This is a genomic window from Luteimonas pelagia (assembly GCF_054776035.1).
In genome coordinates this window covers 332,262-389,351 of record NZ_BAAHCG010000003.1, presented here as the reverse complement: position 1 = coordinate 389,351, position 57,090 = coordinate 332,262, and the positions used below count along the sequence as shown (strand labels likewise).

46 protein-coding genes, 1 tRNA gene and 2 pseudogenes (2 of these 49 running past the window's edge) are annotated in these 57,090 nt (G+C 73.4%); 30 read left to right on the top strand and 19 right to left on the bottom strand.

The window, feature by feature from the left end:
* Positions 1-382 carry the final stretch of an autotransporter assembly complex protein TamA gene (locus tag ACYU7H_RS10735; RefSeq protein ID WP_460814602.1) on the top strand. It extends 1,391 nt beyond the left edge of the window, so 382 of the gene's 1,773 nt are visible here — the last part of the coding sequence; the start codon falls outside the window, past its left edge; it ends in the stop codon at positions 380-382.
* Between the two features lie 39 nt (positions 383-421).
* The gene (locus ACYU7H_RS10730) at positions 422-4,309 is read left to right on the top strand and encodes a translocation/assembly module TamB domain-containing protein (RefSeq protein ID WP_460814600.1); all 3,888 of its coding nucleotides are present in this window, start codon (positions 422-424) and stop codon (positions 4,307-4,309) included.
* 99 nt (positions 4,310-4,408) lie between these two features.
* Here ACYU7H_RS10730 and ACYU7H_RS10725 read toward each other — a convergent pair whose 3' ends face one another.
* The 4 genes from ACYU7H_RS10725 to ACYU7H_RS10710 all read right to left on the bottom strand — a co-directional run bounded on the left by ACYU7H_RS10725 (position 4,409) and on the right by ACYU7H_RS10710 (position 7,153).
* The gene (locus ACYU7H_RS10725; RefSeq protein ID WP_460814599.1) at positions 4,409-4,639 is read right to left on the bottom strand and encodes a hypothetical protein; all 231 of its coding nucleotides are present in this window, start codon (positions 4,637-4,639) and stop codon (positions 4,409-4,411) included.
* Between the two features lie 114 nt (positions 4,640-4,753).
* On the bottom strand, positions 4,754-5,269 hold the full coding sequence (locus ACYU7H_RS10720; RefSeq protein WP_460814597.1) for a hypothetical protein: 516 nt from the start codon (positions 5,267-5,269) through the stop codon (positions 4,754-4,756).
* A 43-nt stretch (positions 5,270-5,312) separates the two neighbouring features.
* Positions 5,313-6,587 (bottom strand): sialidase family protein, encoded by a 1,275-nt coding sequence (locus ACYU7H_RS10715; protein WP_460814596.1) that lies wholly within the window; start codon positions 6,585-6,587, stop codon positions 5,313-5,315.
* A 158-nt stretch (positions 6,588-6,745) separates the two neighbouring features.
* Entirely contained in the window at positions 6,746-7,153 is a 408-nt protein-coding gene (locus tag ACYU7H_RS10710) for a YkgJ family cysteine cluster protein (RefSeq protein ID WP_460814594.1), read from the bottom strand.
* Between the two features lie 167 nt (positions 7,154-7,320).
* On the opposite strand from ACYU7H_RS10710, the gene oleC reads away from it, so the two are divergent.
* From oleC to ACYU7H_RS10680, 6 genes and pseudogenes are all read left to right on the top strand, one after another.
* Positions 7,321-8,955: an olefin beta-lactone synthetase gene (gene oleC / locus ACYU7H_RS10705; RefSeq protein ID WP_460814593.1), complete on the top strand. Its 1,635-nt coding sequence runs from the start codon at positions 7,321-7,323 to the stop codon at positions 8,953-8,955.
* 172 nt (positions 8,956-9,127) lie between these two features.
* Positions 9,128-10,120 carry a 2-alkyl-3-oxoalkanoate reductase gene (oleD, locus tag ACYU7H_RS10700; RefSeq protein ID WP_460814592.1) on the top strand — a complete coding sequence of 331 codons (993 nt, stop codon included), beginning with the start codon at positions 9,128-9,130 and terminating at the stop codon, positions 10,118-10,120.
* A gap of 286 nt (positions 10,121-10,406) precedes the next feature.
* Complete coding sequence (locus ACYU7H_RS10695) at positions 10,407-11,036, top strand: ubiquinone biosynthesis accessory factor UbiJ (protein ID WP_460814590.1); 630 nt, start codon at positions 10,407-10,409, stop codon at positions 11,034-11,036.
* On the top strand, positions 11,033-12,706 hold the full coding sequence (gene ubiB, locus ACYU7H_RS10690; RefSeq protein WP_460814588.1) for a ubiquinone biosynthesis regulatory protein kinase UbiB: 1,674 nt from the start codon (positions 11,033-11,035) through the stop codon (positions 12,704-12,706). The genes ACYU7H_RS10695 and ubiB overlap by 4 nt, the downstream gene beginning before the upstream one ends.
* A 217-nt stretch (positions 12,707-12,923) precedes the next feature.
* Positions 12,924-13,250 (top strand): annotated as a pseudogene (locus tag ACYU7H_RS10685) (endonuclease domain-containing protein); the annotation flags it as partial.
* A 248-nt stretch (positions 13,251-13,498) separates the two neighbouring features.
* The gene (locus ACYU7H_RS10680) at positions 13,499-14,194 is read left to right on the top strand and encodes a pseudouridine synthase (RefSeq protein ID WP_460814586.1); all 696 of its coding nucleotides are present in this window, start codon (positions 13,499-13,501) and stop codon (positions 14,192-14,194) included.
* Here the strand turns inward: ACYU7H_RS10680 and ACYU7H_RS10675 are convergent.
* From ACYU7H_RS10675 to bioB, 5 genes are all read right to left on the bottom strand, one after another.
* Positions 14,191-14,817: a hypothetical protein gene (locus tag ACYU7H_RS10675; RefSeq protein ID WP_460814584.1), complete on the bottom strand. Its 627-nt coding sequence runs from the start codon at positions 14,815-14,817 to the stop codon at positions 14,191-14,193. The two genes, ACYU7H_RS10680 and ACYU7H_RS10675, sit on opposite strands and share 4 nt — an antisense overlap.
* Before the next feature lie 65 nt (positions 14,818-14,882).
* On the bottom strand, positions 14,883-15,800 hold the full coding sequence (gene bioC / locus ACYU7H_RS10670) for a malonyl-ACP O-methyltransferase BioC (RefSeq protein WP_460814582.1): 918 nt from the start codon (positions 15,798-15,800) through the stop codon (positions 14,883-14,885).
* Positions 15,797-16,591, bottom strand: coding sequence for a pimeloyl-ACP methyl ester esterase BioH (bioH, locus tag ACYU7H_RS10665; protein ID WP_460815043.1), 795 nt, complete (start codon positions 16,589-16,591; stop codon positions 15,797-15,799). Before bioH ends, bioC begins: the two co-directional genes overlap by 4 nt.
* 8 nt (positions 16,592-16,599) lie before the next feature.
* Positions 16,600-17,805 (bottom strand): 8-amino-7-oxononanoate synthase, encoded by a 1,206-nt coding sequence (gene bioF, locus ACYU7H_RS10660; protein ID WP_460814580.1) that lies wholly within the window; start codon positions 17,803-17,805, stop codon positions 16,600-16,602.
* A gap of 4 nt (positions 17,806-17,809) precedes the next feature.
* A complete protein-coding gene (bioB, locus tag ACYU7H_RS10655) occupies positions 17,810-18,880 on the bottom strand; it encodes a biotin synthase BioB (RefSeq protein ID WP_460814578.1) in 1,071 nt (356 codons plus the stop codon).
* Positions 18,881-18,930: 50 nt separating this feature from the next.
* Here bioB and ACYU7H_RS10650 point away from each other — a divergent pair, with 50 nt between their 5' ends.
* The gene (locus ACYU7H_RS10650) at positions 18,931-19,671 is read left to right on the top strand and encodes a double zinc ribbon domain-containing protein (protein WP_460814576.1); all 741 of its coding nucleotides are present in this window, start codon (positions 18,931-18,933) and stop codon (positions 19,669-19,671) included.
* Between the two features lie 25 nt (positions 19,672-19,696).
* Here the strand turns inward: ACYU7H_RS10650 and ACYU7H_RS10645 are convergent, their stop codons facing one another.
* Entirely contained in the window at positions 19,697-22,921 is a 3,225-nt protein-coding gene (locus tag ACYU7H_RS10645) for an autotransporter outer membrane beta-barrel domain-containing protein (protein ID WP_460814575.1), read from the bottom strand.
* A gap of 192 nt (positions 22,922-23,113) precedes the next feature.
* On the bottom strand, positions 23,114-24,037 hold the full coding sequence (gene ubiA / locus ACYU7H_RS10640) for a 4-hydroxybenzoate octaprenyltransferase (protein ID WP_460814573.1): 924 nt from the start codon (positions 24,035-24,037) through the stop codon (positions 23,114-23,116).
* Positions 24,038-24,386: 349 nt separating this feature from the next.
* Between ubiA and ACYU7H_RS10635 the strand changes: the two genes are divergently transcribed.
* The 8 genes from ACYU7H_RS10635 to ACYU7H_RS10600 all read left to right on the top strand — a co-directional run bounded on the left by ACYU7H_RS10635 (position 24,387) and on the right by ACYU7H_RS10600 (position 32,660).
* Positions 24,387-24,463 (top strand) — tRNA-Arg (locus tag ACYU7H_RS10635).
* A gap of 74 nt (positions 24,464-24,537) precedes the next feature.
* Positions 24,538-25,053 (top strand): c-type cytochrome, encoded by a 516-nt coding sequence (locus ACYU7H_RS10630; RefSeq protein WP_460815042.1) that lies wholly within the window; start codon positions 24,538-24,540, stop codon positions 25,051-25,053.
* A 110-nt stretch (positions 25,054-25,163) separates the two neighbouring features.
* A complete protein-coding gene (locus ACYU7H_RS10625; protein WP_460814571.1) occupies positions 25,164-25,883 on the top strand; it encodes an alpha/beta hydrolase in 720 nt (239 codons plus the stop codon).
* Entirely contained in the window at positions 25,876-27,024 is a 1,149-nt protein-coding gene (zapE, locus tag ACYU7H_RS10620) for a cell division protein ZapE (protein WP_460814569.1), read from the top strand. The genes ACYU7H_RS10625 and zapE overlap by 8 nt, the downstream gene beginning before the upstream one ends.
* A 314-nt stretch (positions 27,025-27,338) precedes the next feature.
* The gene (locus ACYU7H_RS10615) at positions 27,339-28,685 is read left to right on the top strand and encodes an amidohydrolase (protein ID WP_460814568.1); all 1,347 of its coding nucleotides are present in this window, start codon (positions 27,339-27,341) and stop codon (positions 28,683-28,685) included.
* A 47-nt stretch (positions 28,686-28,732) separates the two neighbouring features.
* Positions 28,733-29,551 (top strand): NADPH-dependent 7-cyano-7-deazaguanine reductase QueF, encoded by an 819-nt coding sequence (queF, locus tag ACYU7H_RS10610; protein WP_460814566.1) that lies wholly within the window; start codon positions 28,733-28,735, stop codon positions 29,549-29,551.
* Positions 29,552-29,676: 125 nt separating this feature from the next.
* Complete coding sequence (locus ACYU7H_RS10605) at positions 29,677-30,210, top strand: hypothetical protein (RefSeq protein ID WP_460814564.1); 534 nt, start codon at positions 29,677-29,679, stop codon at positions 30,208-30,210.
* A gap of 218 nt (positions 30,211-30,428) precedes the next feature.
* Positions 30,429-32,660, top strand: coding sequence for an NADP-dependent isocitrate dehydrogenase (locus tag ACYU7H_RS10600; RefSeq protein ID WP_460814563.1), 2,232 nt, complete (start codon positions 30,429-30,431; stop codon positions 32,658-32,660).
* 9 nt (positions 32,661-32,669) lie between these two features.
* Here ACYU7H_RS10600 and ACYU7H_RS10595 read toward each other — a convergent pair whose 3' ends face one another.
* Entirely contained in the window at positions 32,670-33,029 is a 360-nt protein-coding gene (locus ACYU7H_RS10595; protein WP_460814561.1) for a hypothetical protein, read from the bottom strand.
* Between the two features lie 138 nt (positions 33,030-33,167).
* On the opposite strand from ACYU7H_RS10595, the gene ACYU7H_RS10590 reads away from it, so the two are divergent.
* Entirely contained in the window at positions 33,168-34,061 is an 894-nt protein-coding gene (locus tag ACYU7H_RS10590; RefSeq protein ID WP_460814560.1) for a LysR substrate-binding domain-containing protein, read from the top strand.
* A 12-nt stretch (positions 34,062-34,073) separates the two neighbouring features.
* Here the strand turns inward: ACYU7H_RS10590 and ACYU7H_RS10585 are convergent, their stop codons facing one another.
* The 4 genes and pseudogenes from ACYU7H_RS10585 to trxA all read right to left on the bottom strand — a co-directional run bounded on the left by ACYU7H_RS10585 (position 34,074) and on the right by trxA (position 39,225).
* A complete protein-coding gene (locus ACYU7H_RS10585; RefSeq protein ID WP_460814558.1) occupies positions 34,074-35,915 on the bottom strand; it encodes a monovalent cation:proton antiporter-2 (CPA2) family protein in 1,842 nt (613 codons plus the stop codon).
* An 18-nt stretch (positions 35,916-35,933) separates the two neighbouring features.
* The gene (locus tag ACYU7H_RS10580; RefSeq protein WP_460814557.1) at positions 35,934-36,956 is read right to left on the bottom strand and encodes a GGDEF domain-containing protein; all 1,023 of its coding nucleotides are present in this window, start codon (positions 36,954-36,956) and stop codon (positions 35,934-35,936) included.
* Between the two features lie 113 nt (positions 36,957-37,069).
* A pseudogene (rho, locus tag ACYU7H_RS10575) lies at positions 37,070-38,512 on the bottom strand (transcription termination factor Rho); the annotation flags it as partial.
* A gap of 386 nt (positions 38,513-38,898) precedes the next feature.
* Positions 38,899-39,225, bottom strand: coding sequence for a thioredoxin TrxA (gene trxA / locus ACYU7H_RS10570; protein WP_460814556.1), 327 nt, complete (start codon positions 39,223-39,225; stop codon positions 38,899-38,901).
* A 264-nt stretch (positions 39,226-39,489) separates the two neighbouring features.
* On the opposite strand from trxA, the gene rhlB reads away from it, so the two are divergent.
* From rhlB to ACYU7H_RS10530, 8 genes are all read left to right on the top strand, one after another.
* Positions 39,490-41,253, top strand: coding sequence for an ATP-dependent RNA helicase RhlB (gene rhlB / locus ACYU7H_RS10565; protein ID WP_460814554.1), 1,764 nt, complete (start codon positions 39,490-39,492; stop codon positions 41,251-41,253).
* A 156-nt stretch (positions 41,254-41,409) separates the two neighbouring features.
* Complete coding sequence (ftsE, locus tag ACYU7H_RS10560) at positions 41,410-42,099, top strand: cell division ATP-binding protein FtsE (RefSeq protein ID WP_460814553.1); 690 nt, start codon at positions 41,410-41,412, stop codon at positions 42,097-42,099.
* Positions 42,092-43,063 (top strand): permease-like cell division protein FtsX, encoded by a 972-nt coding sequence (ftsX, locus tag ACYU7H_RS10555; protein ID WP_460814551.1) that lies wholly within the window; start codon positions 42,092-42,094, stop codon positions 43,061-43,063. The genes ftsE and ftsX overlap by 8 nt, the downstream gene beginning before the upstream one ends.
* A gap of 4 nt (positions 43,064-43,067) precedes the next feature.
* Positions 43,068-43,916, top strand: a complete 849-nt coding sequence (locus ACYU7H_RS10550) for a response regulator (RefSeq protein ID WP_460814550.1) — start codon at positions 43,068-43,070, stop codon at positions 43,914-43,916.
* A 222-nt stretch (positions 43,917-44,138) separates the two neighbouring features.
* Positions 44,139-44,855: a uracil-DNA glycosylase gene (gene ung / locus ACYU7H_RS10545; RefSeq protein WP_460814548.1), complete on the top strand. Its 717-nt coding sequence runs from the start codon at positions 44,139-44,141 to the stop codon at positions 44,853-44,855.
* A 143-nt stretch (positions 44,856-44,998) separates the two neighbouring features.
* A complete protein-coding gene (rpoH, locus tag ACYU7H_RS10540; RefSeq protein WP_460814547.1) occupies positions 44,999-45,877 on the top strand; it encodes an RNA polymerase sigma factor RpoH in 879 nt (292 codons plus the stop codon).
* 107 nt (positions 45,878-45,984) lie between these two features.
* On the top strand, positions 45,985-46,749 hold the full coding sequence (locus ACYU7H_RS10535; protein ID WP_460814546.1) for a protein-L-isoaspartate(D-aspartate) O-methyltransferase: 765 nt from the start codon (positions 45,985-45,987) through the stop codon (positions 46,747-46,749).
* A gap of 4 nt (positions 46,750-46,753) precedes the next feature.
* Entirely contained in the window at positions 46,754-49,168 is a 2,415-nt protein-coding gene (locus ACYU7H_RS10530) for a hypothetical protein (RefSeq protein WP_460814544.1), read from the top strand.
* On the opposite strand, the gene ACYU7H_RS10525 is transcribed toward ACYU7H_RS10530, so the two are convergent.
* Positions 49,162-51,402 (bottom strand): primosomal protein N', encoded by a 2,241-nt coding sequence (locus ACYU7H_RS10525; RefSeq protein WP_460814542.1) that lies wholly within the window; start codon positions 51,400-51,402, stop codon positions 49,162-49,164. The genes ACYU7H_RS10530 and ACYU7H_RS10525 overlap by 7 nt on opposite strands.
* Before the next feature lie 471 nt (positions 51,403-51,873).
* Here ACYU7H_RS10525 and ACYU7H_RS10520 point away from each other — a divergent pair, with 471 nt between their 5' ends.
* Together ACYU7H_RS10520 and ACYU7H_RS10515 are read left to right on the top strand one after the other, a co-directional pair.
* The gene (locus tag ACYU7H_RS10520; RefSeq protein WP_460814541.1) at positions 51,874-52,884 is read left to right on the top strand and encodes a hypothetical protein; all 1,011 of its coding nucleotides are present in this window, start codon (positions 51,874-51,876) and stop codon (positions 52,882-52,884) included.
* Positions 52,871-53,533 (top strand): DUF3106 domain-containing protein, encoded by a 663-nt coding sequence (locus tag ACYU7H_RS10515; RefSeq protein ID WP_460814539.1) that lies wholly within the window; start codon positions 52,871-52,873, stop codon positions 53,531-53,533. Before ACYU7H_RS10520 ends, ACYU7H_RS10515 begins: the two co-directional genes overlap by 14 nt.
* An 18-nt stretch (positions 53,534-53,551) precedes the next feature.
* On the opposite strand, the gene ACYU7H_RS10510 is transcribed toward ACYU7H_RS10515, so the two are convergent.
* The gene (locus ACYU7H_RS10510; RefSeq protein ID WP_460814538.1) at positions 53,552-53,884 is read right to left on the bottom strand and encodes a DUF4286 family protein; all 333 of its coding nucleotides are present in this window, start codon (positions 53,882-53,884) and stop codon (positions 53,552-53,554) included.
* A gap of 8 nt (positions 53,885-53,892) precedes the next feature.
* Positions 53,893-55,059, bottom strand: a complete 1,167-nt coding sequence (locus tag ACYU7H_RS10505) for a DUF3667 domain-containing protein (RefSeq protein ID WP_460814536.1) — start codon at positions 55,057-55,059, stop codon at positions 53,893-53,895.
* A 79-nt stretch (positions 55,060-55,138) separates the two neighbouring features.
* On the opposite strand from ACYU7H_RS10505, the gene ACYU7H_RS10500 reads away from it, so the two are divergent.
* Both ACYU7H_RS10500 and sppA read left to right on the top strand, forming a co-directional pair.
* Positions 55,139-56,548, top strand: a complete 1,410-nt coding sequence (locus ACYU7H_RS10500) for an MATE family efflux transporter (RefSeq protein ID WP_460814535.1) — start codon at positions 55,139-55,141, stop codon at positions 56,546-56,548.
* Positions 56,549-56,623: 75 nt separating this feature from the next.
* A protein-coding gene (gene sppA, locus ACYU7H_RS10495; protein WP_460814534.1) for a signal peptide peptidase SppA crosses the window boundary here: on the top strand, positions 56,624-57,090 show its start. 1,411 nt of this gene lie beyond the right edge of the window; only the first 467 of its 1,878 coding nucleotides appear in the window; its start codon is at positions 56,624-56,626; its stop codon lies off the right edge, out of view.

Genomic DNA, 57,090 nt, shown 5'->3' with positions numbered 1-57,090 from the left:
CGGGCACACCGCCACCGACGCGCTCACGGTCATGCCGCCCAGCCTGCGCTTCTTCGCCGGTGGCGACCGCAGCATCCGCGGCTACGCCTGGCGTGAAGTGGGGCCCCGCGTGCGCACCGCGGGCGGAGAATACTCGGTCGGCGCGCGCAAGCTGCTGGTCGGCAGCGTCGAGTACGAGCACTTCTTCAACGACAGCTGGGGCGGCGCGGTGTTCGTCGACAGCGGCAGTGCGTTCAACGACACCCCGGACTGGCATACCGGCGTGGGCGTGGGGGTGCGCTGGCGATCGCCGGTGGGGCCGGTGCGCCTGGACCTGGCGCACGGCCTGGACGATCCGGATTCGGCCTTCCAGCTGCACCTGAGCATCGGGGCGGACCTCTAGGTGCGCCGGATCTTCCGCCGCCGCAAGACGATCCAGGACATGAGCCGCGCCGAGCGCGAGGCGCGCGAGGCCCGCATCGCCGGACTGCGCGCGCGGCGCATCGCCCGCGCGAAGGTCATCGCGCGGCGCAGCGCCTTCACCGGTTTCGGCCTGACGCTGCTCGTCCTGGTGATCGCGTGGTGGCTGCTGGGCACGCTGGGCGGGCGCGACTTCCTGCTGGCACAAATCCAGGCGCGGTTGCCGTCGGGCGCGAGCCTGCAGTGGAGCCGGGCCGAAGGGCCCGCGCGCGGCCCGCTCGTGCTGCACGACGTGCGCCTGGTGCTTCCGCGCAAGCGCGACCCGGCGTGCGTGGACCGCCGCGGCGCGCCCTGCGAGATGGGCGAGATCCACTTCGACGCGCGGCGGGTGATGATCGATCCGATGCCGCTGCGCCTGCTCGGCCGCACGCTGCGGCTGAGCGCGCTCGAGGTCGACGACGCGCGGCTCGACCTGCCGGTCGCCGACAAGCCCTTCGAGTTGCCCGAGTGGCCCGGCGTGCTGCCGGACATCGCTCCGCCGCTGGGCCTGCGCGCGGACGACATCGACATCGACCGCCTCGTGGTGACCCGCGAAGGCGCGCCGCTGATCGACATCGATTCGGCGACCGGCGCGCTGCACGCCACGGAAGGCTGGCTGCAGGTGCGCGAGCTCGTGGTCGACAGCGACCGTGGTCGCTTCACCGCGGACGGCGAATACGCCCCGCGCGACGACTACCGAACCGACTTCACCGGTGCCGCGGTGCTGCCGGCGGCGCTCGGCCGCACGCCCGCGCGGATCGGCCTGGTCGCGCGCGGTGACATCGCGAAGATGGACATCGGCATCGCAGGCAACGCCCCGGGACCGCTGCGGGCGACGCTGGTCCTGCGCGGCGAGGGCGAGCCGCGCTGGAACCTGCGCGCGCGGGCCGACGCGTTCGACCCGACGCTGTTCGCCGTGCCGTCCGAATCCGTCGCCGGTGATGCGCCGCCGTGGGTCGTCGACCTGCGCGCCGACGGCGTGGGCGGCGATGCGCGCGTGGAGGGCGACGTGCGGCGCGGCGAATTCGCGGCGACCATCCGGCCGTCGCGGGTGCGGATCGTCGACCAGGTGCTGGCGCTCGACCCGCTGCGCGTGGACCTGATGGACGGCACGGTGGTCGCGCGCGGCGAGGTGGACCTGCGCGAGGAGACCGCCGGCCGCGTGGACCTGCGGGTGGATGCCGACGGCATCGCCTGGCGCGGCGCCGGTGATGCGCCGCCGGTCGTGGCCGACGCCGACGTGGCGGTGACGGGAAGCCCGGACGCCTGGACGCTCGACGGCACCGGCCGGCTGGTGCGCGGCGAGCTCGCCGCGGACGTGTCGATCGACGGCCGCGGGAACCGCGAGGGCGTGCGCCTGTCGCCGCTGGTCGTGCGCACGCCGCAGGGCCGGCTGGACGCGGAAGGCACGCTGCGCTGGTCGCCGTCGCCGGGCTGGGACGTGGACGCGCGGCTGTCGGGCTTCGACCCGGGCTGGTTCTTCGCGGGCTGGGACGGCGCGATCAACGGCGCCCTGTCGAGCACGGCGCAGACGCGCCGGGACGGCGGCCTCGACATCACCGTGGTCGCCAATGACCTGGGCGGGCAATTGCGCGGGCGGCCGCTCGACGGCCATGGCCGCGTGCTGGTGCGCGGCGCGCCGCCGTCCGGCGGCACGGCGAACTACGAGGGCGAAGTCGCGCTGTCGATCGGTGCCAGCCGGATCGACGCGCAGGGACGGATCGCCGACGTGCTCGCGGTGGATGCGCGCGTCTCGCCGCTGCACCTGGCCGACCTGCTGCCCGATGCCGCCGGCACCTTGCGCGGCACGCTGCAGCTGCGTGGCGCGCGCACACGGCCGGACGTCGACGTCGATCTCGCCGGCAACGGATTGCGTTACGGCGCGTTCGCCGCGGAGTCGCTGCAGGCAAGCGGCCGGCTGCCATGGCGCGGGCGCGGCGGTGCGCTCGTGATCCGCGCGCAGGGGGTCGAAGGGGGCGTGCCGTTCGACACGCTGGAGGTGGACGCGACCGGCGCGATGGAATCGCTGGCACTCGATGCCCGCGCCCGCGGCGAACTCGGAGCGCTCGACCTCGGCGGCACGCTCGCGTACCGCGGCGGCGCCTGGCAGGGCCGCATCGGCCGGCTGCAGCTCGCGCCGCAACGCGGGCCGGCCTGGTCGCTGCAGGGCCCTGCGGACGTCCGTTTCGGCGGCGGCCGCATCGCGCTGCAGCCAACATGCCTCGCCGCGGCCGGCGGTGGCCGGCTGTGCGCGCAGGCCGACTGGCCGAATGGCGGCCTTGGACTTGCCGGCCGCGAGCTGCCGCTCACGCTGGTCGCCCCGTGGCTGCCGGAACGCGAGGATGGTCGGCCGTGGCTGCTGCGTGGCACCGCGACACTCGACGCGCGCCTGCGTCCCGTCGGCAATGCCTGGACCGGCGAGGCCACGCTGGTCTCCGCCGATGGCGGCCTGCGCTTCTCCGAGCGCGCGCGACGCGACGTCATCGGCTGGCAGTCGCTGCGCCTGGGCGCCACGTTCGATCCCAACACCATCGCCGCCACGCTCGACGCCAGCCTGTTCGACGGGGACCCGCTGCGCGCGCGCATCGAGACCGGCTGGGACCGGTACGCTCCGCTGGAAGGCTCGATCGCCTTCGATACCGACGAGCTGACCTGGATGGAACTGTTCTCGCCGGACATCGTCTCGCCGACCGGACAGCTCACCGCGCGCATCGGCCTGGCCGGCACGCGCGCGCAGCCGGCGATCGGCGGCGACGCGCGGCTGGTCAATTTCGCCACCGAGATCCCCGCGCTCGGCATCAACCTCACGCAGGGCAACCTGCGCATGGACGCACTGGCCGACGGCACCGCGCGCATCGACGGCAGCGTGCGCTCCGGCGAGGGCGTGCTGAACGTCGACGGCACCCTGGGCTGGCGCGGCGACGACGTGCCGCTGGTGCTCCACCTCGCCGGCACCGACGTGCTGGTCTCCGACACGCGCGACCTGCGCGCCGTCGCCAACCCGGACGTGACCGTGCGCATCGCCGCCGGCCAGCCGATGGAAGTGACCGGCACGGTCGAGGTGCCGGAAGCGACCGTCGACCTCGAGCGCCTGGACAGGGGTGTTTCCGCGTCGCCCGACGTGGTGGTGCTGGACCCCGTCGAGCCCGACAAGTCGGGTGTCGGCAGCGGCCTGGCGATGGACCTGACGATCGTGGTCGGCGAGGACGTGGTGCTGCGCGGCTTCGGCCTGGAAGGCGGGCTCGACGGCCGCCTGCGCGTGCGCCAGCGCCCGGGCCGCGAAATGGTCGCCAACGGCCAGCTGGAGATCGACGGCCAGTACAAGGCCTACGGCCAGGACCTGGAGATCACCCGCGGCATCCTGGCCTGGAACGGCGGCCCGGTGTCGGACCCGGTGCTCGACATCCGCGCCGAGCGCGACCTGGGCGACGTGACCGCCGGCATCGACGTGCGCGGCCGTGCCAGCGCGCCGGACGCCTCGGTGTGGTCGAGCGGTGGCGGCAGCCAGTCCGAGGCGTTGTCCTTCCTGGCGCTGGGCCGCCCGCTGTCGTCCGCCTCCGGGTCCGAACGCGACCAGCTCAACGCCGCCAGCGCCGCCCTCTCGGCCGGCAGCACCCTGGTCGCTTCGCAACTGTTCTCCGCCATCGGCCTGGACGACGCCGGCGTCATCCAGTCACGCACCCTGGGCGGCAGCGTCTTCGGCATCGGCAAGCAGCTGTCGCCCCGCCTGTACGTCGGCTACGGCGTCTCGCTCCTGGGCACCGGCACGGTGCTGACCCTGAAGTACCTTCTCGGCCGCGGCTTCGACATCGAGATCGAATCCAGCAGCGTCGAGAACCGCGCCTCCCTCAACTGGCGCATCGAGCGCTAGCCGCGCCCCGCTTGTCGTTCCGAGCGCAGCCTGTCGCTCCGAGCGCAGCCTGTCGTTCCGAGCGCAGCCTGTCGTTCCGAGCGCAGCGAGGAACCTGCTTCACCCCTCCGCGTCATCCCGCGACCCCCGCAACCGCGCCGCCCGCACCTGGATCATCCGCCCGATGAAGTACACGACGCCGCCCACGATCGCGACGTAACCGGCAACGCGCTCGACAGCCTCCGTCGGCACCACGTGGGGCGACCCGAACGCCGACACGAAGAACGCCGCCACCGCCACCAGCAGCAGCACGATCCCCACCTTCAACCACACGTTCGACAGTCCAGCCATCGACACAGGCCACCTCCGCGATCAGACCAGCGCGATGATCGACATCACCAGCGACGCAAGCCAGGAAATCCCCACGTCATCCTTCCGCTCGTCGGCCGTGAGCGACGCCGCGCGCTAATCGCCTCCGGTGCGGGTGTCTTCAGCGGCCCGCGTATAGCGCCCGTCGAACACGACCGACCATTCGCCGTCCACGTCGGCCGATTCCCACAGCTGGCGCACGCTGCCGTCCGCGTTCGGCGTCCAGGTGATGCGCTGGCGCGTGGCCTTGCCCTCGGCATCGACCGTTTCGCCCGCCATCACCATGCTGCCGTCCTCCATGCCGCCCTCGAGCTGGAGCACCAGCCCGCCGGTGTCGACCCAGGTCTGGTGCCAGGTGCCGCGGTCGCGGTCGTAGGCGTTGAGGCTCTCGCCGGCGTAGCCGCGGGCGGTCGAGTACGCCTCGCGCAGCGCGCAGCCACCCTGCACCTTGCTGATCACGTTGCGGCCCGCCAGCTTTCCTTCGGCGGTGTGCACGTCCCACGTCCCGATCCAGAAGTCGAAGGCGCGGTGGTCCGGGGTGTCGCAGGCGGCCTGTGCGTTCGCGCGGCCCGCCACCGACAGAACACCGAGCAGCGCGATCGAAGTTGCCATTGACCTGTTCATCCGTGCGCGCCTCCGGTGGCTCATGGATGGATCACCGCACGAGGCGGACGGCCTGTAGCCGCGTCGCGCCGTCGATCACGTCGGTCCACGCGACGATGGCGGCATCCGCGGTCAACGCGATCTGCGGGAACCCGGTGCCGCGGCCGCGCCCCGCGAGCGCGATGGGGTCCAGCCGCTGGTGTTCACCGGACAGGTCCGGCGCAAGCCGCGCAAGCTGCAGTGCCTGGCCATCGCGGTCCTCGGTCGTCCAGAGCGCCCAGGTACCGGTCTCGTCCATGGCGACGGAGATGCGGCCGTGCACGTGCGGGCCCGCGTCGAGTTCGACCGGTGTGCCGAAGCTGTCGCCGGCGTCGGTGCTGCGGGCCAGCAGCACGCGCGGGTTGCCGCCGGCCGCGGTGTACCAGCCCACGACGACCTCGTTGCCATGCGCCGCGACGCTCGGGCCGTTGACCGGGCAGGCCGGCATTTCCCAGTCGTCGGCGTGCACGCGGCGGGGCTCGGTCCAGCCGTCGCCGGTGCTGCGCGCGACATGGATGTCCCGGATCTCGCCGGCGGTGCGGTCGCGGTAGGCGAGCACGTGGCCGCGGTCGGTCGGCGCGCTCGCCGTCTGGCAGCAGTCGCAGGTGGACGCGTCGAGGCGGGTTTCGCCACTGCGCCGGAGGTCCGCATCGAACACGGCCGTGCGCAGCGTCATCATCCCGGCACCGTGGCCGGCATGCGCCTCCGCGCCTTCCGGCGCCTGCATCGCGCGGCCGTCGAGCCAGGCGATGCCCGCGCGGTCCACGCCCGCGGCCCACAGGGAGACGAAGCCGTGTTCGGTGGGCGTCCCGTCGGTGTTGACCAGCACGGGCGCCGACCAGGAGTCGCCGCCGTCCGCCGAACGCACCAGCGCGACGTCGTACGCGTAGGTCGCCGCCGCGGACTTCTGCAGCCAGTGTGCCCAGAGCGCGCCGTCGGCGGTGGCGGCGATGTGCGGGGTGTCGGCCCAGTTCACGAACCAGTCCTCGCCCGTGGCAATGGTGCGCGGCGCGCTCCAGCGGCCGTCGGCATGGCGGGCGAACCGCAATGCGTGGCCCGCGTCGCCGTTCGGCTCGATCCACGACAGCAGGAGGCTGCCGTCTGGCGTGGCCACCAGGTCGGGCTGGGCGGCGCCGTCGGGTGACGGCAGGTCGAAGGGCGCTTGGGTCAGGCGGGCCGGGGCGGCGTCCGCGGGGGCGTCCACGGCGGCGGGTGCGGCGTCGGCGGGACGGTCGCCACAGGCGGCGAGCGCCAGGGCGAGGAGGGAGGCGGTGATGGGCGGGCGCATCGGGCGAGCCTAGCGCGATCGGGTGCGGGGATGGATCCCCGCCTTCGCGGGGATGACGGCAGGAGGCATGCGCGGGGATGGATCCCCGCCTTCGCGGGGATGACGCGAGGCGTGTGCGGTGTCGCGGGTCGCGCGGGGTCGCGTGCCCGGGCGCGCGGTTACAGGAGGACCGCCTCGATCTTGCGGTCGGGGACCTGCGCGGCGGCTTCCGTGGCGTGCACGGCCACCCAGTCGGCGGGCGTCAGTGGCGCCATGCCGTGCCCGACGCGGGCCTTGTCGCACTGCGGGCTCGGCGCGCCCAACTCCCACGACGCCGGCACTTCGCGGCAGACGCTGGGCTTGATCTCGTGGATGCTGCAGCGGGCGCGCACGCCGATCTCCGCGTCCAGCGCCACGCAGCGCGGGTGCTTGGCCCAGGTGCGACGCATGGCCACGCGGTGCGCGTCGAGCACCTCGACCATGTGGGCCGGCACGGTGCCGCCCTGGACCGGGTCGGCCTCCGACCAGTGGAATCCCACGCGGAAGGTCGCGCAGCAGGCGCCGCAGGTCAGGCAGGGGTGGGTCATGCGGAGCCCGCGGCAGGGTGTGGGGTCGGAACGGGACAGACCGGGCGCGCATTCTGACCGGCCAGTGGCGGCGCGCAAGGGGGTCGCGCCCCACCGTTCGGCTCCGGTTCCGCCTACGCAGATCCGTGGCAGGCACGCGCCCCGGTGGCGCCGCCTAGAATGGCCCGATGCCCCCCGCCTGCAACATCGCCGCGGTCCTGCCGCGGCTGGCCCGCGAGCGTCCGGACGCCGTGGCCATGCGCTGCCCCGGCCCGCGTGGTAGGGATGACGTGGCATTGACCTACGCCGACCTGGACCGCCGCTCCGACGCGATCGCCGCGGGGCTGGCGAAGCGGGGGGTGGGCCGCGGCGCGCGCACCGTGGTGATGGTGCGGCCGACACCCGAGTTCTTCCTGCTGATGTTCGCGCTGTTCAAGGCGGGTGCCGTGCCGGTGCTGGTGGATCCGGGCATCGACAAGCGGGCGTTGCGGCAGTGCCTCGCGGAAGCGCAGGCACATGCGTTCGTCGGCGTGCCGCTGGCGATGCTGGCGAAGGCGCTCCTGGGATGGGCGCGCGGCGCGACGGTGCGGGTGACGACGGGGGCGCGCGGGTGGTTCGCCGACGCGACGCTCGTGGACGTGGAACGCGACGGCGCGGGTGCCGGCGCGCAGCTGGCCGACACGGCCGCCGACGACGTGGCCGCGATCCTGTTCACCTCCGGATCGACCGGCGTGCCCAAGGGCGTGGTCTACCGCCACCGGCACCTCGTCGCCCAGGTCGACATGCTGCGCACCGCGTTCGGCATCGAACCGGGTGGGGTGGACCTGCCGACGTTCCCGCCGTTCGCGCTGTTCGACCCTGCGCTGGGACTGACTTCGGTGATCCCGGACATGGATCCCACGCGTCCAGCGCGCGCCGATCCGCGCAAGCTGCACGCGGCGATCGAGCGCTTCGGGGTGACCCAGCTGTTCGGTTCGCCGGCGTTGATGAAGGTGCTGGCGGATTTCGGCCGCCCGCTGCCGGGCGTGACGCGCGTGACGTCCGCGGGTGCGCCGGTACCCGCGGACGTGGTCGCGAGGATGCGCGAGCTCCTGCCGGGGGACGCGCGGTTCTGGACGCCCTATGGCGCCACCGAATGCCTGCCGGTGTCGGTGATCGAGGGCGGCGAACTGGTCGCGCTGCGCGAGCTCACGGAGCAGGGCGCCGGCACCTGCGTCGGCCGCCCGGTACCGCCGAACGAGGTGCGCGTGATCCGCATCGACGACGCGCCGATCGAGCGCTGGTCCGACGACCTGCGGGTCGGCGCGGGCCAGGTCGGCGAGATCACCGTCGCCGGCCCGACTGCCACCGACGCCTATTTCGGCCGCGACCGCGCGAACCGGCTGGCCAAGATCGTCGAAGGCGACGGCGCCGGCGGCACGCGCATCGTGCACCGCATGGGCGACCTCGGTTATCTCGACGCCGAGGGCCGGTTGTGGTTCTGCGGACGCAAGTCGCAACGCGTGGTGACCGGCCAGCGCACCCTGTGCACCGAGCAGGTCGAGCCGATCTTCAACATGCATCCGGACGTGGCCCGCACGGCGCTGGTGGGCGTCGGCATCCACGGCGCGCAGCGCCCGGTGCTGTGCGTCGAGTTGCGGCACGGCGTTGCGACATCCGAACACACGCGCATTGCCGATGAGCTGCGGCACATGGCCCTCGGACACGTGCACACGGCAGGTATCGACACGGTTGTGTTCCACCCGCGCTTCCCGGTCGACATCCGCCACAACGCCAAGATCGGCCGCGAAAAGCTCGCGACCTGGGCCGCACGCCGTGTCTAGGCCTTGCCTGCCTCCCTGCCGCCACCCCTGTCGTCCCGAGCGCAGCGAGGGACCTGCTCCTGCTCCTGCTTGTGTCGTGTCGCCAAAGAGCAGATCCCTCGCTGCGCTCGGGATGACAGGGTCTTGCGACGGATAATCGGACACCAAGACCGTTCAAGGACGATGTAGCCGAATGCGCATCCTGGTCACCGGTGGCGGCGGATTCCTCGGGCAGGCCCTGTGCCGCGCGCTGCTGGCGCGCGGACATGAAGTCGCCAGCTACACGCGGGCGCACTACCCGGCGCTCGAGCCGCTCGGCGTGCGCGAGATCCGCGGCGACCTCACCAACGCCTTCCGCGTGCGCGAGGCCTGCGAGGGCATGGACGCGGTGTTCCACAACGCCGCCAAGGCCGGCGCGTGGGGCGCCTACGGCGACTACTTCGCCACGAACGTGCTGGGCACGCGCAACGTGATCGCCGCCTGCCGCGCGAACGGGATCCAGCGGCTGGTCTACACCTCCACGCCCAGCGTGACGCACCGCAGGACCCATCCGGTCGAGGGCGGCACCGCGGAGACCGTGCCCTACGGCACGCACCTGAAGGCGCCGTACGCCGAGACCAAGCAGCTGGCCGAGCGCGAAGTGCTGGCCGCCAACGATGCCACGCTGGCGACCATCGCGCTGCGCCCGCGACTGATCTGGGGCCCGGGCGACAACCAGCTGCTGCCGCGCCTGGTCGACCGTGCCCACAAGGGCCGGTTGGCGCTGGTGGGCGGCGGCGGGAACGTCATCGACACCACCTACGTCGACAACGCGGCCGACGCGCACGTGGCCGCCTTCGAGCACCTGGCGCCGGGGGCGGCGTGCGCGGGGCGGGCGTACTTCATCAGCAATGGCGATCCGCGGACCATGCGCGAAACGGTCAATGCGTTGCTCGCGGCCGCGGGTGCGCCGGAAGTGACGCGGTCGATTCCATTCCCGCTGGCGTACGCGGTCGGCGCGGTCGGCGAGCGGGCGTGGCGCATGTTCAAGCTGCAGGGCGAGCCGCCGATGACGCGGTTCCTCGCCGAGCAGCTGGCGACGACGCACTGGTACGACATGGGGCCGGCACGACGCGACTTCGGATACGTGCCGCGCGTGTCGTTCGAGGAAGGGCTGGATCGCCTCGCCGCCAGCTGGCGCCATTGAGGTTCGCCGGACCGCGCCCCTGTAGGAGCGGGGCTCGCACCGCGACCGCTCTCCCCGCGCACTCGTCGGCCTCCCGCTCCCCGTAGGAGCGGGCCTACGCCCGCGATGGGTCGTCGGCGCCACCGGAGCGGACAGCGGTGTCGCTCGGGTCGGGATCGACGAACGGCTGTTCCTGGCTGCGGATGCATCGCGCGCGCAGGCGCGCTCCTACGGGTGAATGGCGATCGGCCATCCGCGTGGCGTTGCGGCCGGCGCCCCGCATGCCGGGCGCCGCTAGAATGCCGCGATGACCGCGGCCCCCTTCAACTGGAAGCAGCCGGCCGGGCGCGCGCTCGAGGCCGCGCTCAACCGCGCGCTGGCGCTCGATCCGGACACCCGCGACGGCCTCGCGCCATTGGATGGCCGCAGCGTCGACGTGCACATGGCCTCGCCGCCGTTGGCGCTGCGCCTGCGCGTGGCGGGCGAGCGCCTCGAGGTCGGGCCGGTCGACGCCGAGACGCCCGACCTGGACATCCGCTCGACGCTCGCCGGGCTGGTGTCGCAATTGCCGTTCTTCCGCCGCGACGACACGGCACCGGTCGGTCGCGTGCGACTGTCGGGCGACGCCGACCTCGCGCGGCGCCTGCAGCGCCTGGCCTCGGGCTTCGATCCGGACTGGCAGCTGCCGTTCGTGGCCGTGTTCGGCGAGATCGCCGGCGTGCAGGTCGCCGACGCCTTCGCCTCGATGCTGCGCCGCGCACGCGACGACGCCACCGCGCTGGCCGAGACCACCGCGGAGTACCTCACCGAGGAATCGCGCGACCTGGTGCCGCGCGCGGAACTCGACGCGTTCCTGGATGACGTCGACCTGCTGCGCGACGACGCCGAGCGACTCGCCGCCCGGGTGGCGCGCCTGTCCCGCGGGGCAGGCGCATGAGGCCCGCGCTGCGGGCCTGGCGCATCGGCCGCGTGCTGCTGCGCTACCGGCTGGACGCGCTCCTGGACGACACGCCGGCCGAGCGCTGGCTGCGGCTGGCGCGGCCGTTCGTGCCCCGCGCCTCGCGCGAGGTCGAGGCCATGCCGCGCGGCGCGCGCCTGCGCATGGCACTGCAGGAACTCGGGCCGATCTTCGTCAAGTTCGGCCAGATCCTGTCCACCCGCCGCGACCTGGTGCCGCCGGACGTGGCCGACGAACTCGCGCTGCTGCAGGACCGCGTCGCGCCGTTCGACGGCGAGGTGGCGCGGCGGATGGTCGAGGACGCCCTCGGCCGCCCGGTCGACCAGGCCTTCGCCAGCTTCGACACGCAACCGCTGGCCTCCGCGTCGATCGCGCAGGTGCATGCGGCGACGTTGCCCGCGCAGGGCGGACGGCCGGCGCGCGACGTCGTGGTCAAGGTGCTGCGCCCGGGCGTGGAGCGCGAGATCGCGGCGGACATCGCGCTGCTCCGGTCGCTCGCCTCGCTGGTCGAGCGCACGCACCCGAACGCCGACAAGATCCGTCCGCACGCGGTCGTGGCGGAGATCGAGTACACGCTGGCGGCCGAACTCGACCTGCAGCGCGAGGGCGCCAACGCCTCGGTCCTGCGCCGCTTCTGGCTGCACAGCGACGACCTGTACGTGCCCGAGGTCGAGTGGACGCACACCAGCGAGCGCGTGCTCACGCTCGAGCGCGTGCACGGCATCCCCTCGGACGACATCGAGGCCCTGGACGAGGCCGGGATCGACCGCCGCGCGCTGGCCGAGAAGGGCGTGCGCGTGTTCTACACGCAGGTGTTCCGCGACAACTTCTTCCACGCCGACGCGCACGCGGGGAACATCTGGGTCGACACCGATCCGGCGCGACGCGCGAACCCGCGCTTCATCGCGCTGGACTTCGGGATCATGGGGCAGCTCTCGGCCGAGGACCAGTACTGGCTGGCCGAGAACTTCATGGCCATCTTCAACCGCGACTACCGGCGGATCGCGCAGCTGCACGTGCAGGCCGGGTGGATGCCGGCGACGGTGCGCATCGACGAGCTCGAGGCGGCCGCGCGCGCGGTGTGCGAGCCGTACTTCACCCGCCCGCTGAGCGAGATCTCGCTGGCCGAGGTGCTGGTGAAGCTGTTCCGCACCGCGCAGCGCTACGAGCTGACGCTGCAGCCGCAACTGATCCTGCTGCAGAAGACGCTGCTCAACATCGAGGGCGTCGGCCGCCAGCTCGATCCCCGGCTGGACATCTGGGCGGTGGCCCGCCCGGTGCTGGAGAAGATCCTGGCCGAGCGCTACAGCCCGGCACGGCTGGCGCGCGAGTTCCGCAAGCAGCTGCCGGAGATCATGACCCGGGCGCCGGAGATGCCGCGGTTGCTGCATGCCTGGCTGTCGCAGCAGGTGGAGGGCCGGCAGGAACTCGGCCTGCGCTCGCGCGAACTGGCGGACATCGCGCGCTCGCTGCGGCGGATGCAGCGCCGCGCCGTCGGCGCGATCCTGGGCGCCGGCCTGCTGGTCAGCGCCGCCGTGCTGTTCGCGATGGAAGCGGGCGGGCCGGCGTGGTTCGGCGTGCCGGCCGCGGCCTGGGTCGCGGGCCTCGGTGGCGCCTGGGCGCTGATCGCCGCCTGGCCCCGCCGCTAGCGACGCGGGCAGGCGCACCCCCTCCCGACCTCCCCCTGCGAGCAGGGGGAGGCGCAAACGCTGACGCGTCCGTGCTCCCTCCCCTCCTTGCAGGGGAGAGCCGGGGAGGGGTGCTCTTGCCCCGGCGATTCTCCGACCCATGTCCACCCCCTCCCCTGCTTGCAGGGGAGGGCCGGGGAGGGGTGCTCTTGTCCGACGAACTCCACCGATGGAGCCCATGAAAAGGATCTGGCACCACGCAAGAACCCTTCGCCACGACGCGACCGACGCCGAGCGCAAACTCTGGCATCACCTCAAGGGCCGGCGGCTGCTCGGGCTCAAGTTCCGCCGCCAGTTCCCGATCGCAGGCTTCGTCGCCGACTTCGCCTGCATCGAACTCGGCCTGGTGATCGAGCTCGACGGCGGCCAACATGTCGAGCACGCTTGCCGCGACCATGCGCGGACGCTGCGGATCGAGGCGAATGGCCACCGTGTGATCCGGTTCTGGAATGACGACGTGCTGACGCGAACGGACGCGGTGATGGACGAGGTGTACCGGCAGGTGGAGATGTTGTCGCGGGCGAAGGGCACCCCTCCCCAGCCCTCCCCTGCACGCAGGGGAGGGAGTGCGTCTCCCCCTGCGCGTCGGGGAGGGAGCGACGTGACTGCTCCTTCCCCTGCGCCTAATGGAGGGAGCGACGCAACTGCGCCTCCCCCTGCTCGCAGGGGGAGGCTGGGAGGGGGTGCCTCTGCCCGCGTCGAGAAGGGCACCCCTCCCCAGCCCTTCCCTGCAGGCAGGGGAGGAAGGAAGGCATGACGCTCGGGGTGTTGCACCAGGACGACTGGCTGGCGGTGGTGGACAAGCCGGCGGGCCTGATGGTGCATGACAGTGCGCTGGCGCGCGGGGAGACGGACTTCGCGGCGGACCGGTTGCGCGCGCAGTTCGGGCGGCCGGTGTTCCTTGTGCATCGGCTGGACCGGGCGACCAGCGGCTGCCTGCTGTTCGCGTTCGACCGCGACACCGCCGCCGCGCTCGGGCGCGAGCTGATGTCGCGCGCGTTCGAGAAGGAATACTGGGCCGTCTGCCGCGGCTGGCCGGAGGACGCGTTCACCGTTGACCACCCGCTCGACGGCGGCCCCGGCAAGCCGGTGAAGAAGCCGGCGGTCACGCGCTTCGAACGGATCGCGACCTGCGAACTCGACGAACCGTCCGCGGGCTTCCCGACCTCGCGCTACGCCCTCCTGCGGGCATTCCCGGAAACCGGCCGCTTCCGGCAGATCCGCCGGCACCTCAAGCACGTGTCCCACCACCTGATCGGCGACACCAGCCACGGCGACGGCCGGCACAACCGCGCGTTCCGGATGCGCGGCATCCACCGCATGCTGCTGCACGCGCGTCGCCTCGCGTTCACCCATCCCGCCGACGGCCGGCGTATCGAGGCCATCGCACCACCCGACGCCGAATTCGCCCGCGCCCTCGCGCTGTTCGAGCCGGATCCGCGGAGCTAGTCGATCCCGGTCGCCGCCAGGTTCGCGGCGACGTGGCCCAGGCCCTCGAGCAGCAGCATGCGCGTCACGGCCGCGCGTTCCACCACCGGCCGCTTCGCCAGCCCGTCCATCAGGAACCCGAGCGACCGGCATCGCGTCGGCGCGTCATCGGCCGTCATGCCGGGCAGGAAATCCTCGTGCAGGAACGCGGCCGTCGCGCCGGCAGACTTCAGCGCCTGGTGCGCGCCGGCTTCGTCGTAGGGCTGCGGCGGATTCTGCGTGGCGGCGACCAGCACGTCGGCGACGGCCAGCGCGAACCGTTCGCGCGCCTCGGGGGTCAGGCGGGTCGCGGCCGTGTTGAGTCCGGCCAGGCTGCGGTCCGCGTCCGGCGCGAACAGCGCGCACAGCGCCGCCGCGTCATCCGGATCGCGCGATGCGCCGTGCAGCGCCTTGAACAGGCCGTCGAGCTGCGTGTCGGGCGCGCGGCGCAGCAGTTCGCGGCCATCGGCGATCAGCACCGTGGGGTCGAAGCCCCAGTCCTCCACGCTCGACTGCGCCAGGGCCGGCCACGACGGCAGCGCGAGGCCGGCCGCGAGCAGCACGGCGGAGGACAGGCCCAGGAGGGGGCCGGCGCGACGGGTCATGGCGGCGTCCGGAAGCGGGGAGCCCCGGACTCTAGGGCCGCCGATCTGAACGCAGCGTGGTCGCTTCAGCGCCGGCGGCGCACCGGGATGGCGCTCGCCGGCACGTGCGTGACCTCGAACCCGCCCTCGCGGATCGGTGCGCCCGGTGGCGGCGACCACGCCTGCGCGTAGATCACTTCCCACGTGGCGGGCAGTCCGTGCGGCCCGCGCATCGATTCGTACGCACGCGCGGCTGCCGCGAAGCGTGCGCGACCGGTGAGCGTGCGGCGGCGGCCCGACAATGCGTTCGTCGCACCGATCGCACGCAACTCGCGCATCAGCGCCGGGAGGTCGGCGTGCGGCTGGTGGAACAGGTCGCGGTCCAGCACCGGATCGCGGAAGCCGGCGTGCACGAGCGCATCGCCCACGCGCGCGATGTCGGCGAACGGACTGACGTGCGGCGCGTCGTCGGCCTGTGCGAACGCGGTGCGCAGCTCGTGCAGCGTGTCCGGCCCGAACGTCGACAGCAGCAGGCGGCCGCCGGGTCGCAGCGCGCGCCGGAAGCCGGCGAACACCGCGGGCAGGTCCTCGACCCACTGCAGGCAGAGGTTGGAGAACAGCACGTCCACCGATCCGTCCGCGATCGGCAGCGCGCGGGCGTCGGCGCAGGCCAGGCCGATCGCCGGGGCCAGCGGATGGCGCAGGCGCTTCTTCCAGCCGCGGTCGCGCGCACGCAGCGTGCGCAGCATCGGCAGCGCCAGATCGATGGCGACGATGCGCGCGCGCGGCCAGCGTGCGCGCATCGCCAGCGCCGCGCCGCCCGTGCCGGTGCCGACGTCGACCACCGTTGCCGGGACGAGATTCACCGCAGGATCGTCGAGGTAGTCCAGCGACTCGAGCAGTCGGGATTCGACCTCGTGCTGCAACTGCGCGACGGCGTCGTAGCCGGCGGCGGCGCGGCCGAACGCGCGCTGGACGTGTCGCGTGTCGAACAGGCGGGTCACGACCGGCCACTCCGCGCGGCCACCGATCCATCGCCATGCCCGAGGAACGCCAGCAGCCGCGCCGCCACCTCGTCCGCATGGGTCAGGAACGGCGCGTGCCCCGCATGCTCGACCACGTGCACGTCCGCGCCCGGCGCCAGCGCGGCCGCCTCGCGCATCGCACGCGGATCGACCAGCCGGTCGCGCCGCCCGGCGAGCCACAGGCTGGGCACCGGAAGCGACGGCAACATGCCGCGCAGGTCCGTCGACTCGAGCAGTTCCAGCCCATCGGCCAGCACCGAGGCGTCCGGCTCGCCGCGCGCCAGCACTTCCGCGCGCAGCGTGCGGATCTCCTCGCGTGCATGGTCGGAACCGAAGGCCTCCAGCGCGATGAAGCGGTCGAGCGTGCCGCGGTAGTCCGCGCGCAGGCCCCGGGCGAAATCCTGGAAGATCTCCGCCGATACCCCGTACTTCCAGTCGTGGCCGCGCACGAAGCGCGGGCTCGCGCAGAGCATCGCCAGCGCGGGGACATCCGACGGGCGCGTCGCCGCCGCGTGCAGCGCGACCAGGCCGCCCAACGACCAGCCGCACCACGGCGCCACCGGCACGGCCCGCGCGACCGCGTCCGCGCATGCCGCCAGCGACAGCGCCACGCCGCTCCCGCGGCTGCCGCCGTGCCCGGGGAGATCGACCACGTGCACCGTGCGATGCCGTCGCAGCCGCGCCACCAGCGGCGCGAACACACCGCCGTGCATCGCCCAGCCATGCAGCAGCACCAGCGGCGGGCCCTCGCCGCCGACCTCGACGTGCAACGGCGTGCTCATGCGACCGCGCCGTAGCCGCGGTCGACGGCCTCCCGGGCCCAGGCGAGCGCATCGACCAGGGCGTCGACGTCCTCGGGCGCGTGCAGCGCCGACAGCGTGACGCGCAGCCGCGCGCGGCCCTCGGGCACCGTGGGCGGACGGATCGCCGCCACCCAGAAGCCCTGCGATTCGAGCGCCCGGGCCATCGCCATCGCGCGGCCCTCGTCGCCGCACAGCAGCGGCTGGATCGGCGTGTCCGACGGCAGCAGGTCGAAACCCGCCTTGTGGGCGGCGGTGCGGAAGCGGGCGACCAGGGCCAGCAGCTTGTCGCGGCGCCAGCCCTCGCGGCGCGCCAGCTTCACCGCCGCCAGCGACGCGGCGGCCTGCGCCGGCGGCAGCGCGGTGCTGTAGACGTAGGGGCGCGCGGTCTCGGCCAGGTGGTCGACCAGGTCCGCGTCGCCGACGACCAGCGCGCCGACGCCGCCGAGCGCCTTGCCCAGCGTCACCAGCTGCAGCGGGACGTGCCGGGTGTCGAGCCGCGCGGCGGCGACGCTGCCGCGACCGTCCGGCCCGAGCACGCCGACGCCGTGCGCGTCGTCCACGTAGAGCAGGGCGTGCTGCACGCGGGCGGCCAGCGCCAGCTCGCGCAGCGGGGCGACGTCGCCGTCCATCGAGAACACGCCGTCGGTCGCCAGCATGGCCGCGCCGTCGGGCACGCCGCGCAGCTGCCGCACCGCGCCCTCGGCATCGGCGTGCGGATAGCGGCGCAGGCGGCAGCCGGCCAGGCGGGCGGCGTCGATCAGGCTGGCGTGGTTGAGCCGGTCCTGCACGCAGGCGTCGCCGTCGCCGAGCAGCGACTGCAGCACCGCGAGGTTGGCGGCGAAGCCGCTGCCCAGCAGCAGCGCGCGCGGCGCCTGCAGCCAGTCGGCGACCTCGCGCTCGAGCGCCTCGTGCGCCGCGTGGTGGCCGCAGACCAGGTGCGAGGCCAGGCCGCCGGCACCCTCGCGCGCGGCGGTGTCCTGCAGGGCGTCCACCACCGCGAACTGCTGGCCGAGGCCGAGGTAGTCGTTGCCGCAGAAGCCGGTGACCCAGTGGCCGTCCAGCTCCATGCGCACGCCGTCGCGGCGCGTGACCGTGCGCCGGACGCGGCGCCGGCCCTGCGCGTCGCGCTGGGCGCGCGCCTCGCGGGCGCGGGCGGCCAGGTCGGGTCGGCGCGCGGGCATCGCGTCAGGCCGCGGCGTCGACGGCAGCGCCGGTAGTGATCGCCGCGTGCACCGTCCCGGGCGCGTCGTGCCCGTCGGCGTCCACCTCGACCGCCATCGGCCGCAGGCCCAGGCGCGCGAACAGGGCCTGGTCGCGCTCGACGTCGGGGTTGCCGGTGGTGAGCAGCTTCTCGCCGTAGAAGATCGAGTTCGCGCCGGCGAGGAAGCACAGCGCCTGCAGCTCGTCGCTCATCTCCTCGCGGCCGGCGGACAGCCGGACCATCGAGCGCGGCATCATGATCCGGGCAATCGCAATCGTCCGCACGAATTCGAACGGGTCGAGCAGCTTCGAGGTGTGCTGCGCCGCCAGCGGCGTGCCCTCGACCTCGACCAGCCGGTTGATCGGCACCGAATCCGGGTGCGCCGGCAGGTTCGCCAGCGCCTGCAGCAGGCCGGCGCGCTGCGCGCGCGACTCGCCCATCCCGACGATGCCGCCGCAGCAGGTCTTCATGCCCGCGTCGCGCACGTGCGCGAGGGTGTCCAGGCGGTCCTGGTAGTCGCGGGTATGGATGATCTCGCCGTAGAACTCCGGCGCGGTGTCCAGATTGTGGTTGTAGTAGTCCAGCCCGGCGCCGCGCAGCGCCTTCGCCTGGTCGCCCGAGAGCATGCCCAGCGTCGCGCAGGTCTCCAGGCCCAGCGCCTTTACCTCGCGGATCATCTCGGCGACCTTGGGGATGTCGCGGTCCTTCGGGCTGCGCCAGGCCGCGCCCATGCAGAAGCGGCTGGCGCCGGCGGCCTTGGCCGCGCGGGCCTTCTCCAGCACCGCGTCGGTCGACATCAGCTTCGTGGCCTGCACGCCGGTGTGGTAGCGCGCGGCCTGCGGGCAGTAGGCGCAGTCCTCGGGGCAGCCGCCGGTCTTCACCGACAGCAGGGTGCTGACCTGGACCTCGGCCGGGTCGAAGTGCGCCCGGTGGACCGTGGCCGCGCGGTGCAGCAGCTCCGAGAACGGCAGGTCGAACAGGGCCAGGACCGTGTCGCGGTCCCAATCGTGGCGGGGCGCGTCCGGGCTGGCGGGCGAAGGGCTGACGGTCGGCATGGCGGTTCCCCGAGGGACGCGGGCGGGACAGGGCCGGCAGTCTCTGGACCATGGCGGGGGCTGTCAACTTCGCGAAGGGTCCGGCGGTCGACGGCGTCGGCGGATGGCGCGGCCGGCTCGGGCGTCTGCTCTGGCCGCCGCGCTGCCTTGTGTGCACGGAACGGGGTGCCGCCGGGCGGGACCTCTGCGCGGCCTGCCGGGACGACCTGCCCTGGCACCCGGGCGGGTGCCCCCGCTGCGCGTTGCCCGCCGGTCCGGGGAGGGCGGGGCATCGGGCCTGCGCGGCCTGCCGGGACCGGCCGCCCCCGCTCGATTCGGTCCGGGCGACCTTCCTGTATGGATTTCCGGTCGACCGCCTGTTGCCTCGGCTGAAATTCCATGCGGACCTGGCCGCGGGCCGACTGATGGCCGACGCGATGCTCGCGGCGGGCCCGCCCTGGCCGCCCCCGCTGGCCCTGGTCCCGGTCCCGCTGTCGCGGGCCCGGCTGCGTGCGCGCGGCTACGACCAGGCGCTGGAACTCGCCCGTCCCCTGGCGCGCGGGTTGCGGGTACCCCTGATTGCGGGCGCCCTGCGCCGGCGCCGGCACACCGCCGCGCAATCGACGCTGGACGCGGCGGCGCGCGCGGAGAACCTGCGCGACGCCTTCGCGGCCGCGAACGGGCTCCCGCCCCATGTCGCGCTGGTGGACGATGTCATGACCACCGGCGCGACGCTGCACGCCGCGGCAAGCGCGCTTCGGGCGCGCGGCGTCCTCCGCGTGGATGCCTGGGTCTGCGCGCGGGTCCCCTGACGTTGGACCCCGGCCGATCCCGCGCCTACCAGCGGTACCGCATCACGAGCTGGCCGCCCAGGAAGTCGTCCAGCGCGCCACCATCGCTCCAGTTCGCGCCCAGCGTCGCCGACAGGCCCCCGGTGGCCATGCCGAGACCCAGTTCGACCAGCGCGCCGGTGCCGTCGATGGACGTCGACCCGGCCAGCAGGTCGGCGACGGCGTAGCCCACGTCCGCGTCGTCGATCCGCACGACGCTGGCGGCGCCGTACGGGGTCCAGGTGATCGATCCGGCCGCGACGTCCTTCCACAGCCCGAGGCCCAGCCGGGCGCGTCGGAACGTCGCGTCCTGCGACCGGAAGTCGAATTCCGCGCCGGGAACGTCCAGGCCGTCGACCCTGGCCCAGGTGGACTGGATCTGCGGTTCGACGTGCATTCCCGTGCCGCCCACGGGGATTGCCCATCCGGCTTCGACATTCACCGCCCCGGCCTTTCCACGCGTCCGATGGCGCACCCCTTCGGCATCGAGGGTGGCATCGAAGCGCATCGCACGATAGGACGCGTCGACGTAAGCGCCGGACTGGCCCACCCAGGTGCCGTAGACGCCGAGCGTGCGGCCGTCGATGCGGTCCGACCCGGCGTGGTCGCCCACCAGCGACTGGTCGCCACGCACCTTGCCGGCCAGCAGCCCGAGGTGCATCCCCTGCGCGGGCGCGAAATCCAGGCCGACCTCCGCGCCCGTGTTGCGCTGGTTGAAGCGGAAGGTGCCACCCGCGGCCGCCTCGCTCGAGCGGTGCGCCTGCGTGATGTCGCCTTCGTCATCGAACACGCGCAGGAAGGGCGAGAGCGCCCGGTCGGACGACGGCTCGCCGACCACGCCCATCCGCTGCCGCCACGTGCCGATGGTGCTGTCCAGGAGGCGCCATGCGCCCGACCCGATGGAGGCCGCCAGGCTGCCCCCCGCATCGAGTCCCGTCCCGCGGACGCCGACGTAGAACACGTCCTCCGTCGCGTTGCTGGCGTCGATGTCGCTGGTCACCCGGACACCGAGGTCGATGAAGTTGCCCGCCCCGAGGCCGATGACCTGCCCGCCCACGAAGGAATCGGCAGTGCTGTCGCCCGTGATCCAGGCGAACGGCACGCGCGCACCCGAGCGCCATGCGTCGAGAAGCGAAGGATGGAAGGTCGCGTTCACCGTCTGCGTGGCGTCGGGCGCCATGCTGCCGTCCACGTAGAGCCCGTCCGCGGTGCCCGCGGCCACGGAGACGTCGAGGTGGATCGCGCCCCGGCCACCCAGGTCGCCGACCACCGTCAGCCGGTCGTCCGCCATGCCGTCGGCCATGTCGATGCGGCCGTCGTTCGACAACGGCAGGGCGTTGCCCGACGAGGTGGTTTCGCCGCCCATGTGGATGCGCGACTGCCCGGAGACCCTGAGCGTGCCCGCGTTGGTGAACGCGTTGCCCGACCCGGCGCCCATGTCGATGCCCCCGTCGACCAGGTGGATGAGCGCGCCCGCCGCGTTGTCCAGCTGGTCGTCGCCGTCACCGAAGTCGGTCGCGAGGTCGACGACGGTCCAGGTCCCGCCCGCGGCGTTGTCGAAGGCGTCGTCCCCGCCCTGGCCGAGGACCGCGCCGTGGATCACGCCCGCGTTCGTGACCGTGTCCGTCCCGTCGCCGCCCTGGATGGCGACGCCGCCACCGGTCGATGCGGTCGACCTGATCGTGCCGGTGTTCTCCAGGGTGGACCCGGCGGCGTCCAGCCGCACCGCCACCGCCCGGTTTCCGCCCTCCACCAGGATGTCGCCCGCATTGCGGATGGTGACGGTGCCGCCGTCCTCGATGTCGATGCCGACGGCTTCATCGTTGCCGCGTGCCTGCACCAGGCCACCGTTCTCGATGGCGACCTCGGCGGATCCATCGCCGTCGACGGCGATACCGGTCGCGTTGCCCTGCCCGGACACGGCGAGGATCGATCCCTGGTTGGCGATCTCGACGGGGACACCGCCGACCGCGGCGACCTGGACCCCGTGCGCCTCCATGTGCCCGGTCACCTCGATCCCGCCGGCGTTCGACACCGTCGCCCCGCCGGTCCGTGCCTGGACGCGGACGCCCTGCGCGGATCCCAGGGCACTGGTGGCGGAGACCATGGAGCCCGCCTCGAGCGTGATCGTGGCCTCGCCGCCGAACGCCTCGATGGCGGTGGCCAACAGCGCGTCCCCGGTGGCGCGGACCTCTCCACTGTTCACCACGGTCGCGCTGCCGAACGGCGAGAAGACGCCGATGCCCCGCGCGATCCTCGCCGAGGCCACGTCGACCAGGCCACTGTTGTCGACATGGGCGGCGCCTGTGTCGGAGACCGCGCGCAGGCCGGACGCCGCGTCATTCGAAACGATGGTCGCGGTGCCCGAGTTGACGATGGATGCATTCCGCCCCGCCTCGGCCACGATCGCGTCGTTGTCGGCGAGGATCGAACCACTGACCGGCGTGCCGATCGACGAGACCGTGACAGTGCCCGTATTCGAGACCTCGGCAGCCATGCGATCGCGCACCTTGATGCCGGCGATGCTCACCAGCACGCCGGGGCCACCGCGGGCGATGCCCGAGACGTCGATCGAGCCATCGTTCTCGAAACGCGTGCCGTCGAAGCCAAAGAGCGCCGCACCGGTCGCGTTGCCGCCTGATTCCACGACGATCGAGCCGGAATTGCGCCCGGTCGACGTGCCCGTGCGGCCGACCGCGAAGATGCCGTACGCGTCCCCGCCGGTGCCGGCGCTCGCCGCGATGTCGCCATCGTTCTCGACGCGTGCGTCCTCGCCCGCGAAGACCCGGATGCCGTTGCCCGCCTGGATGTCGCCGGTGTTCACGACCGTGCCCGACCCCGCGAAGCCGTCGACCTGGATCTCGATGCCTTCGTCGGCGGCATCGATCGATGCGTCCGATTCGATGCGAACGTCCCCGCCAGAGCGCGCGAAGACGCCGTCGCCGTCCACGTTGGTCACGCTGGTGGGCGCGTTGTCGCCAAGGACCAGGTCGACCGCAGGTGCCTGGTAGGTGATGCCGTCGGGGAACTGGCCGTCGCAGTAGGTCGTGCCATCGGCGTCCTGCGTGCAGCTTTGCGCCAGGGCCGCGGAGGGCGCCGCCAGCACGAGGGCCGTGGCCGAGGCCGCGCATGCCCGGCGGATCGCCAGGGCGAGCGTGTCGCGCGGGGCGTCGCGGACGGTCGCGACGTTCGACCGCGCGCGCGAGAAGAGGTGATGACGCGTCCCTGCCATGAAAGCTCCAATCGCGGAATGGAATGTCGACCCGATGTATCGGTCTTGCGCCCCGCTTGCAAACCGGGCGTGTTCATCTACCACGTGATCCAGGGCCGGCCGGGGCCGCGCCCGTGGCGTGATGCCTGGCGCGCCGCGCGCCGCGGTGGGCGGCGAACGCAAGCACCGGCACGCGGGCGCAGGGCAGGGGGATCAGGCTGGCAGGGCCCTGGCCGCCATCGCGAAGTGGAGGGCCAGCCCCGCGAACACCGCCGCACCCACCCAGTGGTTGTGCAGGAACGCGCGGAAGCATTCGGCGCGTCCGCGGTGGCGGGCGACCACGAATTCCCAGGCGACCAGCACCGCCGCGAGGCCGACGCCGCCCCAGTACCAGGGCCCCAGCCCGGCCTGCAGCCCCACCAGCCCGAGTCCGCCCAGGAACAGCGCGTACAGCACCCCGATCGCGACCAGGTCCAGGTCGCCGAACAGGATCGCGGTGGATTTCGCGCCCATGCGCAGGTCGTCGTCGCGGTCGACCATCGCGTACCAGGTGTCGTACGCGGTCGCCCAGAAGATGTTGGCCAGGTACAGCACCCACGCCACCGGCGGGACGGTGCCCTGGATCGCCGCGAACGCCATCGGGATGCCCCAGCCGAACGCGAGTCCCAGGTAGACCTGCGGCAGGTAGGTGTACCGCTTCAGGTACGGGTAGCTCGCCGCCAGGACCACGCCGACGAAGCTCATCAGCACGGTCAGGCGGTTGAGCGTGAGCACCAGGGCGAACGCGGCCAGCATCAGCCCGGCGAACAGCAGCAGCGCCTCGCGGCCGGACACCGCGCCGGTGGCGAGCGGCCGGTCGCGGGTGCGCTCGACCTGCGGGTCGAGCCAGCGGTCGGCGTAGTCGTTGATCACGCAGCCGGCCGAGCGCGTCAGCCACACGCCGGCGGTGAACACGAGCAGCGGCCACGGCGGCGGCACCCCCCCGGCGGCCAGCCACAGGCCCCACCACGTCGGCCAGAGCAGCAGCAGCCAGCCGATCGGCCGGTCGCCGCGGACCAGCGCCCAGTACAGCGCGGCGCGCCGGCGCCAGGCCGGTACCGGCGCGGGGGCCGGCTTCTCGTAACGTTCGTAGCCCATCGCGCAAGCTTAGCCGCGGCGGATGGAGTGGGGCCCCCCATGGATCCCCGCCTTCGCGGGGATGACGACCTGTTTCCTGGGGTGACGACCTGATTCCGGGGATGACGACTTGATTCCTGGGGTGACGACCTGATTGCCGGAATGACGACCTGGTTGCGGGGATGACGACCTGATTGGGGGATGACGACCTGATCCGGGGGCGACGACCTGATTGGGGGATGACGTCCGGTTCGTGGCGACGACGGCGCCGGGACGTTCCTTTCGCCCGCGTCGGGGGGATCGCCGGCGCTCGCGGCCTTGTGCGACAATGCGCGCCCCGTGGCGTGCCAGCGGCCCCGCGGATCGGCACGCGCCTGTAGCTCAGCCGGATAGAGTAGCGGCTTCCGAAGCCGTTGGTCGGGGGTTCGAATCCCTCCAGGCGCGCCATTGTCCGCGGCGTGGGCGATCCACGCCGGACGTCATTTTCCTTGCGGCCCCCGGGCCGCGTGCCTGGGTGGATCGTGCGCAACTACGACCTGGACTTCCTCAAGAAATTCTCGCTGGTGATCGGCTTCCTGATGCTGCTCACCCTCGGCCTGATCCTGTTCGCGTGGTACCTGCACGGCACCCTGCCGCACGACGTGCCCGACTCGGTCGCGCAGCGCACCGAGGCGCGCATCGCGCCGGTCGGCGCGGTGTACGCCGGCGAGACCGGTGCCGCGGCGCAGGCGGCCGCGCAGGCCGCGGCGGCCCAGGCGGCCGCCTCGCAGGTCGCCTACGGCGGCACGCTCGACGGCTCGGTGATCTACCAGAACCTGTGCGGCGGCTGCCACACCAACGGCGTCGGCGGCGCGCCGACCCTGGCGCGGGGCGACTGGACCGGCCGCATCGCGCAGGGCATGGACGTGCTCCACCGCCACGCGATCGAGGGCTACCAGGGCAGCGCGGGCATCATGCCGGCCAAGGGCGGCAACCCGGCGCTGACCGACGAGCAGGTCATCGCCACCGTCGACTGGATGGTCGAGAACCTGCAGTAACCGCGCCGCCACGCGACGCGATCCGACGCCGCCCGAGGGCGGCGTCGTCGTTTCCGGCGCCCGCGCGGCCAACGCACGGCCGCGACGCGCGCGGGCCGTATCATGCGCGCATGGCCGACACCCGCCCCACACCGCCGCCGTTCCCGACCGCCGAGGCGGCCGCCGACCCGGATGCCCCCGCGCTCCGGGTGCCCGGTCCCGCGGGCGACATCGAAGCCGTCGTGGAGTACGCCGAAGGCGACGCCGCGCCGCGCCCGGTGGTGGTCGTGCTATGCCACCCGCTGCCCACCGAGGGCGGCACGATGCACAACAAGGTGGTCACGATGTCGGCGCGCGCGTTCCGCCAGCTCGGCGCGACCACCGTGCGCTTCAATTTCCGTGGCACCGGGGCGTCGGAAGGCGGCTTCGACGCCGGCCACGGCGAGCTCGACGACCTGCGCGCGGTCGTGGCGTGGGCGCGCGCGCAGCGCCCCGGGCACGAGCTGTGGCTGTTCGGCTTCAGCTTCGGCGCCTACGTCGCGTTGCGCGGCGCCGCGGAACTGGGCGCCAAGGTGCTGGTGACGGTGGCGCCGCCGGCCGGCCGCGACTGGGATTTCGAGCTGGTCACGCCGCCGTCGGTGCCGTGGCTGGTGATCCAGGGCGAGGCCGACGAGATCGTCGATCCGCAGGCGGTGTACGACTGGACCGAGTCGCTGCCCGAGCCGCCCGAGGTCGTGCGCATGCCCGAGGCCGGCCACTTCTTCCATCGCCGGCTGATCGACCTGCGCGGCGCGATCAAGGCCGGCGTGCGCCAGTACCTGCCGCCGGCGACCGCCGCCGCCAATGGCTGACGCCGCCGGCGCCCCGGCGCCGGGCGCGCGCTACGACGCCGGCATCGCCCGCGGCGACTGGCAGGCCGATCCGGCGCAGCGGCCCGCGCTGGCCGAACTCGACCGGATCCACCATGCGCTGCTGGCCGACGACGGCCGGCGCGGGGGCGGGCTGCTGTCGAAGCTGTTCGGTTCGAACGACGCCGCCAAGGAGATTCCCGGCCTTTATCTGTGGGGTGGCGTCGGTCGCGGCAAGACGTTCCTGGTCGACCTCTTCCACGACGGCCTGCCGCTGCCCGAGGTATCGCCGGTCGGCGAGGCGGGCGAGCGCGGCAAGCACCGCACGCACTTCCACCGCTTCATGCGCGAGGTCCATGCGCGGTTGCGCGCGCGGTCCGGCGAGCGCGATCCACTCGCGGCGGTGGCCGCGGACTGGGGCAGGCGCCTGCGCGTGCTGGTGCTCGACGAATTCTTCGTCAGCGACATCGGCGACGCGATGCTGCTGGCGCGCCTGCTCGAGGGCCTGTTCGCGCAGGGCACGGTGCTGGTGACCAGCTCCAACACGCCGCCGCGCAACCTGTACAAGGATGGCTTGCAGCGGGTGCGCTTCCTGCCGGCGATCGACCTGATCCAGGCGCACTGCCACGTGCTCGAACTGGACAGCGACACCGACTACCGGCTGCGCGCGTTGACGCGGTCGGCGGTGTACCGCGCGCCGCTCGACGCGGACTCGGGCGACTGGCTCCGCACGCGCTGGAACGAACTCGCCGCCGGCGCGCCGCGGGAGGACGGGCCGCTGGTGATCGACGGGCGCGCGATCCCCGCGCAGGCGCTGGCCGAAGGCCACGCGTGGTTCGACTTCGACGCGCTGTGCGAAGGGCCGCGCGCCACGGGCGACTACATCGAGATCGCGCGCGAGTTCCACACCGTAGTGGTCGGCGGCATTCCCCGGTTCGATGGCACGAACGACGACCCCGCCCGTCGGTTCGTGCACCTGGTCGACGAGTTCTACGACCGCCACGTCAACCTGGTCTGCACCGCGGACGCCGCGCCGCAGGACCTGTACGCCGGCGAGCGGCTGGCGCACGCGTTCGAGCGGACCGCCTCGCGGTTGATCGAGATGCAGTCGGCGGAGTACCTGGCCCTCGAGCATCGGGGTTGATGCCGGCCGCGCGGGATCGCGCCTGTAGAGGCGCTCCTACAGGGGTGCGCGGATCGCCCGTATAGGCGCGGGGCTTGTACCGCGACGGCTTTTCCCGCGACCGCAACGCCCCGATACCGTCATCCCCGCGAAGGCGGGGATCCACCCGGACCGTCATCCCCGCGCAGGCGGGGATCCATTACCACGCAACCGGACCCTCATCCCCGCGAAGGCGGCGATCCATTCGGCCCTTGCCGACAATCCCGACCGACCCCGGATGCACTCGCGCATGTCACGCACGCTAGGATCGACCGGAACTCCCGGGGAGAGACGCCATGCACCTGACGCCGCCGCGCCTGCGCGCGCTCGCCATCGCCGCCGCGCTCGCGCTCGCCGCCACGACCGCCGCCGCACAGTCACCGCAACAGCGCCCGGAAGTCACCGCCGCCGCGCAGCGACTCCAGGACGATGTCGTCGAACTGCGCCGCTGGTTCCACGCGAACCCGGAACTGTCCAACCGCGAGCGCCTGACCGCCGCGAAGATCGCCGACGAACTCCGCGCGCTGGGGCTGGAACCGCGGACCGGCATCGCCCGCCACGGCGTGGTCGCGATCATCGAGGGCGGGCGCCCGGGCCCGAAGGTCGCGCTGCGCGCCGACATGGACGCGCTGCCGGTCACCGAGCGCACCGGCCTGCCGTTCGCCTCCACGGTGACCACCGAGTTCAACGGCCAACGGACCGGCGTGATGCATGCCTGCGGGCACGACGCGCACGTGGGCGTCCTGCTCGGCGTGGCCGAGGCGCTGGTCGGCATGCGCGAGGACCTGCCGGGCCAGGTGATGCTGATCTTCCAGCCGGCCGAGGAAGGCCCGCCGCCCGGCGAGGAAGGCGGCGCGCGCCTGATGCTGGCCGAAGGCCTGTTCGACGACTTCCGCCCGGACGCCGCGTTCGGCCTGCATGTGTTCTCCACCTTCCACTCGGACACGATCGCGGTACGGCCCGGCCCGCTGATGGCGGCGTCCGACCGATTCACCATCAAGGTCAAGGGACGGCAGACGCACGGCTCCCGTCCGTGGGGCGGCATCGACCCGATCGTCGCCGCGGCGGACCTGGTGTCGACCGCGCAGACCGTCGTCAGCCGCCGCACCGACATCGCCAAGCTGCCCGCGGTGGTGACCTTCGGCGTGGTGCGTGGCGGCATCCGCTACAACATCATCCCGGACGAAGTGGAGCTGACCGGCACCATCCGCACCTTCGACGACGGCATGCGCGAGCGGATCTTCGCCGACCTGGTCAACGTCGCCGAGCACGTGTCGGCCGCGCACGGCGCCACCGCCGAGGCGCAGGTGCCGGACCAGGACGGCTATCCGGTCACCGTCAACGATCCCGCGCTCACCGCGCGGATGCGGTCGAGCCTGGAGGCGGTCGCCCCCGGCAAGGTCGTCGAGCCGCCGTTGATCACCGGCGCGGAGGACTTCTCGTTCTTCGGCCGCGAGGTCCCGGCCATGTACTTCTTCGTCGGCGCGACGCCACCCGGCCAGGACGCGCTGGCGGCCCCGGCCAACCATTCGCCCGAGTTCATGCTCGACGAGGACGCGCTCGACCTCGGCCTGCGGGCGATGCTCCAGCTCACGCTCGACTACCTGCACGGCGGCGCGTCCGCCGCGAACGGCGAAAGCTGACACGCATCCCCGCCACGCGGCTGGTGGCGCGGGGGGATAATGCGCGGATGGACCATCCGGACCTCCCGCTCGGCCGCCAGGTCGCCTATCCGCGCCATTACGACGCCGGCCTGCTGCACCCGATCCCGCGCGCCGCCGGCCGCGACGCGCTCGGCCTGCGCGCGCCGCTGCCGTTCGCCGGCCACGACCGCTGGCATGCGTACGAACTGTCGTGGCTCGATCCGCGCGGCCGCCCGCACGTGGCCACCGGCACGTTCCTGGTGCCCGCCGATTCGCCATGCCTGGTCGAGTCGAAGTCGCTCAAGCTCTACCTCAATTCGCTCAACGCCACGACGTTCGATGCGCCCGAAGCGGTGCGTTCGCGCATCGAGGCGGACCTGTCCGCCGTGGCGGGTGCGCCGGTCACGGTCGCGTTCGGCCTGCCGCCGTTCGAACCCGACGCGGACGCGGCGGGTTGCGTGGACCTCGACGCACGCGACGTTGCCGTCGACTCGCACGGTCCGCCGGATGCGTCCCTGCTCGCCGCGGATCCGTCCACGACGGTCCGGGAAGTGCTCGCCACCGGCCTGCTGAAGTCGAACTGCCCGGTGACCGGGCAGCCGGACTGGGCGGACCTGCGCATCGACTACCGCGGCCCGCGCATCGACCGCGACGGCCTGCTCCGCTACGTGGCCAGCTTCCGGGACCATGCCGACTTCCACGAACAGTGCGTGGAGCGGATCTTCCGCGACCTCATGGCGCGCTGCGCGCCGGCGACGCTGTCGGTCGAGGCGCGCTACACGCGCCGCGGCGGACTGGACATCAATCCCTGGCGCGCGACGCCCGGCGTGCCGGCGCCGGTGGCGCGGCGCGCGGCGCGGCAGTAGCGGCGGGCCGGTTCACGCCGGCGCGATCCGCGCTTAACGCGTCCGATGGGAGGCTCCACGCGCCCGGTCGCCCGGCACCGCGACACGCGCCAACCCCGCGACCACGAACCCGAGGAGTCCCACGCATGACCCCGAACACCGCGCCCCGACTGACCGTGCTGGCCCTGGCCGGCGTGTTCGTCCTTGCCGCCTGCGGCGATCGCGAGCCGGACACCGGCGAGGACGCGGGCACGCAGGCGGCCGGCGCGCCGGCGGATGCGCCGGGTGCGGCGCCCGGGGCCGTGCCGCCCGGTCCGCTGGGGGGCGCGGACGGCACGGTGGTGGCGCCGGCCCCCGAGATCCGCGTCACGGGCCTGGACTTCGGCAACCGCATGGGCGAGGGCAACCGCGTCGCCAGCCCGATGACCGTCTTCGCGCCGACCGACACCATCCACGCCTCGGTGCGCACCGACGGCGACGGCGGCGGCGTCTCCGCGCGCTGGCTGTTCCAGGACGGCCAGGTCGTGCACACGGAGGACGCCAAGGTGCCCGCGGGCCCGCAGGTCACCGCGTTCCGCGTCGACAACCCCGAAGGCTGGCCGACCGGCACCTACACGGTGGAATTCATGGTCGACGGCCAGGTGGTGCGGACCGGCGAGTTCCAGGTGCGCGCGCAGTGAGCGCCGCGACGTAGGCGGCATCGTCCACGCCGCGACCGGGGTGCGTTGAGCGGTCCTGTCCCGCCGCATGCCCGGTACCGGCAAGGGGCGTGGCCTCCGGGCCACGCCCTTTTCATTCCACGTGTCCATCCCGCGCGCGTCGCGCGGTGCCCGGTTTTGCCCCCCGGCCCGCCCAGCGGCGACAATCGCGCTCCCGCAGCACACGAACGAGCCCCACGATGCCCCACGCCCCCACCCTGATCTGGACCCTGACCGACGAGGCCCCGCGCCTGGCGACCGCCTCGTTCCTGCCGATCGTGGAAGCGTTCGCGGCGCAGGCGGGCATCGCGGTGGAGACGCGTGACATCTCGCTGGCGGGCCGGATCCTGGCCCAGTTCCCCGAGCGCCTGCGCGACGACCAGCGCGTCGGCGACCACCTGGCCGAACTCGGCGAGCTGGCGAAGACGCCGGACGCCAACATCATCAAGCTGCCGAACATCAGCGCCTCGGTGCCGCAACTCAAGGCCGCGATCGCCGAGCTGCAGGCCGCCGGCTTCGACCTGCCCGACTACCCGGACGAGCCGAAGGACGACGCGGCCCGCGACGCCAAGGCCCGCTACGACCGGGTCAAGGGCAGCGCGGTCAACCCGGTGCTCCGCGAAGGCAATTCCGACCGCCGCGCGCCGGCCTCGGTGAAGGCCTACGCACGCAAGCACCCTCACCGCATGGGGCAGTGGGACGCCGACAGCGGCGCGCACGTGGCGAGCATGGACGGCGGCGACTTCTTCGGCAGCGAGCGTTCCACCACGGTCGACAAGGCCGGCCACGCGCGCATCGAACTCGTCGATGCGGATGGCGGAACCACCGTCCTGAAGGACAAGGTGCCCCTGCAGGCGGGCGAGGTCATCGACGCGGCGGTGATGGATACCCGCGCGCTGGCCGATTTCGTCGACGCGCAGATCGACGACGCCAAGGCGCGCGGCGTGCTGTTCTCGCTGCACCTGAAGGCGACGATGATGAAGGTCTCCGACCCGATCATCTTCGGCGTGGTCGTGAACCGGTTCTACGCGCCGGTGCTCGGGAAGTACGACCGCGAGCTGGTGGACGCCGGGTTCGACCCCGACAACGGCATCGGCGACATGTACGCGCGCCTGCCCTCGATGCCGCAGGCCACACGGGACGCGATCCGCGCCGACATCGACGCGCTGTACGCCACCCGCCCGCGCCTGGCGATGGTCAACTCCGACAAGGGCATCACCAACCTGCACGTGCCCAGCGACGTGATCGTCGACGCGTCGATGCCGGCGATGATCCGCGACGGCGGCCGCATGTGGAACGCCGACGGCGAGTTGCAGGACGCCAAGGCCGTCATCCCCGACCGCTGCTACGCCGGCGTGTACCAGGCGGTGATCGACGACTGCCGCGCCCACGGCGCGCTCGACCCGGCGACGATGGGCAGCGTCCCCAACGTCGGCCTGATGGCGCAGAAGGCCGAGGAGTACGGCAGCCACGACAAGACCTTCCGCCTGCCGGCCGACGGCACCGTGCGCGTGGTCGACGGCGACGGCACCGTGCTGCTCGAGCACGCGGCCAAGGCCGGCGACATCTGGCGCATGTGCCAGACCAAGGACGCGCCGATCCGCGACTGGGTGAAGCTGGCGGTCTCGCGCGCCCGGCTGTCCGGCACCCCCGCGGTGTTCTGGCTGGACGAAGGTCGCGCCCACGACGCGCAGATCATCGCGAAGGTGCAGGCGTACCTGCGCGACCACGACACCAGCGGCCTGGACATCCGCATCCTGGCGCCGGTGGAGGCGACCCGGTTCTCGCTCGAGCGCATCCGCGCCGGCAAGGACACCATCAGCGTCACCGGCAACGTGCTGCGCGACTACCTCACCGACCTGTTCCCGATCCTGGAGCTGGGCACCAGCGCCAAGATGCTGTCGGTCGTGCCGCTGATGGCCGGCGGCGGCCTGTTCGAGACCGGCGCCGGCGGCAGCGCGCCCAAGCACGTGCAGCAGCTGGTGGCCGAGAACTACCTGCGCTGGGACTCGCTGGGCGAGTTCCTGGCGCTGGCGGCGTCGTTCGAGCACCTGGCGAACGCCACGGGCAATGCGAAGGCCAAGGTGCTGGCCGACGCGCTCGACGTGGCCAACGCGATGTTCCTGGACCGCGACAAGTCGCCGACGCGCCGGCTGGGCGGCATCGACAACCGCGGCAGCCACTTCTACCTGGCGATGTACTGGGCGCGCGCGCTCGCCGACCAGGCGACGGACGCTGGCCTGGCGGCGACCTTCCGCCCGGTGGCCGAAGCGATGGAGCAGGGCGAGTCGGCGATCGTCGGCGAGCTGGTCGGCGTGCAGGGCAGCCAGGTCGACATCGGCGGCTACTACCAGCCCGACGCCGGCAAGCTCGACACCGTGATGCGGCCGTCGAAGACGCTCAACGCGGCGATCGCGCGCCTCGCGGGGTAACCGGCGCCCTCAGCCGCAAGCGGCGGGCGTGGCGCACGCATCGCGCACCCCGCCGAACCAGTCGAGCGACGCGACCCGGTTGCCGTAGCGCGGGCCGAAGTCGGCCCTGGGGCGGTCGGGCGCCGGCTCGGCCCAGCCGGGCAGGCCGTCGAACAGGCGCGGCGGCGACAGGCGCCACTGCAGCGCCGGCACGCGGCAGGCCTGGGCAACGGCCTGCGGGACCGTGCCGGCGGCGGCCGGCGGTTCGGGCAGCGCGGGCTCGGCGATGGCGGGTGACCGGCGCGCGGGCACTGGCGGGGCGGACGGCTGGACGGCCCCGGGGGACACGAAATAGCCGTGGAGGAAGAGCAGGTCGCGGGCGATGGACATGGCGGGCACCTCGGGGGCTGGCGGGCCGGTCACGTCGACCGGGCCTCTTGAACGAGACCAAAGGTAGGCGCAGGCTGGGCGCGCGAAAAGCGACATTCCTGCAAGCCAGCCTTCAATCCAATTCAAGTCTCGACGCCGATGAGCCGCCCGCCACTGCACGCCCTGCTCGGTTTCGCCGCGGCCGCCCGCGCCGGCAACCTCACCCGCGCGGCCGAGGCGCAACACCTCACGGTCAGCGCGCTGAGCCACCAGATCCGCGGGCTCGAGGACCGGCTCGGCCGCACCCTGTTCGAGCGCGGCCCCCGCGGCGTGCGCCTGACCCCCGAGGGCGAGCGGTTGATGTCGCGCGTCGGTCCGCACCTGGACGCGCTGGACGCCGCGCTGCGCCCCTACGGTCCGCGCCACGACGACATCCTGACCCTCAGCCTCACGCCCTCGATGGCCTCGGCCTGGCTGGTGCCGCGCCTGGGCGACTTCCTCGCCGCGCATCCGCAGCTGGAGATCAACCTGCAATCGAGCACCGCGGTGGTCGATTTCGAGCAGGACCGCGACATCGACGCCGCGCTGCGCATCGGCCGCGGCACCTGGCCGGGAGTCGTCGCCGAGCACCTGTTCGACGAGTGGGTCGCGCCCGTCGCGAGCCCCGCACTGGTGGAGCGCATGGGCGGCGTGCCGGCGGCGGGCGACCTGCACCGCTGGCCGCTGCTGGGCGATCCCGATCGGGAATGGGACGCGTGGTTCGCGCACACCGGCATGCGCGCCCCGGACCGCTACGTGGCGTCGTTCGACGATTCGGAAGCCCTGCATCGCGGCGCGGTCGCGGGGGTCGGCGTGGCGCTGGGCAAGCTCACGCGCGTGCGCCTGCTCATCGAGGCCGGGCAGCTCGTGCTGCTGTCGCGCGAGCGGGTGCGCACCGACTACGGCCACTACCTCGTGTACCCGAAGCGTTCGGCCGACCACGCCGGCCTGCGCGCATTCCGCGCCTGGGCGATGGCGCAGGCGCAGCACCACGCGGCCGAACTGGCCGGCTGACCCGCGCGCCGGTCATTCCCGGCGGCCGTCCTCCGGCTCCATCGGCGCCTGCGGGCGCGTGCTCTGCTCGAAGTCGGCATCGAACAGCCGTTCCAGCTCGCGCCGGGCGTCGCGGGAACTCTGCAGCAGCGCGTCCTCGTCGTCGTGCACCAGGTACTGGGTGTTGAGCAGCCGTTCGTCGTGCTCGCGGAAGCGGCGCGCGTGGTCGGCGGCGACGCCCGGCTCGATGCCGAGCGCCACGAGCACCCGCTCGCCGAGGCGCAGGCTGGAATGGAAGGTCTCGCGCACCGCATGCGCGCCCAGGTCCATCAGCTGCCACGCATGGCGCCGGTCGCGGGCGCGCGCGAACACCTTCGCCTGCGGGTAGTGGCGGCGCACGACGCGCACCGTGCGCAGGCTCGCCGCCGGGTCGTCGACCGCGATGACGAACACGCCCACGTGCGCGGCGCCGGCCGCGCGCAGCAGGTCCGGCCGCGCGGGGTCGCCGTAGTAGACCGGGTTGCCGAAGCGGCGCACGAAGTCGACCTGGTCGGCGCTGTGCTCGATCGCCACGAACGGCACCTTCTGCGCCACCAGCAGGCGCGCGACGATCTGGCCGAAGCGGCCGAACCCGGCCACCAGCACCTGCGGGTGGAGGTCGGGCGGGGGGCGGTCGTAGTCGCGCTTCGGGGCGGGGGCCGGGTGCGTCGCCAGCAGGCGCGCCACGGCCACCAGCAGCAGCGGCGTCACCGCCATCGAGACGCCGACCGCGGCCACCAGCCGGTCGCGCGCCGCGGCGTCGAGCAGGCCCACCCGCGCGGCCTCGGCGAACACCACGAACGCGAATTCGCCGCCAAGCGCCAGCACGACCGCCAGTTGCACCGCCTCGCGTGCCGGCAGCCCGCCCGGCCAGCGACCGATCGCATAGACCAGCGCGAGCTTGAGGCCCATCAGCACCACCACCAGCCCGAGCACCGGCGCCGGGTCCGCGGCGATCCGCGCCAGGTCGATGCTCATGCCCACGGCCATGAAGAACAGGCCGAGCAGCAGGCCCTTGAAGGGTTCGATCTGCGATTCCAGCTCGTGGCGGAACTCCGAGTCCGCGAGCAGCACGCCGGCCAGGAACGCGCCGAGGCCGGCCGACAGACCGGCCGCCTGCATCAGCCAGGCCGCGCCGAGCACCGTGAGCAGCGCGGCGCCGGTGAACACCTCCGGCATCCGGCTGCGCGCGACCCAGCCGAACACGTGCCGCAGCATGATGCGGCCGCCGACCACCAGCGCGGCGATCGCCCCCAGCGCCTTGAGCACCGCGGCCGGCCCGAGGCCCCCTTCGGCCGCCGCCGCCTGGCCCAGCAGCGGCACCGCTGCGAGCAGCGGGATCGCGGCCAGGTCCTGGAACAGCAGGATCGCGAATGCCAGCCGCCCGTGGTCGGTATGCAGCGCCTTGCGCTCGGCCAGCAACTGAAGGCCCACGGCGGTCGACGAGAGCGCCAGCGCGAGCCCGACCACGATCGCCGTGCGCGCATGGCCCGGCAGCCCGACCAGCCCGCCGGCGGCGAACGCGAGCGCCGCGAGGGCGACCCCACATGCGAGCACCTGCGCGCCGCCAACCAGGAACACGGGCCGGCGCATCACCGCCAGGCGCGCCGGCGAGAGTTCCAGGCCGATCACGAACAGCATCATCACCACGCCGATCTCGGACGCGGCGAGCACGGGTTCGGCGTCGCGCACCACCCGCAGCGCGGACGGGCCCAGCGCCACGCCGGCGGCGAGGTACCCGAGCACAGCGCCGAGGCCGAAGCGCCGGAACACCGGCACCGCGACCACCGCCGCGAGCAGGAACACCAGGGCCAGCTCGAGTCCACCGCCGTGCATGGGCACCTCCGGCGGTGATTATGCGGGGTGGGCGTGCTCCACGGCGGGCGGCGCGGGCGATGTCGCGTCATGCACGACGACGCGATCCCGGCCCCGCCGCTTGGCCTGGTACATGGCCGCGTCCGCGCGCGACAGCCAGCCCTGCGCGGATTCGCCCGGGCGCAGCACCGCGGCGCCGATCGACACCGTGATCGGCCCGCCGGGCGTGTCCAGGGTGCCCGACACGCGCCGGCGCAGCTCGTCGCAGCGCGCGGCGAGCGCGGCGGCGTCGACATCCGGCATCAGCAGCACGAACTCCTCGCCGCCGTAGCGGAACAGCCTGTCGCCCGGGCGGATGGCCGCGTCGATCACCCGGGTGAACTCCACCAGGACCTGGTCCCCGGCCTCGTGGCCGAAGCGGTCGTTGACGTGCTTGAAGTGGTCCAGGTCGAGCATCGCCAGGCCACAGGCGGTGTCCTGCCGCCTGGCATCGGCGATCGCGATCCCCAGCTCGTCGTCGAGCGTGCGGCGGTTGAACGCGCCGGTGAGCGGGTCGCGGCTCGCCAGCGCCTCGAGCTGCATCCGCTGGGATTCGGTGCGGTAGGCGAAGATCGACGCCAGCGTGCCGGCCAGCGTCGCGGTGATCAGGAACAGGATCACGTGGGCCGTGCTGTCGAACGTGCCGGGGATCACCAGCAGCGCAAGCACGCCCAGCGCGGACACGACCACGGCGCCGCGCCAGGGCAGCAGCATGAAGTTGGCCAGGATCACCGGGTACATCCACATCACGCCCGGCAGGCCGAGCAGGACCGCGATGGCGAGGCAGCCGAAGGTGTAGCCGGCCACGACCCACGGCGCCATGCGGTCGATGTCGCCGCCGCGCCAGGCATGGGCGAGCGTGGCGAGCAGGAAGCCGACGATCGCGGCGTCCACCGCGGCCACGGCCCACTGCCCATGCACCATGCGGTAGATGCCGAACGGCACGATGGCGAGCACGGCCACCGAGGCGAACAGGACGATGATCGCGAAGCGGAAATCCGTGCGAAGGCGACGCCAGCTCATGGACCCCCCGTCCCGGTCTGGTGTGCGAATGGTGCCAGAAGCGGGCCTCGGGCGGCACCAACGAAAAACGCCCCGCATCGCGGGGCGTTCCCCTTCCGGTCTCGGCGCCGGGTTCAGCGCTTCATCGAGGAGAAGAACTCGTCGTTCGACTTGGTGTTCTTCATCTTGTCGAGCATGAACTCCATCGCGCCGATCTCGTCCATGCCGTGCAGCAGCTTGCGCAGGATCCAGATCTTCTGCAGCAGCTCCGGCTCGATCAGCAGGTCCTCGCGGCGGGTGCCCGAGCGGTTGATGTTGATCGCCGGGTAGACGCGCTTCTCGGCGATGTTGCGCGACAGGTGCACCTCGGAGTTGCCGGTGCCCTTGAACTCCTCGTAGATCACCTCGTCCATCTTGCTGCCGGTGTCGATCAGCGCGGTGGCGATGATGGTCAGCGAGCCGCCTTCCTCGACGTTGCGGGCCGCGCCGAAGAAGCGCTTCGGGCGGTGCAGCGCGTTGGCGTCCACGCCGCCGGTCAGGACCTTGCCCGAGCTCGGCACCACGTTGTTGTACGCGCGCGCCAGGCGGGTGATCGAGTCGAGCAGGATGACCACGTCCTTCTTGTGCTCGACCAGGCGCTTGGCCCGCTCGATCACCATCTCGGCGACCTGCACGTGGCGCGCGGCCGGCTCGTCGAACGTCGAGGACACGACCTCGCCGCGCACGGTGCGCTGCATCTCGGTCACTTCCTCGGGGCGCTCGTCGACCAGCAGGACGATCAGGTGCACGTCCGGGTGGTTGCTGGTGATCGCGGTGGCGACCTGCTGCATGAGCATGGTCTTGCCGGCCTTCGGCGGCGAGACGATCAGGGCGCGCTGGCCCTTGCCCTGCGGGGCCATCAGGTCGAGGATCCGGCCGGTGATGTCCTCGGTCGAACCGTCGCCGCGCTCCAGGCGGAAGCGCCGGCGCGGGAACAGCGGGGTGAGGTTCTCGAACAGCGTCTTGTTCTTGGACGCCTCGAGCGGCTCGCCGTTGATCGTGTCGACCACCGACAGCGCGAAGTAGCGCTCGCCGTCCTTCGGCCAGCGGATGCGGCCGGACAGGTGGTCGCCGGTGCGCAGGTTGAAGCGGCGGATCTGGCTGGGCGAGATGTACACGTCGTCCGGGCCGGCCAGGTAGCTGGCCTCGGCCGCGCGCAGGAAGCCGTAGCCGTCGGGCAGGATCTCCAGCACGCCGTCGGCGGCGACGCCCTCGCCGTGGCGTGTCAGCACCTTCAGCAGGGCGAAGATCACGTCCTGCTTGCGGGCGCGGGCGACGCCCTCGTGGATGTCCAGCTGCTCGGCGATGTCGAGCAGCTTGGGCGCGGGCATGCGCTTGAGGTCGCCCAGCGAGTACTGCGGGAAGCCCTCCGGCACGTTCGGCGCCGGGCGCTGCGGCGCGCCGCCGCCGCCTTCGCCGTTGTCGTCGGACGGCATGCCGTCCTGGCGGTCGCGGCCGCGGTTGCGGCGGTTGCGGAAGCGCTCGCGGCGGTTGCGGCGGCCGCCGCCGTCGCCGGCGTCGCCGCCCCCCTCGCCCTGGCGGGCGGACTCCGCGGGCGGCGAAGCGTCCTGCGGCGGGGCGGGGGCGTCGGCCTTGGCCTCGGCGGTGGCGCGCGGCTTGCGCGCGCGCTTCTCGGCGGTTTCGCCGGAATCGGTGTCTTGGTCGGACAAGGAGGAAACCTCGCTAGGCGAGCATCCGCGCATGGGCGGACGGGACGTCGGGGACGTGGGAACGGAAGATGGGTGCGGCACCGGGGGCCGCGTCGGCCGGGCGGGTCCAGGGGAGCCGGTCCGGGTCGCGGCCGCCTTCGAGGCGCCGGGTGCCGGGGAAACTAGCATCGCGCCGGCGCGCCGCGCAAGCGGGGCGCGCCGGGCGGTTCATCGCGCCCGGAGGGCGCCCGGCGGCGGCCGGGCGCGGGCGGCGGTCAGACCGCCTTGTCGAGCATCTGCTGCAGCTGGGCCTTGCCGACGGCGCCGATCTGGGTCGCCTGGACCTGGCCGTCCTTGAACAGCAGCAGCATCGGGATCGAGCGCACGTGGTACTTCAGCGCCGTCTGCCGGTTGTGGTCGACATTGACCTTGGCGATCGTGACCTTGCCGTCGTAGTCCTCGGCCAGCTGGTCCAGCGCCGGGGCGATCATCTTGCAGGGCCCGCACCACTCGGCCCAGAAGTCCACCAGGACCGGCTTGTCGGACTGGAGGACGGCGCTGTCGAAGTCGGCGTCGCCGACGTGCTTGATCTTGTCGCTCACTTGGATCTCCTGCGGGGGCGTCCCGGGCCGTGGCCGCGCGGCGCCGGTCGGGCGGGACGTGCTGGCCGGGACGGGCTGGCCAAAGGATAAGGGGCCGGGGATTGCGTTAAACTGGGGTGTTTCGCGACGGCTTCAAGGCCGTCGCCGCTGCGGTCAGGGAGAAACACTGGCCGACCCCCGGCAGTCTGCTGCGCCGGCACGACCCGCGCAACCTGCCCTCCCGGGCGCGCCCCTGACGCGCGCCCCGCGACCGCTAGAGGATCCATGAGCGACAAGCCCCTGACCGACATCACGTTCGACTCGTTCGAACTCCACCCCGCCCTGCTCGCCGGCCTGGAATCGGCCGGCTTCACCCGCTGCACCCCGATCCAGGCCCTGACCCTGCCGATCGCGCTGGCCGGCCGCGACGTCGCCGGCCAGGCCCAGACCGGCACAGGCAAGACGCTGGCGTTCCTGGTGGCGGTGATGAACCGCCTGCTGACCCGCCCGGCGCTGGCCGACCGCAACCCGGAGGACCCGCGGGCGCTGATCCTGGCGCCGACCCGCGAGCTGGCCATCCAGATCCACAAGGACGCGGTGAAGTTCGGGTCCGACCTCGGCCTGAAGTTCGCCCTGGTCTACGGCGGCGTGGACTACGACAAGCAGCGCTCGATCCTGCAGGCCGGCGCGGATGTGATCATCGCGACCCCGGGCCGCCTGATCGACTACGTGAAGCAACACAAGGTGGTCAGCCTGCACGCCTGCGAGGTCTGCGTGCTGGACGAGGCCGACCGCATGTTCGACCTCGGCTTCATCAAGGACATCCGCTTCCTGCTGCGCCGGATGCCGATCCGCACCACCCGGCAGACCCTGCTGTTCTCGGCCACGCTGAGCCACCGCGTGCTGGAGCTCGCCTACGAGCACATGAACGAGCCGGAGAAGCTGGTCGTCGAGACCGAGACCGTGACGGCCGCGCGGGTGCGCCAGAAGATGTACTTCCCGGCGAACGAGGAGAAGCTGCCGCTGCTCATCGGCCTGCTGTCGCGCAGCGAGGGCGCGCGCACCATGGTGTTCGTCAACACCAAGGCGTGGGTCGAGAAGGTGGCGCGGGCGCTGGAGAAGGCCGGCTACCGCGTCGGCGTGCTGTCGGGCGACGTGCCGCAGAAGAAGCGCGAGTCGCTGCTGCGCCGCTTCCAGGCCGGCCAGCTGGAGCTGCTGGTGGCCACCGACGTCGCCGCCCGCGGCCTGCACATCGACGGCGTGAGCCACGTCTTCAACTACGACCTGCCGTTCGACGCGGAGGACTACGTCCACCGCATCGGCCGCACCGCCCGCCTGGGCGCCGAGGGCGACGCCATCAGCTTCGCCTGCGAGCGCTACGCGATGGGCCTGCCGGACATCGAGGCCTACATCGAGCAGAAGATCCCGGTCGAGTCCGTCTCGCCGGAGCTGCTCGAGGCCCTGCCGCGCGCGCCGCGTGTCCGCCCCGAGGGCGAGGCCGCCGACGAGGACGAGGGCGAGAGCATCGGCGAGATCTTCCGCGAGGCGCGCGAGCAGCGTGCCGCCGACGAAGCCCGTCGTGGTGGCGGCGGACGGGGTCCGCGCGGTGAGCGGGGCGAGCGTCGTGGTGGCGACGGCCAGCGGCCGCGTCGTCCCAGGAAGCCGCGCGCCGAAGGCGAGGGTACGGGTGCGCCCGCCAGCAGCGACGGCGCGACGCAGACGGCACCGGCGAAAGCCGCGCAGCCGGCCGCGTCCCGGCCTTCGGCCGACGCGCCGGGTGGCGAGGACAAGGCGCCGCGCAAGCGCCGCCGCCGCCGTCGAGGCAAGCGCATCGAGGGTGCGGGCGACACCGCCGCGTCCGGGTCCGCCCCGCGCCAGGACGGCGCCCCCCGCGCGCCGCGCAAGCCCGCCGCCGAGCGCCCCGCGCGCAAGGCCGCCGACGCACCGGCGCCCGCGCCGAAGGCACCGGAGGCGAGCCCCTCGCTGCTCGGCCGCATCGGCCGCGGCCTGAAGTCGCTGGTCACCCGCGCCCCGCGCAACCAGCACTAGTCCGAAGCGCGCGCGGGCTGCGCCCCGCGCGCTCCCTGTCGTCCCGAGCGAAGCGAGGGACCCGCTTCCAGCCAGCCGCCCGGCACCCGCCCCGCGGCTGGCCTTCCCCGCCCCACGCGCCGATACTTCGGGACCCCGCGTACCCCCGGTCCGGCGATGCCCGTCCTGCGTTTCGACAACGTCAGCAAGCAGTACCCCGGCGGGCGCGCCGCCCTCGAGGACGTCAGCTTCGAGGTCGATGACGGCGAGATGCTGTTCGTGACCGGGCACTCGGGTGCCGGCAAGAGCACGCTGCTCAAGCTGGTGCAGCTGGCGGAGCGCCCGTCGCGCGGCGCGGTGGTGTTCCGCGACCGCAACCTGCGCAAGGTGCGCGGCCGCCGGGTCGCGCTGCACCGGCGCGCGGTCGGCACCGTCTACCAGGACCACCGCCTGCTCGGCGACCGCACGGTCGGCGAGAACGTGGCCCTGCCGTTGATCCTGCGCGGGCTGCCGCGCCGCGAGATCGGCAAGCGCGTGCGCGCGATGCTCGACCGCCTCGGCCTGGGCGACCGCGAGCGCGCGCTGCCCACCCAGCTGTCGGCGGGCGAGCAGCAGCGCGTCGGCATCGCCCGCGCGATCGTCGCCGAGCCGGCGCTGCTTGTCGCCGACGAACCCACCGGCAACCTGGATCCCACGCTGTCGGCCGAGATCATGGCGCTGTTCGCCGCGCTGCCCGAGCGCGGCACCAGCGTGATCGTCGCCAGCCACGACCTCAACCTGGTCAAGCGCATGCGCAAGCGCGTGCTCGTGCTCGACCACGGGCGCCTGGCCGACGACATCGCGCCCGAGGACCTGGCCGATGCGTGAGCCGCGCGACCGTGACCGCGAGCCGGGCCTGCCCGAGCGCGCCGGCCCGCTGGCCTGGCTCGACCACCACGGCTACAGCATCGTCGCCAGCCTGGGCCGCGTGCTGCGCCGCCCGTGGGCGACGCTGCTGACCGTCGGCGTGATGGCGGTGGCGCTCGCGCTGCCGCTGGGCCTGTGGCTGGTGCTGGGCAACGTCGAGCGGTTCGCCGGCGACGCGCAGGCATCGCGGCGGATCGACGTGTTCCTCGTGCAATCGATCGACGCGTCGCGCGCGGCCGCGCTGGCCGACACCCTGCGCGCGCGGGAAGACGTGGCGGACGTCGTCGCCATCGCGCCGGACGAGGGCCTCGATCGCCTGCGCGCGGTCGACGGGCTCGGCGACGCCATCGACGCGCTGGCGCTCGAGGGCGCCGTCGACAACCCGCTGCCCTGGCTGCTGCAGGTCACCCCCGCGGGCGACGAACTGCTGCTGGCCGACGCGTTGCGGGCGCTGCCCGAGGCGGAGCTCGTCCAGCACGACGCGCAGTGGCGGCAGCGGCTGGACGGGTGGCTGCGCTTCGGCGGGCGGGTCGCACTGGTGCTCGCGGCGCTGCTCGGGCTGGGTGCGCTGCTGGTGGTGGGCAACACCGTCCGGCTCGACATCCAGGCGCGGCGCGACGAGATCGGCGTGCTCCAGCTGCTCGGCGCCACCGACGGCTTCATCCGCCGGCCGTTCCTTTACCTCGGCGCGTGGTACGGACTGGCCGCGGGCGCGCTCGCGCTGGCGCTGCTCACCGCCGCGGCGCTGGCGCTGCGGGTGCCGCTCGCCGAGCTCGCCGCGAGCTACGGCAGCACCTTCGCGCTGGACGGATTCGCCCCCGTGCAGGCGCTCGCCGTGCTGGGTGGCGCGGGCTTGCTCGGCTGGCTCGGCGCCGGCATCGTGACCGGGCACTTCCTGCGCCAGACCCGTCCCACCGAGACCTGAGGCCATGCAGCCGCACGACCTGCGCCACCTGATCAGCGAGACCCCGCGGGTGATGGTCGTGGACGGCTCGAAGCTGGTGCGCCGGCTGATCGGCGACGTGCTGCGCAGGGAACTGCCGGGCGTGGACGTCGTGGCTTGCGCCGGCCTGGCCGAAGCGCGCGACGCGCTCGACGCGGGCCCGGTGGACCTGGTCACCACCGCGCTCGCGCTGCCCGACGGCGACGGCCTGCAGCTCGCGCGCCTGGTCCGCGAGGCCGCCGGCCAGGCGTACGTGCCGGTGATCGTGGTGTCCGGGGAGGCGCAGGCGCGCCTCGAGGACCGCAGCCTGAGCGAGGACGTGACCGACCACTTCGACAAGGCGCTCGGCCACCAGGCACTGGCCGAGTTCGTGCGCGGCTACGTGCAGCCCGAGCCGATCCCGGGGGCGCGCGTGCTGTACGTCGAGGACAGCCGCGTGGTCGCCGCCGCCACCAAGCGGATGCTCGAGCGCTGCGGCATGCAGGTGCAGCACTTCGTCGACGGCGAGGCCGCGCTCGCGCACCTGCAGGCGCACCGCGCCGCGAACATCACCGGCGACATCGGCACCGACCTGGTGCTGACGGACGTCTACCTGAAGGGCGACTTCAGCGGCCGCGACCTGCTCGCCCACATCCGCGGCGAGTACGGCTACGGCAAGCGCCGGCTGCCGGTGCTGGTGATGACCGGCGACGCCAACCGCGAGAACCAGAGCGGCCTGCTGCGCGAGGGCGCCAACGACCTGGTGCTGAAGCCGATCGAGGAACGCCTCCTCGTGACCAAGGCCCTGTTCCAGCTGCGCCTCTCGCGCCTGCCCGAGCAACGCCCCTTCGGCTGAACCCCGGTCGCCCCGACAGCCGAACCCCTGGCGCTTCGACCGCCAAACCCCGGTCGCTCCGACGGCCACACCCCTGTCGCTTCGACGGCAAGCCAAACACCTGTCGTCCCGAGCGCAGCGAGGGACCTGCTTCCGTTCTTCGCTTTCCGATCGGCTGCCGGAAGAGCAGGTTCCTCGCTGCGCTCGGAACGACAGGTGGGGCGCCCCCCTACAATCACCGGCGTGGCGGACGACCGCATCAAGCTCGAACCCTCCTGGAAGGCGCGCGTGGGCGACTACCTCGCCCGCGACGACATGCGCGCGCTGTCCGCGTTCATCCGCCAGCGCAAGGCCGCCGGCGCACGCGTGTTCCCGCCCGGCCCGGAGATCTTCGCCGCGCTGGAGGCCACGCCGTTCGACGCGGTCAAGGTGGTCGTGCTTGGCCAGGACCCGTACCACGGCGAGGGACAGGCCCACGGGCTGTGCTTCTCGGTCCGCCCGGACGTGCCGGTGCCGCCGTCGCTCGACAACATCTACAAGGAACTCGGCCGCGACCTCGGCCTGCCGCGGCCGGACCACGGCTGGCTGGTGCCCTGGGCCGAGCGCGGCGTGCTGCTGCTCAACGCGGTGCTGACCGTGGAGGCGGGGCGGGCGGGCGCGCACGCCGGCAAGGGCTGGGAGGGCTTCACCGACCACGTGGTCGACACCCTCGCCCGCGAGCGCGAGGGCCTGGTCTTCCTGCTCTGGGGCAGTTACGCGCAGAAGAAGGGGGCGGTCGTCGACCCGCGCCGGCACCGGGTGCTGAAGGCGCCGCATCCCTCGCCCCTGTCGGCCCACCGCGGCTTCCTCGGCTGCGGGCATTTCTCCGCCACCAACGACTACCTGGCCCGGCGCGGGGTGGCACCGGTCGACTGGTCGCTGCCGCCGCGGGCCGCCCTGGTGGCCCGGGCGACCCCTTGAAGCGTCCGGCGGCGCCCCGACATCCACTCGACGTGCCTGTCCGTAGACTCGCCAGACTGCCGTTCGGCGTTCCATGAATGGAATTCTGGGTGCGCCCGGATCGGCTTAGCACTCACCCCTGTCGACTGCTAAAATCCCTCGCCATGACCCAGACCGCCCTCGCGCCCGCCCTCGTCCCCAGCAACCTTCCGGTGCCTTCGCCGCTGGGCTCGCTGGATGCGTACGTCGGCGCCGTGCACCGCATCCCGGTGCTGTCGGCGGAGGACGAGCAGGCCCTGGCGCGCCGCTTCCACGACGAGGACGACCTCGACGCGGCCCGCGAGCTGGTGCTCTCGCACCTGCGCTTCGTGGTGCACGTGGCGCGCGGCTACAACGGCTACGGCCTGCCGCTGGGCGACCTCATCCAGGAAGGCAACATCGGCCTGATGAAGGCGGTGAAGCGCTTCGATCCGGACGTGGGCGTGCGCCTGGTGAGCTTCGCGGTGCACTGGATCCGCGCCGAGATGCACGAGTTCATCCTCAGGAACTGGCGCATCGTCAAGGTCGCCACGACCAAGGCGCAGCGCAAGCTGTTCTTCAACCTGCGCAAGAGCAAGCAGCGCCTGGGCTGGCTCAACGCGGAGGAAGTGCGTGCGGTCGCCGCCGACCTCAACGTGTCCGAGCGCGAGGTGCTGGAGATGGAGTCGCGCCTGTCCGGCCGCGACATCGGCTTCGACCTGACCGCCGACGACGACAACGACCACGCCCCGCCGGCGCCGGCCGCGTACCTGATGACGCAGGACGAGGACCCGGCCCAGGCCTACGAGCGCAACGACAGCGAGGACCACCAGCTGCAGCTGCTGCGCCAGGGCCTGCGCACGCTCGACGACCGCTCGCGCGACATCATCCGCCGCCGCTGGCTGGACGACGGCAACAAGGTCACGCTGCAGGAGCTGGCCGACGAGTACGGCGTGTCGGCCGAGCGCATCCGCCAGGTCGAGGCCAACGCGCTGAAGAAGATGAAGGCGCTGTTCGCCGCCTGACGCGCGCGCACCGATCGGCTCACGGAGAGCGGCCCGGGACACCGGGCCGTTCGCCTTTGCGGCATTGACGCCGCGGTAGCGCGCCCACGCCTACCCTCTCCGCCACCATGGACGCGCCCTCCGCCCCGGTCCGGGCCGCGCGCCACGGCCGGGCCCGGTCGTGGGTCGTGGTGCTGGCGGCGGCCGTCGCGAGCGCGCAGTCGGCGCCGGCGCCGGCGGACGATCCCCAGGCCGGGCGCCGGCACGCGATGGTGGCCGCGCTGCGCGCCGACGCGCCGGGCGCGCTCCGGCTCGACGCCGACGTGCTCGCGGCGATGCGCCGCGTGCCGCGCCATCGCTTCGTGCCGGCGGACGAGGTGCGGCACGCCTACGAGAACCGCCCGCTGCCGATCGGCTACGGCCAGACGATCTCCCAGCCGTACATCGTCGCGTTGATGACGACGCTCGCGCGTCCGTCCCGTGGCGACCGGATCCTGGAGATCGGCACCGGCTCGGGCTACCAGGCCGCGGTGCTCGCCGAACTCGCGGGCAGCGTGCACTCGATCGAGATCATCGAGCCGCTCGGCCGGCAGGCCGCGCGCCGCCTGGACGCGCTCGGTTACCGCAACATCGAGACGCGCATCGGCGACGGCTACTACGGCTGGAAGGACGCGGCGCCGTTCGACGCGATCGTGGTCACCGCCGCCGCGCCCTCGGTACCGCCGCCGTTGCTCGCGCAGCTCAAGCCCGGCGGACGCATGGTGATCCCGGTGGGTGGCAGTTTCTTCACCCAGACGCTGATGCAGGTGGAGAAGGACGCGCAGGGCCGCGCGCGCACCCGGCAGGTGCTGCCGGTGCGCTTCGTGCCGCTGACCCGTGGCGCGGACAAATGATGCGATGACCGCCGGGCGGCTGCGGCTCGCGTGCGCCATCGGCCTGGTCTCGATGGCCGCGCTGGCGTACCAGTTGCTGCTGATGCGTTGGCTGGCGATCGCGCACTGGCATTCGTTCGCGGTGGTGATCATCAGCCTGGCGCTGCTCGGGCACGGCGCGAGCGGCACCGTGCTGAGCGTGCTGGGCCACCGTGCGGTCCGCCGTTTCGAGATGCTGTTCCCCGCCAGCGCGATCGCGTTCGCGGTGGCCGCGGCGGCCTGCCTGCCGCTGGCGCGTGCGATCCCGTTCAACGGGCTCGAACTGGTCTGGGACCTGCGCCAGGTCGGCTGGCTCGCGCTCCTCTACCTGTGCCTGTCCCTGCCGTTCTTCTTCGCCGCCGGCTGCTTCGGGCTCGCGTTCGCGCGCCATGGCGACGGCATTCCCGCGCTGTATGGCGCGGACCTGCTTGGCGCGGGGATGGGTGCCGTCGTCGCCCTGCTGCTGTCGTGGCTGTGGCCGGTCGACGGTGCGCTGGCGGTGGCGATCGCGCTGGCGCCGCTCGCCGCGCTGCTCGTGCGGCCCGGGTGGACGGTGCGCGTCGGCGCGGTCGCTGCCCTCGCGCTGGTCGCGGTGCTGTTCGCGCGCGGCGGGCTGGCGCCGGAGACCAATCCGTACAAGGGACTTCCCAGGGCGCTGCTGGCGCGGGACGCGCGCGTGGTGGCGGAACGCCACGGGCCGCAGGGCTGGGTGGCGGTGCTCGAAAGCCCGCGCGTGCCGCTGCGGATCGTCCCCGGCCTGAGCCTGCAGAACACCCTTGAGCCCGCGTCCCAGCTGGGCGTGTTCGTCGATGGCGACGGGCCGGGCACGATCACCGCGCACGGCGACCCGTCGTCGCTTGCCTACCTCACGCATACGGTGTCCGCGTTGCCGTACGCATTGCGACGGCAGCCGCGCGTCCTGGTGCTCGGCGCCGGCGCGGGGAGCGACGTGCTGCAGGCCCGCGTGCTGGGCGCGCGCACGGTCGATGCGGTGGAGCGCGACGCGAACATCGTGGCGCTCGCGCGCGACAGCTTCGGCGCGTTCGCGGGCGACCTCTATCACGCCCCCGGCGTCACGGTCCACGTCGCCGATGCGCGTGGCTTCGTCCGCGCCGACGACGGCCGCTACGACATCATGGTCCTGGCCTCGGGCGGGACCATGGCCGCCGGCAGCGCGGGGGTGCAGGCGGTGGCGGAGGACTACGCGCAGACCGTGGAGGCGTTCGGCGACGCCCTCGGGCGGCTCGCGCCGGGCGGGCTGCTGGTGGCCACGCGCTGGGAGAAGCAGCCACCACGCGACGCGCTGCGCCTGTTCGCCACAGCGGTGGCGGCGTTGCGCGAAGCGGGCATCGACGACCCCGGCTCCCACCTGCTGGCGATCCGCAACTGGGACGCCGGCACTCTGCTGGTCGGCCGCGAGCCGCTGGCGCCCGCGGACGTGGCGCGCGCGCTGGCGTTCGCCGGGCGCGAGGGATTCGACATCGTGCATGCACCGGGCGTGCGGGCGGAGGCGACCGGCACGTTCCACTTCGCCGGCGGCGATCAACGCGAAGGCGCGCGTGCCTTGCTGTCGAACGACGCCGCCGCATACATCGACGCGTACAAGTTCGACATCGCACCCGTGCGCGACGACCGGCCGTACTTCGGCAACTTCTTCAAGTGGTCGACGCTGCCTGAGCTGTGGCGGCTGCGCGGGCAGGGCGCGGCGGTGCTGCTGGATTCCGGCTACCTGTTGCTGCTGGCGGCGCTCGCGCAGGCCTTGCCGCTGGCGATCGCGCTGGTGCTTCTCCCCCTGCTCGCGCTGCCACGCGGCGACGCCCACGGCGTGTCGAGATGGCGCGCCGCGACCTACTTCCTGTGCCTGGGACTGGCGTTCCTCTTCATCGAGATCGCCTGCCTGGGCCGGCTCGGCCTGCTGGTCGGGCATCCGATCCTGGCGATCGCCACCGGTCTCGCCGGCTTCCTGGCGTTCGCGGGCCTGGGCAGCCTGTGCGCGCAGCGCTGGCACGAACGCACGCGCGTGGCCGGGCGTCCCGTCGCATGGGCGGTCGCGGGCATCGCGGTCGCGCTGGTGTGGCATGTCGGCACGTTCGCGCTCGCCTTGTCGATCGGCGGCGCGTGGCCCGCATGGCTCCGCGCCGTCGCCGGGCTGGCCACGATCGCGCCGCTGGCCTTCGCGATGGGCATGCCGTTCCCGCTGGCGCTCGCGCGGCTGGCACGCGAGGCGCCCGCGTTCGTGCCATGGGCCTGGGGCATCAACGGCTGCGCGTCGGTGGTCGCGGCGATCGGCGCGCTGCTGCTGGCGATCGAGGTCGGCCTGCGCGCGACGCTCGCGATCGCGCTGGCGCTGTACGTGCTGGCGGCGTGGGCCTGGCGCGAAGGACGCGCCCGCGCTCAGTAGAGGTCGGTCGGGTCGACGTCGAGCGACCAGCGCACGCGTCGCGCCTCCGGCAGCGCATGCAGCGCCGGCACCGTGCGCGACAGCAGGCCCTGCAGCGCCGGCCGCTGCGCGGCCCCGAGTAGCAATTGGGCGCGGTGGTGCCCGGCGCGCCGCGGCATCGGCGCGGGCATCGGGCCGTGCAGCTCGACCTGCGTCGGCTCGCCGCGCGCGGCGTCGAACACGGCGCGCGCGGCCTCGAGGAAGTCGCGCACCGGTTCCACCTGCGCCGCCTCCGCGCGCAGCAGCGCGAGGTGCGCGAACGGCGGGAAGCCGGCCGCCTCGCGCAGTTCCAGCTCCGTCGCCGCGAACGCGTGGTAGCCACCGCGCACCAGCACCTGCAGCAGCGGGTGTTCGGGATGGTGCGTCTGCAACAGCACGCGTCCGGGACGGTCCGCCCGGCCGGCGCGGCCGGCGACCTGCACCAGCAGCTGGGCCAGCTTCTCCGGGGCGCGGAAGTCGGCGGAGAACAGCCCCTCGTCGATGCCGACGACGACCACCAGCACCAGCCGCGCCAGGTCGTGGCCCTTCGCCAGCATCTGCGTGCCGACCAGGATCCCGGGGTCATCGCCCAGCGTGTCGAGCATCGACGCCAGCGCATCGCGCCGCCGCGTGCTCGCGCGGTCGATGCGCAGCACGGGCACGTCCGGGAACAGGGCCGCGAGTTCGGCCTCGATGCGCTCGGTGCCCAGGCCCTGCGGCTGCAGCGCCAGCCCGGCGCAGTCCGGGCAGGCCGGCGGCGCGGGCCGGCGGGCGCCGCAGTGGTGGCACTGCAGCCGGCGCCCGTGCGCGTGCACGGTCATCGGCATCGTGCGTTCGGGCGTGCTGCAGCGCGGACAGTGCGCGCTCCAGCCGCAGTCATGGCACAGCAGCACCGGCGCGTAGCCGCGCCGGTTGCGGAACACCAGCACCTGGCCGCCCGCGCCCAGCGCCGCGCGCACCGCATCGACCGCCTCCGGCGACAGGCCGCCACGCAGCGGGCGCTTGCGCACGTCGAGCACCTGCACCGGCGGCGTCGTGCCCGCGCCCGCGCGGCGGGGCAGGCGCAGGTGCGCGTAGCGCCCGAGGTGGGCGTTGTGCAGGGTCTCCAGCGAGGGTGTCGCGCTGCCGAGCACGACCGGCACGCCCAGCGCCTTGGCCCGCACCAGCAGGAAGTCGCGCGCGTGGTAGCGGAACCCGTCGAGCTGCTTGTAGCTTCCGTCGTGTTCCTCGTCGATGACCACCAGCCCGGCATGGGGCAGGGGCAGGAACGCCGCCGAGCGCGTGCCGACCACAACCCGGGCCTCGCCGCGCCACGCCGCCGCCCAGGTGCGCGCCCGCTCGCCGTCCGACAGGCCCGAATGCAGCGCGTGCACGGGCACGCCCAAGCGCGCGCGGAACCGCGACAGCATCTGCGGCGTCAGGCCGATCTCCGGCACCAGCACGAGCGCCTGCCTGCCCCGCGCCAGGCAGTCGGCGATCGCGTGCAGGTACACCTCGGTCTTGCCGCTGCCGGTCACCCCGTCGAGGAGGATCGGGGCGAACCCGTCCGCGGCGCCCACCACGGTGGCGATCGCGGCGGCCTGGTCGTCGTTGGGCGGTGGGCCCGGCACGGGCGCCGGCGACAGCGCCGCGACATCCAGCGTGCAGGCTTCGGCCAGGTCGCGCGCGGCCAGCGTCCGCGCGGCGGCGCGCCAGCCCTCCAGTCGATCGTCGAGCAACGAGGCCTCGACGGGTCCGTCCACGAGCAGCATCGCCAGTTGCCGTGGCCGGCCCTGGCGCATGCCATCGAGTGCCTCCCGGCCCGCCGCCGTCAGGCGCCAGCCACGGGCCCGGGTGTCCGGGACCGGATCGCCACGGCGCAGGGCCGCGGGCAAGGCGGTGGCCAGCACCTCCCCGAGCGGGGCATGGGTGTAGCGCGCCAGCCAGCGCAGGGAGTCGAGCAGTTCGCCGGCGAGCAGGGGCGTGTCGTCCAGCCGGGCCAGGACGGCCTTCGGCGCCGGTGCGTCCGGATCGCGGGGGCCGATGCCGGCGACCACCCCCACCAGCACCCGGGGCCCGAACGGCACCCGCACCCGGCAGCCGATCCAGCCGGCGTCCGCCGGCGGCCCGTCCGCCGCGGCGGCGTAGTCGAAGCGATGGGGCAACGGAACCGGCAGCGCGACCTGGAGCACCGGCCCGATGGCGGGGTCGGCGGAAGCGGGGGCGGCTGCGGGCATCGCGCGAGTCTAGCGAGGCGGGGACACGTGAAGATCGCGGCTTGCGATCCATAGCTCCCGCCGGTGCGACGAACGTCGCGCAAACCGCTGCCACGAAAGGACTTTGTCCCTTATCCACACCAAATGTGGATAAGCCTGTGCACGACGCCGCGCGCGAGGGGCCGATGGGCCATGGCGGCGGGCCCCTTCCCGGCTTGGACAAAAAAGTGCCATCTGGGGGTTTTCCAGTGGAATCAACGACTTGTTCGTGAAACCACGGTGAAACATTGGTGAAGTCGGCCGACGGCCGGGCCGATGTGTCGGCGCGGTTACTGCTGTGCACAACCGGATGGCGCCGAAGCCTTGTGCCGCCTTGGGGAGCAGGTTTTTCAGCTTTGTCAAGCCAATTGTTTGCCTGTGATCCGCGGGTGCGTCGTCACCCGGCAGCGCGCGGAGGCGCCGTTATGATGGCGCGGCCATGCATCCCGCCCGATGAGTTCCCGCCCGCCGCGCGCCCCCGCCAGCCCCCCGCCCGCCGTGCCGCCCGCCCTGTCCGCGTTCCTGCGCGGGGTCGAGCGCCGCGGTGCCGTGCTGGCGGAGCTGCAGGCAGGGGATGCCATGGCGGGCGACGCCGCGCTGGCGGCGGCGATGCGGGCCTTCCTGGCCGGGGCCGAGGCCCAGCCAATGGCCGAATGGCCGGCGCGCTTCTGGACCCTCTTGCTGGCCGCGCCGGCGCTCCGGCGGGGCGGGGCCGGGCACGGGCATGGCCAGGCGCACGGGCACTGGCCGTCGGGCCTGGGCTGGCTCGGCCGCGTGCCGCCCGGGCCGCGCGCCGCGCTGCTGCTGCGGCTGGCCGCGGGCCTGGACGCGCCGCAGGCCGCCGACGTGCTGGCGATCGCCCCGAACAGCTACCGCCTCGCGTTGCGACGCGCGCTGCCGCACCACGCGGACGGTCGCGCCGACACGGCCGCCTGGGCCGGGTTGCGCGCCCACGTCCATCGCCGCATCAAGACCCTGCCCGCCGAGCGCCTCGCGCACCTGGCGCACCTGCGCGAAGTCGCGCTGTCGCCGCAGGGCGCGCAGGCATCGCCCGCCGACGCGGATGCCCGGCGCGGGCCCGTCCGCGTCCTCTGGATCCTGTTCGCGCTGTGCATGGCGGCGCTGGCGGCGACCTGGCTGTGGCCGGCGTGGCTGGCGCGCGGCGGGGTCGACGACATCGAACAGACCGGCCTGCGCGAGGAGCGCGCGGCGGCCCGGTTCGACGACCCGTTCGCCGCGATCACCCACCGCGACTTCGACCTGCTCGCCGATCCGGACGGCCTGGCCGCGGCCGAGTCGCTGGCGTTCCACAGCTGGCTCGCGGCGCAGCCGGACCTCGTCGACGCGGTGCGTGAAGAGATGGCCGAGGACGAAGGCGATACGCCGGCCACCGGCGCGCGCGAGGGCTCCGGTCCCGACGCAAGCGCCACCGGCCGTGGGGAGACCGTCGATGTCCCGCGCTGATCCCATGCGCCCGCGCCGCCCGCGCCTTGCCGCCACGGCCGCGCTGCTCGTCGTGGCCGCGACCGCGCTCGGCGGGCTGGCCGCCGCGCCGGCCCTCGAGCCCTGGCTCGCACGCCTGCCCGACGCGGAGCAGGCCGCGTTGCGCACCCGGGCCGGCCAGTGGCGCGGCTGGACCGGCGACGCGCGCGAGGCGTTCCTCGCCCGCATGGCCGAATGGGATGCACGCGACCCGGCCACGCGCGCCACGCTGCGCGCGCACTGGCAGGCGTGGCGCGAACTGGACCCGGTGGACCGGGCGATGGTGCGCGGCGCCGCGGCACGCTTCGATGCGCTGCCCGAATCCACGCGCGATGCATTGCGCGCGCGGTTCGACGCACTCGACGCCAGCGCGCAACGCGGCTGGCTGCTCGGCCCGCGCGTGGGCGCGGACTATCCCGCGCTGCAACCGCTGCTGGCGCAGGTGCCGGAAGCCGAGCGCCTGCCGCTGCTGCGCGTGCTGCGCGCGATGTCGCCCGCCGAACGCGCCGACCTCGCCGTGCTCGTGCAGCGCACCCCGCCCACCGAACGCGCGGAACTGCGCCGTGGCCTGCTGTCGACGTCGGACGGCAACCGCGCGGCGTGGCTGCGGCTGCGCCTGGATGGCGCCTGAGCGTCCAGGCCCGCGGCCTCAGTCGAGCGGCGCCATCACCCGCCGGCGTGCGCTGAAGCGGTCACCGAACCGCGCCACGCCGGCTTCGCGCATGCGCGGCGCGTGGTCGCGCAGGTAGCCTTGCAGCGCCGCCGCGTCGCGCAGCACGTACTGCACGCACAGGCCGGCGCGGCCGCCCTCGGGCACCGGGTCGCGCACCTCGAACACACGCGCGGACACGAAGCCCGGCAGCGCGAGCAGCTCGCGCACGTGCGCCGCCAGCCAGGCGCGGTAGTCGTCCGCGATGGCGGCGTCGACCGCGAGGTCGACCTCGTACACCACCGTGCCCGCGCCGTCTTCCGTATCCGGCATGCCGCCCCCTACATCCACACCAGGCTGACCAGCAGCGTGGCCAGCGCGCCGAAGCCCAGCAGCACCATGTAGGCCGTGCCGAGCAGCGCGTACTTGAGCAGCGTCATCGGCCAGCCCTGGCGGTAGACGCGCTTCTGCATCAGCAGCAGGTACACCGGCATCCAAGCGAACAGCAGGAACTCGACGAAACCCAGCAGGACGCGCAGCACGCCGCCCTGCGGCGCCAGCCAGTCGCGCAGCGCCACCACCACGAACACCCCCAGCAGCGCCAGGCACAGGAAGGCGTGGCTGTGCAGCGCGACGATCAGGTGCTCCATGTACAGCCGGTGCCTGAACGCGTAGGCCAGCTTCAGCAGCACCGCGAACACCGGAAGCAGCACGAACAGCGTCGACGGGATCGTGCCCAGCAGCGCGTTCTTGAAGCGCTCGGGGTCGTCCCGCAGCTCGGCCACGTTGTCGCGCGCGCGGCCGATGTTCCTGTTGAGCCAATCGTTCGCGAACGCAGGAAGCCAGGCGAACTCGAGTGGATTGGTCTCCGCGTCCCAGAGGTCGCCGTTGAAGCGGATCTCCAATGGCTCGTCATCCGCGGCCGGGGGCGGGTCGCCGCGCAATTCCGCCAGGCGCTTCTCGGCCTCGCGGTTGATGTTGCGCTCCGCGGCATCGAGCGCGATGCGTGCGCCGGGCTCTTCCTCCGCCTCCGGGCGCGCCTCGCGCAGGCTGGCGAGCGCGGCGTCGCGCATGCGCACCACGTCGGCCTCTGTGGTCGCGGTGGCGATGCTCTCGTCGCCGACCCGGATGCCGTCGCTGCTCGCCTCGATCGTCAGCTGCGCGACGAAGAAGGTCACGATGCTCAGGAAGAAGAACAGCCGCACCGGGCTGACGTAGCGCACGCGCCGGCCCTCGAAGTACTCGCAGGTCAGCCAGCCGGGCCGCGCGAACAGCGGCCAGAGCGTGCGGAAGGTGCGCGAGTCGAAGTCGAAGACGCTGTCGAAGAAGTCGCCGATGATGCTGGTGAAGTGGCGAACCAGCCCCTTCACCGGCTGGCCGCACCGGTAGCAGTGCGGGCCGAGCAGCGGCGTGCCGCAGTTTCGGCAGGCCTGGCCTGTCGGTTCGGGCGCCGCGGGCGCCGGGGGCGGGGCGTCGCCGCCCGCCGGAGTGGTTTCGGTTTCCGCCATGGCATTCCCCGGGCCACGCGAGTCGTCGACTGCTTAAGATAGACCGTCCGCCGCGCCCCCGCGCCGCAGAACGCCGTCCATGCCCCACGACACGTCACCATCGCCGCGCCTCGGCCACGAGGTGCGACGCACCCTCATCCTGTCCGCGCCGCTGGTGCTGGGACAGCTGTCGTCGGTGCTGATGACCTTCATCGACACCATCCTGGCCGGCCGCCACGGCGCGACCACGCTGGCGGCGGTCGCGGTCGGCAGCGCGGTGTGGTCGGTGGTGATCCTGGTGCTGATCGGCGTGCTGATGGCGGTGCCGCCGTCGGTGTCGCAGCTCGACGGCGCCGACCGGCGCGGCGAGATCGGGCCGCTGTTCCGGCAGGCGCTGTGGCTGGCGGTCGCGCTGGGCGTCGCGCTGTTCGGGCTGGTGAGCCTGTCCGGGCCGCTGCTGGCGGCGATGGGCATCGCCGACGACGTGCGCCCGGGCGCCGAGGCCTTCCTGATGGCGATCCGCTGGGGCGCCCCGGCGCTGGCGCTGTTCTTCGCCGCGCGCTACCTGAGCGAGGGCATGGCCTGGACGCTGCCGACAATGGTCGCCGGCCTGGGCGGCGTGGTCGCGCTGCTGCCGCTGGGCTGGACCTTCATGTTCGGCGGCACCGTGGCCGGCCTGGCCATCCCGGCGATGGGCGCGGCGGGCCTGGGGTACGCCACCGCGCTGGTGCTGTGGGTGCAGGCGCTCGGGTTCCTGGCCTACCTGTGGCTGGCGCCGCGCTTCGCGGACCTGGCGCTGTTCTCGCACCTGGAGGCGCCGCACCCGACGCGGATCGCGGCGCTGCTGCGGCTGGGCCTGCCGATCGGCGTGGCGGTGTTCATGGAGGGCAGCCTGTTCGTCGCCACGGCGCTGCTGATCGGGCGCATGGGCACCACCGCGGTGGCCGCCCACCAGGTGGCGATCAACGTCGCCAGCCTCGCCTTCATGGTGCCGCTGGGCGTGGCCATGGCCACCACCGTGCGCATCGGCCGGGCGGCCGGGCGGGGCGATGCGGCCGGCGTGCGCGCGGCGGGGCGCGCGGGCCTTGTCATCGTGCTGGCCACGCAGCTGCTGACCGCCGGGGTCATGCTCGGCTTCGGCGGCCCCATCGCCGGCCTGTACACCGACGACGCCGCGGTCGCGTCGCTTGCCGCCACCCTGCTGCTGTTCGCCGCCGCCTTCCAGTTCCCGGACGGCATCCAGGCCCTGTCGGCCGGGGCGCTGCGCGGGCTGAAGGACACCACCTGGCCGATGGCCATCACCGCGCTCGCGTACTGGGGCGTGGGCATGCCCTTCGGCGCGTGGCTGGCGATGGAGGCCGGCCGGGGCTGGGGGCCGCAGGGCATGTGGTGCGGCCTGATCGCCGGCCTGAGCATGGCCGCCGCGCTGCTGGGCTGGCGCTTCCACCGGCTGTCCCGGCTGCCGGTCCCGCCCCGCCCGCCAACGGTCGCCGTGACCAACGAGACATGACCGCGACGGGGTGACCGCTTAGGCTGTCGGCCATGGGCGCACATGGCGCCCCTGCATTTCCGGAGTACCCCCCAGATGAACCAGCCGTCCCGCCGCGGCCCCATCGCCCGCGTCGCCGTCGGGCTGTGGGACACGCTCAACTTCACCCGCCGCCTGGTCTTCAACCTGCTGTTCCTGCTGCTGCTGGTCCTGCTGGTCGCCATGCTGCTGCACGGCGGCCGGCCGGGGCCGCTGCTTGGCGACAACACGCTGGTGGTCGCGCCCGAGGGCCGGCTGGTGGAGCAGTACAGCTCCGACCCGATCAGCCGCGCGATCGGCCGCGCGATGGGCGACGGCATCGCCGAGGTGCAGCTGCGCGACCTGCTGCGCACGTTCGAGCTGGCCAGGGACGACGACCGCATCGAGCGCGTGTTCCTGCGCACCGACCGGCTGATGGTGTCCGGCCACGCCTCGCTGCGCGAACTCGCCGCCGCCGTGCGCGAGGTGCGCGAGGCGGGCAAGCAGGTGGTCGCGTACGGCGACTACTTCGGCCAGGGCCAGTA

Bases quoted from the DNA above. Each gene is read 5' to 3' on its own strand.
- ACYU7H_RS10500 (WP_460814535.1), top strand. From the start codon at position 55,139: ATGCCCCACGACACGTCACCATCGCCGCGCCTCGGCCACGAGGTGCGA.
- ACYU7H_RS10590 (WP_460814560.1), top strand. From the start codon at position 33,168: ATGAGCCGCCCGCCACTGCACGCCCTGCTCGGTTTCGCCGCGGCCGCC.
- ubiB (WP_460814588.1), top strand. From the start codon at position 11,033: ATGAGGCCCGCGCTGCGGGCCTGGCGCATCGGCCGCGTGCTGCTGCGC.
- ACYU7H_RS10525 (WP_460814542.1), bottom strand. From the start codon at position 51,402: ATGCCCGCAGCCGCCCCCGCTTCCGCCGACCCCGCCATCGGGCCGGTG.
- ACYU7H_RS10580 (WP_460814557.1), bottom strand. From the start codon at position 36,956: ATGAGCTGGCGTCGCCTTCGCACGGATTTCCGCTTCGCGATCATCGTC.
- ACYU7H_RS10615 (WP_460814568.1), top strand. From the start codon at position 27,339: ATGCACCTGACGCCGCCGCGCCTGCGCGCGCTCGCCATCGCCGCCGCG.
- ACYU7H_RS10715 (WP_460814596.1), bottom strand. From the start codon at position 6,587: ATGCGCCCGCCCATCACCGCCTCCCTCCTCGCCCTGGCGCTCGCCGCC.
- ACYU7H_RS10675 (WP_460814584.1), bottom strand. From the start codon at position 14,817: ATGACCCGTCGCGCCGGCCCCCTCCTGGGCCTGTCCTCCGCCGTGCTG.
- ACYU7H_RS10515 (WP_460814539.1), top strand. From the start codon at position 52,871: ATGTCCCGCGCTGATCCCATGCGCCCGCGCCGCCCGCGCCTTGCCGCC.
- ACYU7H_RS10680 (WP_460814586.1), top strand. From the start codon at position 13,499: ATGACGCTCGGGGTGTTGCACCAGGACGACTGGCTGGCGGTGGTGGAC.
- rhlB (WP_460814554.1), top strand. From the start codon at position 39,490: ATGAGCGACAAGCCCCTGACCGACATCACGTTCGACTCGTTCGAACTC.
- ACYU7H_RS10730 (WP_460814600.1), top strand. From the start codon at position 422: ATGAGCCGCGCCGAGCGCGAGGCGCGCGAGGCCCGCATCGCCGGACTG.
- ACYU7H_RS10725 (WP_460814599.1), bottom strand. From the start codon at position 4,639: ATGGCTGGACTGTCGAACGTGTGGTTGAAGGTGGGGATCGTGCTGCTG.
- queF (WP_460814566.1), top strand. From the start codon at position 28,733: ATGGACCATCCGGACCTCCCGCTCGGCCGCCAGGTCGCCTATCCGCGC.
- ACYU7H_RS10520 (WP_460814541.1), top strand. From the start codon at position 51,874: ATGAGTTCCCGCCCGCCGCGCGCCCCCGCCAGCCCCCCGCCCGCCGTG.
- ACYU7H_RS10710 (WP_460814594.1), bottom strand. From the start codon at position 7,153: ATGACCCACCCCTGCCTGACCTGCGGCGCCTGCTGCGCGACCTTCCGC.
- ftsX (WP_460814551.1), top strand. From the start codon at position 42,092: ATGCGTGAGCCGCGCGACCGTGACCGCGAGCCGGGCCTGCCCGAGCGC.
- ACYU7H_RS10510 (WP_460814538.1), bottom strand. From the start codon at position 53,884: ATGCCGGATACGGAAGACGGCGCGGGCACGGTGGTGTACGAGGTCGAC.
- ACYU7H_RS10535 (WP_460814546.1), top strand. From the start codon at position 45,985: ATGGACGCGCCCTCCGCCCCGGTCCGGGCCGCGCGCCACGGCCGGGCC.
- ACYU7H_RS10625 (WP_460814571.1), top strand. From the start codon at position 25,164: ATGGCCGACACCCGCCCCACACCGCCGCCGTTCCCGACCGCCGAGGCG.
- ACYU7H_RS10605 (WP_460814564.1), top strand. From the start codon at position 29,677: ATGACCCCGAACACCGCGCCCCGACTGACCGTGCTGGCCCTGGCCGGC.
- zapE (WP_460814569.1), top strand. From the start codon at position 25,876: ATGGCTGACGCCGCCGGCGCCCCGGCGCCGGGCGCGCGCTACGACGCC.
- oleD (WP_460814592.1), top strand. From the start codon at position 9,128: ATGCGCATCCTGGTCACCGGTGGCGGCGGATTCCTCGGGCAGGCCCTG.
- ACYU7H_RS10695 (WP_460814590.1), top strand. From the start codon at position 10,407: ATGACCGCGGCCCCCTTCAACTGGAAGCAGCCGGCCGGGCGCGCGCTC.
- ACYU7H_RS10595 (WP_460814561.1), bottom strand. From the start codon at position 33,029: ATGTCCATCGCCCGCGACCTGCTCTTCCTCCACGGCTATTTCGTGTCC.
- ftsE (WP_460814553.1), top strand. From the start codon at position 41,410: ATGCCCGTCCTGCGTTTCGACAACGTCAGCAAGCAGTACCCCGGCGGG.
- bioB (WP_460814578.1), bottom strand. From the start codon at position 18,880: ATGCCGACCGTCAGCCCTTCGCCCGCCAGCCCGGACGCGCCCCGCCAC.
- ACYU7H_RS10720 (WP_460814597.1), bottom strand. From the start codon at position 5,269: ATGGCAACTTCGATCGCGCTGCTCGGTGTTCTGTCGGTGGCGGGCCGC.
- ACYU7H_RS10600 (WP_460814563.1), top strand. From the start codon at position 30,429: ATGCCCCACGCCCCCACCCTGATCTGGACCCTGACCGACGAGGCCCCG.
- oleC (WP_460814593.1), top strand. From the start codon at position 7,321: ATGCCCCCCGCCTGCAACATCGCCGCGGTCCTGCCGCGGCTGGCCCGC.
- ACYU7H_RS10645 (WP_460814575.1), bottom strand. From the start codon at position 22,921: ATGGCAGGGACGCGTCATCACCTCTTCTCGCGCGCGCGGTCGAACGTC.
- ubiA (WP_460814573.1), bottom strand. From the start codon at position 24,037: ATGGGCTACGAACGTTACGAGAAGCCGGCCCCCGCGCCGGTACCGGCC.
- bioF (WP_460814580.1), bottom strand. From the start codon at position 17,805: ATGCCCGCGCGCCGACCCGACCTGGCCGCCCGCGCCCGCGAGGCGCGC.
- ACYU7H_RS10530 (WP_460814544.1), top strand. From the start codon at position 46,754: ATGACCGCCGGGCGGCTGCGGCTCGCGTGCGCCATCGGCCTGGTCTCG.
- ACYU7H_RS10550 (WP_460814550.1), top strand. From the start codon at position 43,068: ATGCAGCCGCACGACCTGCGCCACCTGATCAGCGAGACCCCGCGGGTG.
- ACYU7H_RS10505 (WP_460814536.1), bottom strand. From the start codon at position 55,059: ATGGCGGAAACCGAAACCACTCCGGCGGGCGGCGACGCCCCGCCCCCG.
- ACYU7H_RS10585 (WP_460814558.1), bottom strand. From the start codon at position 35,915: ATGCACGGCGGTGGACTCGAGCTGGCCCTGGTGTTCCTGCTCGCGGCG.
- ACYU7H_RS10650 (WP_460814576.1), top strand. From the start codon at position 18,931: ATGGCGGGGGCTGTCAACTTCGCGAAGGGTCCGGCGGTCGACGGCGTC.
- rpoH (WP_460814547.1), top strand. From the start codon at position 44,999: ATGACCCAGACCGCCCTCGCGCCCGCCCTCGTCCCCAGCAACCTTCCG.